The sequence below is a fragment of the Sphingomonas sp. IBVSS2 genome (assembly GCF_002127225.1).
In the GTDB taxonomy this organism is placed as follows: domain Bacteria; phylum Pseudomonadota; class Alphaproteobacteria; order Sphingomonadales; family Sphingomonadaceae; genus Sphingomonas.
Window position 1 is genome coordinate 1,112,016 of the sequence record NZ_NFUR01000001.1, and the last position, 57,671, is coordinate 1,169,686.

Below are 57,671 nucleotides of genomic sequence, written 5' to 3' on the forward strand. Positions count from 1 at the left end.
TCGCCGACGCGCATGCGCACGTCGCCGTCGCGCGGCACGACAAGGCCGAGATGGCAGGTGATCAGTCCCTTGGTGACGCCGCGATGCGCCGGGATGTGCGTGCCCGGGGCGAGGATCGAGAAGAAGGCGCTGTTGAGGCCGGGGATCGATTCGACCAGCCGGGTGGTCACCGGGCAGCGATCGAGATTCTCCGGCACGAAATAGCCATAGCCATAGAGGAAATAGCTTCGCCACTTGTTCACCGGCGCGATGGCGCGGTGGTCGGGCGAGATGACGGAGAGCGAGGGCGCGAGATGCGGCGCGATCGCGGCGGCGATCGCCTCGGCGCGGATCGCCTGCCAGTTGGCGCGCAGCGCCTCGGTCCAGGCGAAGTCGCGCACGTCGAGCACCGGGCCGTTCGAGACGAGCGAAAAGCGGGCGATGAACCGGTCGAGGATCCTGCGTAGATGCTTGCCATATTTGATCAGGAAAGGCCGGTCGCGATCGGCGCGCAACGGCGCGTCGGGCATGCTGGTACCCGACATGATCGTAAGATCGGGAATCATTTCCCGTGCTGCGGCGGCCTCGACTTCGCCTGCGTCCCGCCACATTGCGCTGCCCCGCGCGCTCGGCTCGACCTTCACTGCACCTGACCTTGCTGGTTACGCTGCCTTTTCGACCGCGGGACTCGCCCGCACCGCTTCGATTAGCCTGTGGATGGGTCGAAAACATGGCCCCGCTGCGGCGCACAAGGGCCGCTTCGTGTCCCGTGCGTACATCTGGCGGAAAGGTTCGCGCTGGCATGCCCGGCGCTTCGCCCCTAGATGGACGGTCTATGCACTTTTTCCTGCGTGCGCCTCTCGCGCTCCTCGCTTTCGCCGCGCTCGCGCCGGTCCTGCCGGCCCAGGCCCAGGTTTCGACCAATCCCCCGAACGTGCCCGATACGCAGACGGTGGGGCGCCCGGTCCAGACCGCCAAGGATCCCTGGCTCTATGAGAAGAGCGATCTCGTCCATGACGATGCGTGGAAATTCGGGCGGCTTCCCAACGGGGTACGCTATGCCGTGCGCAAGAACGGCGTGCCGCCCGGCCAGGTCTCGGTCCGCGTGCGCATGGATGTCGGCTCGCTCATGGAGCGCGACAGCGAGCGGGGCTTCGCGCACCTGCTCGAACATCTTTCCTTCCGCGGCTCGGTGCACGTGCCCGACGGCGAATCGAAGCGCGTCTGGCAGCGCCTGGGCGTGACCTTCGGCTCCGATTCGAACGCGAGCACCACGTTCACCGCCACTACCTACAAGCTCGACCTGCCCATGGCGTCCCCGGCGGGGCTGGACGAGAGCTTCAAGATCCTGGCCGGCATGATGTCCGGCCCGCAGATCACGCAGCAGATCCTCGATTCGGAGCGGCCGGTGGTGCTCGCCGAGCAGCGCGAGCAGCCGGGGCCGCAGGTGCGGCTGCAGGATGCGATGCTCGACCTGATGTTCGCCGGCCAGCCGCTGTCGCAGCGCGAGCCGATCGGCACGGTGGACACGCTCGTCGCTGCCACGCCGGCAAGCGTGCAGGCATTCCACGAGCGCTGGTATCGCCCCGAGCGCGCCACCGTCATCGCGATCGGCGATGTCGATCCGGCGTTGCTAGAGCAGATGATCGTCAAGCATTTCTCGGACTGGAAGGGCACCGGCCCGGCGGTGCCGACGCCCGATTTCGGCAAGCCCGTCGAAGGCACCCCCGTTGCCGCCAGCATCGTCGAGCCGGCGCTGCCGGTGCTCACCACCATGGCGATCGTGCGCCCCTGGACGGTCGACGGCGATACGGTGATCTTCAACCAGAAGCGGATGATCGACCTGGTCGCGATCCGCATCATCAATCGCCGGCTGGAGACGCGCGCGCGCTCGGGCGGCACCTTCATCGCCGCCGGGGCCGATCTGAGCGACATCGGCCGATCGGCGAACATCACCACCGTGCAGGTGCTTCCCATCGGCGACGACTGGGAAGCGGCGTTGCGCGACGTGCGCGCGGTGATCGCCGACGCCCAGGCCGCGCCGCCGAGCCAGGCCGAGATCGATCGCGAGGTCGCCGAGATCGAATCGTCGATGAAGCAGCGGATCAACACCGCGCCGGTCGAGGCCGGGGCCAAGCTGGCCGACGACCTGGCCGAGGCAGTCGACATCAACGAGACGGTGACGACGCCCGAATTCTCCTACGCGATCTTCAAGGGCGCGGTGGACGGCAAGATGTTCACTCCCGCCACGGTGCTGGCGTCGTCGAAGAAGGTGTTCGAAGGCACCGCGACGCGCGCGATCGTCAACCTGCATGCGCCCGATCCCGCGATCACCACCAAGGTGGCCTCCGCGCTCGAGGCCAATGTCGCGGCGAGCGGCAAGCGCAAGCTGGTGGGCAATGTCAGCTTCGCGGCGCTGCCCAAGCTCGGCGTGCCCGGCAAGGTGGCGAGCCGCGAGCAGATCCTGCCGGGCACCGGCATCGAGAAGCTCGCTTTCGCGAACGGCGTGACGCTGCTGATCCGCCAGGACCCGTCGGAGACCGGCAAGGTCTATGTCAACGTGCGCTTCGGCCGCGGGCTCTCGGGCCTGCCGAACAAGGGCCAGACCCCGGCCTGGGCCGGCGATCCGGCGCTCGTGGCCAGCGGCATCGGCAAATATGGCCAGGAAGAGCTCGACGCCCTGACCGGCCGCCGCCAGATCGGCGCCGATTTCGACGTCGACGACGATGCCTTCCTCCTGAAGGGGCAGACCACCAAGGAAGACCTGCCCGACCAGCTCAAGCTGCTGGCGACCAAGCTCGCGGCACCGGGCTGGGATCCCAATCCGGTGCTGCGCGCCAAGGCGGGCATCCTGTCGGGCTATGCCGGCCTCTCGGCCTCGCCCGACGCGGTGCTGAATCGCGACCTGGAGCGGCTGCTCCACAATGGCGATCCGCGCTGGGGCGTGCCGCCCGAGGCGACGATTCGCGAGACCACGCCGGAGAGCTTCCGCAAGTTCTGGGAGCCGCTGCTGGCGACCGGGCCGATCGAAGTCGAAGTATTCGGCGACATGGATGCCGAGGCGACGGTGAAGGCCGTGGCCGCCACCTTCGGTGCGTTGAAGCCGCGGGTGGCGAGCAAGGCGCCGCTCGCGCCGGTGGAGTTCCCCGCGCACGTCGCCACGCCGGTGACGCTGTTCCACAAGGGCCAGCCCAATCAGGCGGCGGCGGTGATCGCCTGGCCGACCGGCGGCGGCACCGAGAATGGCGGCATCACCGAGAGCCGCAAGCTCGAAGTGCTCGCCGCGGTGTTCCGCGACCGGCTGCTCGACCAGCTGCGCAGCCAGGCGGGCGTGAGCTATTCGCCCCAGGTGGCCAGCCAGTGGCCGCAGGGTTTGCCGGCGGGCGGCAAGATCATGGCGCTCGGCATGGTGCCGCCCGACAAGGTCGACTTCTTCTTCGAGCTGTCGCGCAAGATCGCCGCCGACCTGGTCGCCAAGCCGATCGACGCGGACGAGCTCAACCGCGCGCTCACGCCGCTGAAGCAGCAGATCCTGCGCATGTCCTCGGGCAACATGTTCTGGATGCGCCTGGTCGAGGGCGGCACCTATGATCCCGCGCGGATCGCCGCCGTCGAGACGCTGGCCGCGGACTATTCGCGGGTGACGCCGCAGGACGTGCAGGGGCTGGCGATGAAATATCTCCGCCCGGACAGGGACTGGACGCTCAAGGTGGTGCCGGAGAAGAAGTGAGGCTCCGGCTTCACGCCTGAAACGAGAAAGGCCGGGGTGGAAGCCCCGGCCTTTCTCGTTGGGTTCGCTCTCCAACTTCCACTGTCACCCTGAACTTGTTTCGGGGTCCAACGCGCCTCGCAGGATATCGCTTGGGGAGAGTTGGATGCTGAAACGAGTTCCGCATGACGAAGGGGTGAGGAATATCGATACGCCTTAGTTCCGGTACAGCGCGTCCAGCCGCTCGCCATAGACGGCCTTCAATATGTGCCGGCGGATCTTGAGGCTGGGCGTCAGCTGCTCGTTCTCGATCGTGAAGGGTTCGTCGGCGACCAGGAACTTGCGGACGCGCTCGATCACCGACAGGTCCTTGTTCACCCGCTCCACCGCCGCGCCCAGCGCCGCCTTGTAGTCGGGATCATGGGCCAGTTCCCTGAAGTCGCACTTGGTGGCGGTCCGGGCGCACCATTCGGCGGTCCATTCCGGATCGGGGACGATCACCGCGCTCATATAGGGCTTGCGGTCGCCGGCGATCATCGCCTGGACGATCTCGGGCTGGAGCGTCAGCATGCCCTCCACCTTCTGCGGCGCGACATTGTCGCCCTTGTCGTTGACGATGATGTCCTTCTTGCGATCGGTGATCTTGATCCGGCCCTTCTCGTCGATATGGCCGATGTCGCCGGTATAGAGCCAGCCGTCCCGCAGGACGCGCTTCGTCTCCTCCTCGTTGCGCCAATAGCCGTGCATCACCAGCTCGCCGCGCACCAATATCTCGCCATCGTCGGCGATGCGCACCTCCACCCCCTCGAGCGGCGGGCCGACCGTGTCCATCTTGAGCCCCGCCTTGGGCCGGTTGCACGAGATCACCGGCGCCGCCTCGGTCTGGCCATAGCCCTGGAGGAAAGTGAGCCCGAGGCTCTGGAAGAAGATGCCGACCTCGGGATTGAGCGGCGCGCCGCCCGAGACCATCGCCTTGATCCGGCCGCCGAACTTCTTCGAGAGCTTCGGCTTCAGGGTGGCGCCGAGGAACAGGTTCATCGGCAGGTCGGACAGGCGCCCGGTGCCCGTCGCCTTGCGCCCGCCGATCGCGACGGCCTTGTCGAGCAGGAAATTGGCGAAGCTGCCCTGCTTCTCCACCTGCTTGACGATGCGGGTGCGCAGCACCTCGAACAGGCGGGGCACGACGACCATGATGGTGGGGCGCACTTCCTCGATGTTCGAGGCGAGCTTCTCCAGCCCTTCGGAATAATAGATCTGCGCGCCGAGCCCGATCGGGAAATGCTGGCCGCCGGTATGCTCATAGGCGTGGGACAGGGGCAGGAAGGAGAGGAACACTTCGTCCTCCCAGCCGAAATCCTCGCTGATCAGCGCGCAGCACGCCTCGACATTGTGCAGGATCGCGCCGTGATGCTGCATCACGCCGCGCGGGGATCCGCCCGTGCCGCTGGTGTAGATGATGCAGGCCAGGTCCTCGCGGCGGAAAGTGCAGGACAGGCCGCGCGGATCGGTGTCGTGCTTCGCGACCAGCGCGCGCCAGTCATGGAACTCCAGGCTGCCCTGCTGGGCGACGCGCAGTTCCTCGATGCCGATCACCATCCGGGCCGACGAGGCGCGGATCGCGGCGGGCAGCAGCGCCTTGGCCAGCTTGGTGTTCGAGACGATGATCGCGCAGGCGCCCGAATTCTCGATGATGTGCTGGTGGTCGCGCTCGGTGTTGGTGGTGTAGGTGGGCACGGTCACGCAGCCCGCGGCCATGATCGCCAGGTCGCTGATGCAGAATTCCGGGCGATTCTCCGAGACGAGCATCACCCGGTCGCCGCGTTTCAGGCCGAGCGCGGTCAGCGCCGCGGCCAGGCTCGCCACCTGGCGGGCCGCCTCGGCCCAGCTGGTCGGCCGCCACTTGCTTTCGTCCTTGTGCCAGAGGAAGGGCGCGTCGCCCTTTTCCTTCGCCCGCGCGAAGAACATCTGGACCAGGTTGTCGAACCGTTCGAGCCTACGCATTCCCTCTCCCCATTACGGGCGCCCCTTGTCCGGAGCGTCCCGCCTTCCCCCGACGTTTATTCCGACGGCCGGTTCGGCTGCGCGCCCACGCGATTGATAACGGTCATGTGGCCCTGTTGGTCCATCACGACGCCTTCGCTGCGCGGATCGGCACCGCCGGTCCAGCGGCCCCCGACCCGCTCGACCGCGTTCATCTTCAGCCCGAGCGGGGCGGACTGGACCTTCTCGCCCAGTGCCTGGAGCGCCGGGACCATCGCGTCGAGCTGGGTGCCCTTTTCGGCGACCGCCATCTTGCCGGGCGCATAGAGCAGGCCGAGGCCGATCGCGTCCTGGGCCGAGAGCTTCCAGTCGATCACGCCGACCAGCGCCTTGGCGACCTGGGCGATGATCGTCGAGCCGCCGGCCGCGCCGATCGCGATGCGGACCTTGCCGTCCGGACCATAGACGATCGTCGGCGCCATCGAGCTGCGCGGGCGCTTGCCGCCCTCCACCCGGTTGGCGACGAGATAGCCGTCCTTCTCCGGCACGATGTCGAAATCGGTGAGCTCGTTGTTGAGCATCACGCCGTCCACCGACAGGCCCGAGCCGAACGCGCCTTCGATCGTGGTGGTCACCTGGGCGACGTTGCCGGCCTTGTCGACCACCGAGAGCGAGGTGGTGCCGGGCACTTCCTGCGGCTTCACGGCGATGCGCTTCGGAGCGCCCGGGGGCGTGCCGGCCTTCACGTCGGCCATGGTGCCGTCCGGGCTGATCAGCGCCGAGCGGCCGGCGAGATAGTTGCGGTCGAGCAGACCGGCGATCGGCACCTGCACATAATCGGGATCGCCGACATAGAGGTCGCGATCGGCATAGGCGAGGCGCGAGCTCTCGGCGAACAGATGCCAGGCGACGGGGCTGTCCTTGCCGAGCTTCGCCATGTCGAAGCGCTCGAGCTGGGCGAGGATCATCATCACGGTGACGCCGCCGGAGGAGGGCGGGCCCATCGAGCAGATCTTGTAGGCGCGGTAGCTGGCGCACAGCACTGGCCGCTCCTTGGCGTCATAGGCGGCAAGGTCGCCAATGGTCATCTTCGACGGGTTGCGCGCCGCGCCGTTCACGGTCGCGACCAGCTTCTCCGCCTGCGGGCCGACATAGAAACTGTCGGGGCCGAACTTCGCGACGCGCTCGAGCAGCGCGGCCTGTTGCGGATTGGTCGCGCGCGCACCGGCGGCCAGCGGCTTGCCGTCGGCCTGGTAATAGATCGCGCGGACGCCGGCATCGACGTGCGGCGCATAGTTGCGCAGCGCGTTGGCGAGCCGGGGCGAGACGTCGAAGCCGTCGCGCGCCAGCCGGATCGCCGGCGCGAACAGCCGGGCCCAGGGCAGCTTGCCGGCGCGGGCATGCGCCTTCGCCATGGCGCGCAGCGTGCCCGGCACGCCGACGCTGCGCCCGCCCGGCACGGCGGCCATATGGCTGAGCGGCTGGCCGTCGGCGCCGTAGAACCAATGGTCGTTCGCGGCCATCGGCGCCGCCTCGCGCCCGTCGACCGTGGCGATCTTGCCGGTCTTCACGTCATATTGGAGGAAGAAGGCGCCGCCGCCGATGCCGGCGCTCTGCGGCTCGACGACGTTGAGGGCGAGCATCGTCGCGATCGCCGCGTCGGTGGCGCTGCCGCCGGCATTGAGGATCTCGGTCCCCGCCGCCGCGGCGCGGGGATCGGCGGCGCTCACCACCCCCTGGGCGGAAGCCGCGGCGGGAGCGGCGAGAAAGGCGAGCAGCAGGAACAGCTTCTTCATCCCGCAAGCCGTAGCGGGCTTTGGCCGGAGCGCAAAGACGCTACGTCGGGCGGCAGGCGATCGGATGATTGCGCAAGGGTATAACCGGGCGCAATCTGGCGGAGGCCGAAGCGCCGCATGCCCGCCCATGCCGGACGGGCGCGCGCTCCGGAAGGAGGGCTAGCATGACCCACGGCTCGACATTCGCAACTTCCCCCTCGCTGCTGCGCGCGCTCGGCAAGCGCTGGTGGCTGTTCCTGCTGCGCGGCATCGTCGGCATCGCCTTTGGGATCCTCGCGCTGTTGTGGCCGGGCCTGGCGCTGCTCACCCTGGCGCTGGTCTGGGGTGCCTATGCGCTGGTCGACGGCGCCTTCGCGCTGGCCGCGGCGCTGTCGGGCATGCGTGGCGGGGATACGCCGCGCTGGTGGCTGGCGCTCACCGGGCTGGCCGGGATCGCCGCGGGCCTGCTGACCATCATCTGGCCCGGCATCACCGTGCAGGTGTTGCTGCTGCTGATCGCGGCCTGGGCGATCGTCACCGGCGTGATGGAGGCGGTGGGCGCGATAGCGCTGCGCAAGGAGATCGAGGGCGAGATCTTCCTGATCCTTGCCGGGCTGGTCTCGATCGGCTTCGGCGTGGCGATCCTCGCCTGGCCGGTTGCGGGCGCCATCGGCCTGGTCTGGCTGATCGCCTGGCTCGCAATCCTGGGTGGCGCGGCCTATGTCGCGCTCGCGCTCCGGCTGCGGAAGCTCGCCGGCTAGGCCAGCGCCCTGGCGATGGCGCGAGGCAGGCCGGGGCCCTTGAACACCAGCGCCGAATAGAGCTGGACGAGCGTGGCGCCGGCATCGATGCGGCGCTTCGCCTCGTCCGGGCCGTCGATCCCGCCCGCCGAGATCAGCGGCAGCGCGCCCGCGGCGATCTCCGCCGCCTCGGCCAGCTTCTGGCGTGCGAGCGGGGCGAGCGGCTTGCCCGACAGGCCACCCGTCTCGCCGGCATGAGCCGAGCGGAGCGGCGGGCGCGAAATGGTGGTGTTGGACACGATCAGCGCGTCGATCCGGTTGTCGAGCGCCGCCCGGATCGCCCCTTCCAGCCCGGCGCGATCCAGATCGGGCGCGATCTTGAGGAACAGGGGCGTTCGCCCGCGCGCGGCATGGCTGGCGGCGAGCAGCTCGTCGAGCGCGGGACGCGACTGGAGATCGCGCAAGCCCGGCGTGTTGGGCGAGCTGACGTTGATGGTGACGTAGTCGGCATGCCCGGCCGCCTTGCCCACCCCCAGGGCATAATCGGCGACGCGATCCGCGCTGTCCTTGTTCGCCCCCACATTGATGCCGAGCATGCCCTTGCGCGGCCCCAGCCTCGCGATGCGCGCCAGCGCCGCGTCGATCCCGCCATTGTTGAAGCCCATGCGGTTGATCACCGCCTCATCCTCGGGGAGGCGGAACAGGCGGGGGCGGGGATTGCCGCCCTGGGGGCGGGGCGTGAGCGTGCCCACCTCGACCGCGCCGAAGCCCAGCGCGAACAGGCCGGGGATCGCCTCGGCATCCTTGTCCAGTCCGGCGGCCAGCCCGATTCGATTGGGGAAGGTCAAACCTCCCAATTGGATGGGTGTTTCCACCATTTCGGATCTGAAAACGGTGCCGAGCGATCCCCATAGCGCAAGCGCGCGGATGGCGGCGCGATGCGCCCTTTCGGCATCGAGTGCGAACAGCGCGGAGCGGAGCGGATAGGCCATGGCGAATGGCCTTCGCATCGCTTTTTCCCTCCGTAAAGCTGCGTATGTCGATTCCTTCCAATACCGCCAGGCCGGGCTCGGCTAGGTGGAAACTGCGACCCGAGGGGTTTCCGCTCAATGGGGGAACCCTTTCCTTTTGGCCCGGTCTGGCTTCGGCTGACCGGGCCACTTTTCTATTCCGTGACCGCGCGGTATATTTGCCTCAGAAAATAAGGAATCCGGGAAGGGAAGAGTCTCGGATCGACAGGGCACAAATGCGGGGCGCAACCAGGATGAAACCGGCCCAACCGGCCGCCGAGAATGACCGCGATCCGCGGCCGCAGATCGAATTCCGCAAGGCGGAAGGCGCGCTGCTCCCGCACGTCGAGTCCTATTATCTCTACCGGCACGATGCGGAGGATATCGAGGGGATCGAGCGGGTAGATCTCGGCCAGCTCCGCTTCGTCATCAAGGGCGAGGGCGAGGTCCTTTTCCCTGACGGCCATGTCGAGAAGACCCGGCGGGTAATGGTCAACGGCCCGGGGACCGCCGCGGCCACCTACAAGATCCGCGGGCCCTTCCACTGCTTCGGCGTATCGCTGCGCGCGATCGGCTGGAAGGCGCTGATCGGCGTGCCGGCCCACAAGGTCGCCGACCATATCGTCGACGGCGAGAAGCTGTTCTGCGAGCAGGCCGGGCTGCTCTGGCACCGGCTCCACCGGATGGAGACGCTGGAGGAAATGATCGGCGAGATCGAGCCGCTCCTCACGATGCGCCAGCACGAAGTGAAGCCGGTGCCGCCGGCGCATCTGATCTTCCTGCGCGCGGTGCGCGAATGGGCGGCGACCACGGATCCGACGATCGACGATCTCTATGCGCGCATCCGCAGGAGCTCGAACATCGGCGAGCGGCAGGTGCAGCGGCTGTGCAAGGACTATTTCGCCGGCTCGCCTGCGCATCTGAAGCGCAAGTTCCGCGCGATCGGCGCCGCGATGCGCATCTATCAGGGTGCTTCGGTGGACGATGTGGTGGAGCCCTTTTCCGACCAGTCGCACCTGATCAACGAGATACGGCACTTCACCGGCCACACCCCGACATCGCTGCGGGCGGGCATCGATCCGGTGCTGGCGGTGACGCTCGACAACGAAACCTTCCACTTCCTGCCGGATGTTCTCCCCGAATCGGTTGACCTTCGGCGTCGCTGAGCCCATTTGCGTAATCGGAACGTTTTTGTCCGATTGAGTCCACCGCGCCGTTGCGCGCCGGGACCAGCAAAGGAAGTGCGTGCGTCTTTCCAGCCTTGCCGACTATGCGGTCGTGATGATGTCCGCCGCGGCGCGCCATTGCGGCGGGTCGTGCCGGTTGAATGCGACGCTGCTCGCCGAGGAGACCGCGCTGCCGCTGCCCACCGTGCAGAAGCTGGTGAGCAAGCTTTCCGCCGCCGGGCTGCTCGAAAGCGCGCGCGGCACCGGCGGCGGCTTCCGCCTGGCGCGGCCGCCCGCCGCGATCACGCTGGCCGACATCGTCGAGGCGGTGGAGGGGCCGATCGCGCTCACCGCATGTGTCGACGGCGGCAAGCATGATTGCTGCGTGGAGGAGACCTGCCGGGTGAAGCCGCACTGGAATGTCGTGAACGGCGCGGTAAAGGGCGCGCTCGCGGGCGTCAGCCTCGCCAGTCTGAGTGCAAACATGAGTGAGATTGCCTGATGGCCACCAAGAACGCCGAGGCGCTCGCAGCCGCCAACAAGAAATATGAATGGGGCTTCGCCTCGGACGTCGAGCAGGAGTTCGCGCCCAAGGGGCTGAACGAAGACACCGTCCGCTACATCTCGGCCAAGAAGGGCGAGCCCGAGTGGATGCTCGACTGGCGGCTGAAGGCGTTCCGCATGTGGCAGGAGATGACGCTGCCGGAATGGGCGAAGCTGGCGATCCCGCATATCGACTATCAGGACGCCTATTACTACGCCGAGCCCAAGCAGAAGAAGACGATCAACAGCCTCGACGATCTCGATCCCGAGATCCGGCGGACGTACGAGAAGCTGGGCATCCCGATCGAGGAGCAGAAGGTGCTCGCCGGGGTCGAGGGCGCGCGCAAGGTGGCGGTGGATGCGGTGTTCGACAGCGTCTCGGTCGCGACCACCTTCCGCGAGGAGCTGAAGGCGGCGGGCGTGATCTTCCTGTCGATCTCGGAGGCGATCCGCGAATATCCCGAGCTGGTGCGGAAGTGGCTCGGCAAGGTCGTGCCGGTGCGCGACAATTTCTATTCGGCGCTCAATTCGGCGGTCTTCTCGGACGGCACCTTCGTCTATGTCCCCGAGGGCGTGCGCTGCCCGATGGAGCTCAGCACCTATTTCCGCATCAACGCCGAGAATACCGGCCAGTTCGAGCGCACGCTGATCGTCGCCGACAAGGGTGCGTACGTCTCTTACCTCGAGGGCTGCACCGCCCCGATGCGCGACGAGAACCAGCTCCACGCCGCCGTGGTCGAGCTGGTCGCGCTCGACGATGCCGAGATCAAATATTCGACCGTGCAGAACTGGTATCCGGGCGACGAGAACGGCGTCGGCGGCATCTTCAACTTCGTGACCAAGCGCGCGCTGTGTGCCGGCACCAATTCGAAGGTGAGCTGGACCCAGGTCGAGACCGGCAGCGCGATCACCTGGAAATATCCCAGCTGCATCCTGCAGGGCGATGGCTCGGTGGGCGAATTCTATTCGGTGGCGGTCACCAATGGCCGCCAGCAGGCCGATACCGGCACCAAGATGCTGCACATCGGCAAGAACACGCGCTCGACGATCGTCTCCAAGGGCATCTCGGCCGGCAAGTCGAACAACACGTATCGCGGGCGGGTGCTGGTGAACGCGGCGGCGGAGAATGTCCGCAACTTCACCCAGTGCGACAGCCTGTTGCTCGGCGACCAGTGCGGCGCGCACACCGTGCCGTACATCGAAGTGAAGAACCCCAGCGCGCAGATCGAGCATGAGGCGACCACCTCGAAGATCAGCGAGGACCAGATGTTCTATGCGATGCAGCGCGGGCTGGACCAGGAGGCCGCGGTGGCGCTGATCGTCAACGGCTTCGCCAAGGAAGTGCTGCAGCAGCTGCCGATGGAATTCGCGGTGGAGGCGCAGAAGCTGCTGGGGATCTCGCTGGAGGGGAGCGTCGGGTGATCCTGGCCGCAGCCCTGCTCCTTCTCGCACAGGCCGTCCCCGCCACCCAGGCCGTCGCCGCGCCGGCCGAGGACGAGGCGAACATCGTCGTGCGCGCCACCTTCGGGCGCACCACCATGTTGTTCGACAAGGGAGCGGACGGGCGGCTGCGCAACTGCCGGGTGATGATCTCGAGCGGCAGCCAGCGGCGCGACACCACTGCGTGCGAGGCGACGCCGGTCTGCTATGCCAAGACCGCCGACGAAGTGACCGATTGCCGTGAGCTGAGCATACTCGAACAGGCCGCGGCGATCGGCGCGCCCAGGGCGCCGGCGGCGCCGGGGGTGAGCAAGCCGGGGGTCTTCGAACTGCCCAAGCTGGTGCAGCCCAAGCCGGTGCTCTCCGCCGATCTGGTCGGGCCCATCGGCAATGGCGAGGACAGCCGCGAGACCGAGCGCCAGCGCGTCAAGCCGATCGCGCCGCCGACGAACCCGGCCTCGGACGGTCCGGTCGTGCGCTTCACCACGGGCAACGCGCAGCAGCGCGACGATACCGACAAGTCAGAAAAGCGGCCCTGAGCCGCCCAAGGAATGAACGAAGCGATGTTGAAGATCAGCGACCTCCGTGCCGAAATCGACGGCAAGGAAATCCTCAAGGGCCTGAACCTCGAAGTGCATGCGGGCGAGGTCCATGCGATCATGGGCCCGAACGGCGCCGGCAAGTCGACGCTCGGCTATGTGCTGGGTGGCCGGCCGGGCTATGATGCTACCGGCGGCAGCGTGCGCTTCGACGGGCAGGACCTGCTCGAACTCGAACCGCATGAGCGGGCAGCGGCGGGCCTGTTCCTCGGTTTCCAGTATCCGGTCGAGATCCCCGGCATCTCCAACCTGCAGTTCGTGCGCGAGGCGCTCAACAGCCAGCGCCGCGCGCGGGACGAGGCGCCGCTTTCGGGTGGCGAGTTCCTCAAGCTCGCCAGGGCGCAGGCGGAAGCGCTGGGCATGGACGTCGAGATGCTCAAGCGGCCGGTCAATGTCGGCTTTTCGGGCGGCGAGAAGAAGCGCAACGAGATGGTGCAGATGGGCATCATCGGCCCCAAGCTCGCGATCCTCGACGAGACCGACAGCGGCCTCGACATCGACGCGCTCAAGGCAGTGGGCGAGGGGATCAACCGCATCATGCGCGCCCCCGACAAGGCGGTGCTGCTGATCACCCATTATCAGCGGCTGCTCGACTATGTGCAGCCGGACTTCGTCCATGTGCTCGCCGATGGCCGCATCGTCCGCTCCGGCGGGCCGGAGCTGGCGCTCGAACTGGAGCGCGAAGGCTATGGAGCGGTGGCCGCATGATCCTGTCCCTGTTCCTCATGCTGCAGACCGCGCCTGCGCCGCAGGACGAACTGAACATCGAAGTCGTCGGGCGCCGGCTCGCCGCGATCTCCGCGACCGTCAGCCAGGGGCCCGGCGGCAAGCTCGGCTGCGCGCTGAGCGCGTCGAGCGGCCATGCGAAGCTCGACGAACAGCTCTGCCGCACCGCGACTCAGTGCGTCCGCAAGGGCGCACGCGACGCCGCTGCCGTGAAAGCCTGTATCGACAGGCGCAAGCCCGAACTGCTCGCCGACTTCAAGCGCGGCTGGAGGGCAGGCCAGTGAACACGCTGCTCGAGCTTCCCACGCCGCGCCAGGAGGAATGGCGCTGGGCCGATATGGCGACGCTCAAGGCGGCGGCCGAAACGGAGCAGCGCGACGCCGGGATCGATCCGGCCGGCCTGTTCCTCGACATCGAAGGGCCCCGGCTGCTGTTCGTCGACGGGCGTTTCGAGCCGGCGCATTCCAGGCCCGGCCCGGTGCAGGTGACGCAGCAACTGGCCACCACCGACCATCCGCTGGGCAGCCTCACCGATGGCGAGGGCTGGTCGCTGCATCTCGGCAAGGAGCATGCGGCGACGGCGATCCAGATCGTCCATATCGGCACCGGCGGCGAAAGCCATGTGCCGGCGCGGCTGATGCTGGCCGAGGATGCGGTGGCGAGCGTTGTCGAGACCTATGCCGGCAGCGGCTGGGCGAACCGGCTGACCACGCTTTGCCTCGAGCGCGGCGCGCGGCTGATGCGCTCGGTGCGGCTGCTCCAGGATACGGGCTTCGTCTCGCTGCGCGAAGAGGCCGAAGTGGGCGAGGCGGCGAGCCTGGTCTCGGTGTTCCTCGGTGCCGGCGGCATGGGCAGCCGGATCGACGGGGCACTGCTGGTGAACGGCAAGGGCGGGTTCGCCGAGATGGGCGGGGCGCTGCTCACGTCCGGCAGCCAGAAACAGGAAGCCGCGGTCGCCGTGCGGCACGAGAATGTCGAGGGCACGTCGCGCCAGTTGTGGCGCGCGGTGGCGGCGGACAAGTCGGCCGCCAGCCTGGCGGCGCGCGTCGAAGTGGCGCGCGGCGCGCAGCAGACCGATGGCGAGCAGTCGCTGCGCGGCCTGCTGCTCCAGCGCTCCGCGACGGTGAATCTCAAGCCCGAGCTGGAGATCTTCGCCGACGACGTGAAGTGCGCGCACGGGGCGACGGTGGGTGAGCTCGACAGGATGGCGCTCTTCTATCTGCAGAGCCGCGGCATCGACGCGGGCCGCGCCAAGGCGCTGCTCACGCGCGCCTTCGTGGCGGATGCGCTCGCCCGGATCGGCGAGGATGCGGTGCGCGAAGCCTTTGCGGCGGACGCGGATCGCTGGCTGGATACCGCGCTATGACCGTAACCGCCGACACCCGCCCCCTCGACCTGCTCGCCGATTTCCCGGCGATCCCGGCCGGCTGGCACTATCTCGACACGGCAGCGACGTCGCAGAAGCCGCAGCCGGTGCTCGATGCGATCGCCAGGGCCTATGGCGAGACCTATGCCACCGTGCATCGCGGCGTGTACCAGCGCTCGGCCGACATGACGCTCGCCTATGAGGCGGCGCGCCGGCGGGTAGCGGAATTCCTGGGCGGGGCGGAGAACGAGATCGTTTTCGTCCGCGGCGCGACCGAGGGGATCAACCTGGTCGCGCAATGCTGGGCGGGAACGCAGCTCAAGGCCGGCGACCGCATCCTGCTTTCCACCCTCGAGCATCATTCCAACATCGTGCCCTGGCAGATGGTCGCCGAGCGCGTGGGCGCCGAGATCGACGTGGTGCCGCTCACCGCCGACCAGCGCATCGACCTCGACGCGATGGAAGCGATGCTCACCGAGCGCCACAAGCTGGTCGCGCTGGCGCATGTCTCCAACGTGCTGGGTTCGGTGCTCGATGCGAAGCGGGTGACCGCGCTGGCGCACAAGATGGGCGCGAAGATCCTGCTCGACGGCTGCCAGGCGGTGCCGCGCATGCCCGTCGACGTGCGCGAGATCGGCTGCGATTTCTACGTGATGTCGGGCCACAAGCTCTACGGCCCCACCGGCATCGGCGTACTCTGGGGCCGCTACGAACTGCTCGACGCGATGCCCCCCTATCAGGGCGGCGGCTCGATGATCGACCGGGTGACCTTTGCGAAGACCACCTACGCACCGCCGCCGGGCCGGTTCGAGGCGGGGACGCCGCACATCGTCGGCGTGGTCGCCCTGCATGCGGCGATCGACTATGTGGCGGGCATCGGGCTGGAGCGCATCCATGCGCATGAGGCGGCCTTGGTGCGCCAGGCACGCGAGGCGCTGTCGCAGCTCAATTCGGTCAGGCTGTTCGGCCCCGAGGACAGCGCCGGCATCGTCAGCTTCGCGGTGGAGGGGGTGCACCCGCACGACGTCGCCACCATATTGGATGAAGGCAATGTCGCGATCCGCGCCGGGCATCACTGCGCGCAACCGCTGATGGATGCGCTGGGCGTGCCGGCCACCGCGCGGGCGAGCTTCGGAGTCTATAATGGCGCGGACGACATCGCCGCGCTGGTGAAGGGTATTGAACGCGTGACGAGGATCTTCGGGTGAACCAGGAACGCAAGATCGAAGTCGAGGAAGTGGACGCCGTGGCGCCGCCGCCCAGGGCGCGCGTCGAGGACGTGTTCGATGCGTCCACCGAAGCCTCGGCGGGCGCGTTCGATGCGTCCACCGAAATATCGGCGGACGTGGCCGAGAGCGTCGCCGAGACGTTCGGGCGCAAGCGCGACTATCTCTCGGGCTTCCTCTCGCAGAAGCCGCAGGCGCTGTCGGGCACCGAGCCGGGCGGCGAACTCTATGAGGCGGTGATCGCGGCGCTCAAGGAAATCTACGATCCCGAGATCCCGGTGAACATCTACGACCTCGGCCTGATCTACGGCGTCGACATCACCGCCGACGGCCATGCCGCGGTGCAGATGACGCTGACCACGCCGCATTGCCCGGTGGCGGAATCGATGCCCGGCGAAGTCGAGCTGCGCGTCGGCTCGGTGCCGGGGATCGGCCATGCCGAAGTCAATCTCGTCTGGGATCCGCCCTGGGATCCGCAGAAGATGAGCGACGAGGCCAAGCTCGAACTGGGGATGCTGTGATGACCACCACCGCCACCCGCCAGCGCCCCGCCGCGCTGATTCTGACTCCGGCTGCGGAGCGGCGCATCGCCGATCTGATGGCCAAGGCGCCCGCGGGCGCGGTGGGCGTCAAGCTCTCGACGCCGCGCCGCGGCTGCTCGGGGCTGGCCTATTCGGTCGACTATGTCACCGAGGCCAAGCCGTTCGACGAGAAGATCGAGACGCCCGGCGGCACCTTCTTCGTCGATGGCGGCTCGGTCCTGTATCTGATCGGCTCGACCATGGACTGGCAGGAAGACGATTTCACCGCCGGCTTCGTCTTCCAGAACCCCAATGCCAAGGGCAGCTGCGGCTGCGGCGAGAGCTTTACGGTCTGACCCGGCGGGCATAGGGACGGCTGACAACGCAGTCGGAAGAGGATCGCCATGCCCTATCCCCAGCCCTATGCCGCCGATCCCGCGCGCTATGACGGGCGCATGCCCTATCGCCGCTGCGGCCGTTCGGGGCTCGACCTGCCGGCGATCAGCCTCGGCCTCTGGCAGAATTTCGGTGGGACGGACGTGTTCGAGACGGGCCGGGCGATGCTGCGCCGCGCGTTCGACCGGGGCGTCACCCATTTCGATCTCGCGAACAATTACGGCCCGCCCTATGGCGCGGCCGAGGAGAATTTCGGCCGGGTGCTGGCGAGCGACTTCGCCGGCCACCGCGACGAGTTGATCGTCTCGACCAAGGCGGGCTGGGACATGTGGCCCGGGCCCTATGGCGATGTCGGCGGATCGCGGAAATACCTGATCGCCTCGTGCGATCAGAGCCTGAAGCGGATGGGGCTCGACTATGTCGACATCTTCTATTCGCACCGCGTCGATCCGAAGACGCCGCTCGAGGAGACGATGGGCGCGCTCGCCCAGCTCCACCGCCAGGGCAAGGCGCTCTATGTCGGCATCTCCAGCTACTCGCCGGAACTGACGCGCCAGGCCGCCGCGATCCTGGCCGAGCACAAGGTGCCGCTGCTGATCCACCAGCCGAGCTATTCGATGCTCAACCGCTGGATCGAAGGCGAGCTGCTCGATACGCTGGGCGAACTCGGCACCGGCTGCATCGCCTTCTCGCCGCTCGCCCAGGGCATGCTGAGCAGCAAATATCTCAATGGAGTCCCCGAGGATGCCCGCGCGGCCAAGGGCGGCTCGCTGAACCAGCGGCTGCTGTCGGACGACAATATCGAGCGTATCCGCGCGCTCCACACGATCGCGCAGGCGCGCGGGCAGACGCTGGCGCAGATGGCGATCGCCTGGGTGCTGCGCGACGCCCGCGTCACTTCGGCGCTGGTCGGCGCGCGCACGGTGGAGCAGCTCGACAATTCGCTCGACGCCGTGAACAATCTCGATTTCAGCGCGGAAGAGCTGGCCGCGATCGATGCCCATGCAACCGATGGCAGCCTCGATCTCTGGAAGGTTTCGTCGAGCATCGAGGAGCTTCCCCAGGCATGAGCGTCGCCTTCCGCCGCGAGAGCGACGAGGAACATAAGGAACCGAAGTTCGAGCTGCCGCTGCCGCCGGGGCCCAATATGGTCACGGCGCGCGGGCTCGCGTTGATCGAGGCGAAGGCGGCCGCGCTGGAAGCCGCGGTGTCGGCGGAGCGCGAGGATGACGCGCGCGAAGTGCTGAAGCGCGAACTGCGCTACTGGAACACGCGGCGCACGACCGCGCAGGTCGCGCCGGAGCCTGAGCAGGGCGTGGTCGGCATCGGATCGCGCGTGCGGGTGCGCATGAACGGCAAGGATCGGGTGATCGACCTGGTCGGCCATGACGAGGCCGATCCCGCGGCGGACCGGCTCTCCTTCCAGGCGCCGCTCGCCCGGGCGCTGATCGGCGCCGAAGAAGGCGAGAGGGTGGATTTCGGCGGCCGCGCGCAGGCGATCGAGATCGTCGGCATCGAAACGATTCCGGACTGAGCCGAACTGCGCCTAAGGTGGCGGGCATGACTCGCCTCCCGCTCGCCGCCGCGCTGCTCGCCTCCGCTCCGTTCGTTTCCGGGGCTCATGCCCAGACCGACACAGCCCGCTGGAAGGCGGAAGCGGCGCGCGTGACGATCACGCGCGACGATTGGGGCGTCGCGCATATCCGCGGCGAGACCGATGCCGATGCGGTGTTCGGCATGATCTATGCCCAGGCCGAGGACGACTTCAACCGGATCGAGACCAACTATCTGGTGAGCCTGGGCCGGCTCGCCGAGGCGGAGGGCGAGGGCGCGATCTGGCAGGACCTGCGCCAGCGGCTGTTCGTCGATCCCGAGGCGCTGAAGGCCGACTATGCCAGGAGCCCGGCCTGGCTGCGCAAGCTGATGCAGGCCTGGGCGGACGGGCTGAACCATTATCTCGCCACGCATCCGGCGGTGAAGCCGCGCGTGCTCACCCGGTTCGAGCCATGGATGGCGCTGAGCTTCTCCGAAGGCAGCATCGGCGGCGATATCGAGCGCGTGCCCCTGAGCCAGCTCGAGGCGTTCTACGGCAAGCAGCGCGTCGCGATGACCGAGGCGGAGAAGGGGCTGGTCTTCAAGGAGCCCAAGGGATCGAACGGCATGGCGATCGCGCCGAGCCATGCGAAGAACGGCCACGCGCTGCTGCTGATCAACCCGCACACCAGCTTCTTCTTCCGCTCCGAGCAGCAGGTGACGAGCGGCGAGGGGTTGAACGCCTATGGCGCCGCCACCTGGGGGCAGTTCTTCATCTATCAGGGGTTCAACGCCAGGGCGGGCTGGATGCACACGTCGAGCGGCGTCGACAATGTCGACGAGTTCGCGGAAGACATCGTCAGCAACGTGCCGGGCACGGTCCTCGGCTATCGCTATGGCGCCGAGACGCGGCCGGTGACGGTGAAGAGGATCGCGCTGTCCTATCGCACGGCGGATGGGGGGCAGGCGCAGCGCAGCTTCCGGACCTATGCCACGCATCACGGCCCGATCGTCCGCATGGCCGACAGCGGCCGGTGGATCGCGGTGGCGCTGATGAACAAGCCGGTGGAGGCGTTGCAGCAGAGCTTCCTGCGCACCAAGGCCACCGACTATGCCGGCTTCATGAAGGTGGCGGAGCTCAAGGCCAACAGCTCCAACAACACCCTGTTCGCGGACTCGAAGGGCGAGATCGCGTTCCTGATGCCGCAGTTCATGCCGGTGCGCGACGATCGCTTCGACTATCGCAAGCCGGTGGACGGCAGCGATCCGGCGACCGACTGGAAGGGGCTGCACAGCCTGGCCAGCCTGCCTCAGGCCGTGAACCCGAAAAATGGCTGGGCCTTCAACGTGAACAACTGGCCCTGGACGGCAGCAGGCACGGACAGCCCCAGGGCAGCGGACTATCCGCGCTATTTCGACCAGGCCGGCGAGAATCCGCGCGGCGCGCATGCGCTGCAAGTGCTGAACGCGCGGACGGACTTCACGCCGGAGACGCTGCGCCAGGCGGCCTATGACAGTTTCCTGCCGGCGTTCGACCGGCTGCTGCCCGGGCTGGTCGCTGCCTGGGAGAAGCTGCCGGACGGCGACGCGCGCAAGGCGAAGCTCGCGGAGCCGGTGGCGCTGCTCAAGGGCTGGGACCGGCGCTGGGGCGCGGGGTCGACCGCGACGTCGCTCGCGGTGCTCTGGGGCGAGGCGCTCTGGGCGCCCGGGGCGCAGCCGGCCAGGGACGCGGGCATTTCGGTGTGGGACTGGATGGCGACACGCGCCACCGACGCGCAGCGGATCGATGCGCTGGCTGCGGCCGTGGATCGGCTCGTCCAGGATTTCGGCGGCTGGCGCGTGCCCTGGGGGGAGATCAACCGGTTCCAGCGCAATGACGGCGCGATCGCCCAGAAATTCGACGATGCGAAGCCGAGCATCCCGGTGCCCTTCACGTCGGCGCAGTGGGGCTCGCTCGCTTCGTTCGGCGCCAAGCGCTGGCCGGGGACGAAGCGCTATTACGGCACCAGCGGCAACAGCTTCGTCGCGACGGTGGAGTTCGGGCCGAAGGTGAAGGCCTGGGCAGTGACCGCCGGCGGCGAGAGCGGGCATCCGGAGTCGAAGCACTTCGCCGACCAGGCCGGGCGCTACGCGGCGGGGGATTTGCGGCCGGTCTATTTCTACCCGGAGGATCTGAAGGGGCATGTGGTGCGGGCGTATCGGCCGGGAGAATAGGGGGAGACATTCCGCCAGTCCTTCCCCGGAGGGGAGGATTGATTGAACGCCGATACCTCCTAAGCCCGCGACCAGTGATCAAAGGCCTCGCGCTGAAGCCCCTCGACCAGCGCCCGCGCCGCCGGCCCTTCCCACGGCCCGTCATAGGCCGCGAGCGATCCGCGCGGACTCACCCACCAGCCTTGCCCCGGCATGGCATCGGATTCACGCACGACCAGCACGGCGAGTTCGGGTTCGCCGTTCCGCGCGGCGGCATCGTCGATCGCATCGAGCGTCTTGCACAGCGCACGCATCAGCGGGCGGGTGAAGCGGTGGCCGAGCAGGGCAGGCAGCTCCGAATAGCTGACGGCGCGGTGCTCGCGCGCCGCATCGATCAGCAGCGCGCGGACCTGCGCGGCATCGGACACGGGGACCGGATCGCCGGTCATCACCGCGCGAACGGCTTGCTGAGGAAGCGCGAATTCGCCTCGCCGAACCGCCATGGCGTATCGACTGCCCTGGTTATCCCGATCCGCGGCCCGACCGCGACGGCACGCGGAGCGTCCGCCAGCCGCAGGTCGAACGGCGGCGCATCGAGTGGAACCCCATCCAGCGCGCGGTCGATCGCCAGTGCCTGGCAGAGTTTGCCCGGCCCCGAGCAGAGCTGGCGCGGATCGCCGGTGCCGCGCCGCTGCGCCATCGCTTCGAGCCCCTGGCGCGGCTCGATCGCGCGGATCAGCACTGCGCTGACCGGTGCGCACACGAAGTTCATGCACCAGTGCAGCCCGTAGATCCGGTAGATGTACGCATGGCCGGGCGGCCCGAAGAGCACCGCGTTGCGCATCGTCGGCCCGCCAAAGCTGTGCGAGGCGGGGTCGCGCACGTCATAGGCTTCGGTCTCGACGATCGGGCCGCCGACGCCGTCGATCAGCACTTCGACCCCGATCAGGTCCCGCGCGACCGTCACGGCGTCGCGCTCGAAGAAGGTGCGGTCGAGCATGGATCGAGCGTATCATCTGCTGCCGGAACGGCAATTCGCGGCGAGCAGAGGGGGGCGGACAAGGACGATCCGGCGCATCAACTCAGAACGGCAGTTCCTCGCCCAGCCGCTCCTCGAAGTTCGAGACCGTCACGCCGACCAGCCTGATCCCCTTGGGCGTGGGCAGCACCGAGCGGATCAGGGCAAGGCTCATGTCGCGCAGCGTCTCGCGGCGGTCGACCAGGCCGGTGGTGAGGCTGCGGCTGCGCGTGATGATCTGGAAGTCGCCGTATTTCACCTTCACGGTGACGGTGCGGCCGAATTCCTGCGCCTGATCGCACCAGGTCCAGACGTCCTCGGCCATTTCGAGCACGCCGGCCTCGATCTCGATATTCTCCACCAGGTCGCGGTCGAACGTGGTCTCGGAGCCGGAGGATTTGCGCGGCAGATCGACATGCACCGGCCGATCGTCCTCGCCGCGCGAGATCGCGTGATACCATTCGGCCGCGCTGCCGAAATGCGCGCGGAGGAACTCGAGCGACTTGTCGCGCAGGTCCGCGCCGGTCTCGATGCCGAGCGCGTGCATCTTCTTCGCGGTTACCGGCCCCACCCCATGGAAGCGCGCGACCGGCAGCGCCTCCACCCAGGCCGGCCCCATCTCGGGCGTCACCGCGAACTGGCCGTTGGGCTTGCGCTGGTCCGAGGCGAGCTTGGCGAGGAACTTGTTGTACGAGATGCCGGCCGAGGCGGTGAGGCCGGTCTCCGCGAGGATGCGCGCGCGGATCTCCTTGGCGGTGGCCCAGGCGGTCTCGATCCCGCGCAGGTTCGCGGTGACGTCGAGATAGGCCTCGTCGAGCGAGAGCGGCTGGATGACCGGCGTATAGTCGGCGAAGATCGCATGGATCTGCTTCGAGACGGCGCGATAGACGTCGAAGCGCGGTTTGACGAAGATCAGTTCCGGGCAGCGCCGCATCGCGGTGACCGAGGGCAGGGCGGAGCGCACGCCGAACCGGCGCGCCTCGTAGCTCGCCGCCGCCACCACGCCCCGCGCCGCGGCATAGCCGACCGCGACCGGCTTGCCCCTGAGCGTCGGATCGTCGCGCTGTTCCACCGATGCGTAAAAGGCGTCCATGTCGACATGGATGATCTTGCGGACCGGCTGGGCCCCCATGTTCGGCCCCTTAGTCGTCCATCGGCTCCAGCGCGGCGGCGAAGATGCGCGTCAGCCGCTTCTCGAAGCGGCCGGTCTCCTCGGCGGTGCACATGTCCGGGTCGATGGCGAGGGTGTTGTGCATGATGCCCATGCCCATCAGCACGGCGAAGGCCATGGCGGCGCGCATCTCGGTATCCTGGCCGCCCAGCACGCGGGCGATCGGTTCCAGGATGTCGGTGTCGATCGTCTCGCGGATGATCTCGCCGGCCTTGGGCGATCCGATCGAATGCAGCAGGATCAGGATCTGGTCGATATGGAGGTCGCGCTCGTCCTGCTGTGTATCGCCATCGTCGAGGAAGAGCTGGGCGAAATGCGCGGCCAGCGTCTCGCGCGTGGCACCTTCCATGAAGTCCTTGTCGTCGTCGCGCAGCGTCTCGCGGAACAGGGCTTCCTTGCTGCCGAAATAGCGGCTGACCAGCGCGGGATCGACACCGGCATCGCCCGCGATCTCGCGCAGGCCGACATTCTCGTAGTTCTCGCGCGCGAAGTGCTTCCGGGCCGAGGCGAGGATCGCTTCGCGCGTCGCAGCCGCGTTGCGCGACCGCGGCAAGGCCTGGACGGGCGGGATCATGGGCGCCCTTTTATCGCTAACAGATGGGTAGTCAACCATTGTGGACATATGTCTACAGTCGTTGACAAGTTCCCTGAACGCGCTTAGCGGGTGCCAAATCGGAAGTCGTTCGTTTCCAGTAACGGCACCGCGGAGGATGTCCGGCCAGGGGCACGGATTTAGGGATCGAACATGCATTCGAAGAACCGTCAGCTGCTTATCCCGGCTCTCATGGCCGCGCTCGCTCTCGCCGGTTGCGGCGGCGGTGGACCGCAGATGCCGCAGCAGGGCCCGCCCCCCGTCACCGTCTCGGCGCCGCTGGTGCAGGACGTGGTCGACTGGGACGAGTTCGTCGGCCGCTTCGAGGCGATCCAGACGGTCGAGGTGCGCCCGCGCGCCTCGGGCTATCTGCAGGGCGTGTGGTTCAAGGACGGCCAGTTCGTCCACAAGGGCCAGCTGCTCTTCACCATCGATGCGCGCCCGGCCCAGGCCGCCGTCGCCCAGGCAGTGGCGCAGGTCGCCCAGGCCAAGGCGACGCTCGCCAATGCGCAGACCGAATATGCCCGTTCCGAGGCGCTGGTCGCCCAGCGCGCCGCCAGCCAGGAAGAGCTGGAGCAGCGCCGCGCCGCGCTGCGTTCGGGCGCCGCGCAGGTCGCTGCCGCGGAAGCGGCGCTCCGCGCGCGCCAGCTCGACCTCGGCTTCACGCGCGTCGTCGCCCCGCTGAGCGGCCGCATCTCGGAACGCAAGGTCGATGTGGGCAATTCCGTCACCGCCGACCAGACGGTGCTCACCACGATCGTCTCGGTCGATCCGCTGCACTTCGTCTTCCAAGGCTCGGAAGCGCTGCTGCTGAAATATCAGCGCCAGGGCACCGGTGCGCAGAACGGCACGCCGATCAAGGTGAAGCTGTCGGACGAGAGCGACTATACCCATACGGGCACGCTCGACTTCGTCGACAACGCGCTCGATGCCGGCGCCGGCACGATCCGCGCCCGCGGGATCATCGCCAATCCGGGCGGCTTCCTGAAGCCCGGCATGTTCGGCTCGGCCCGGCTCGAGGCGTCGAAGCCCTATCCGGCGCTGCTGGTGCCGGACACGGCGGTGATGGCCGATGCGGCGCGCCAGATCGTGTTCGTCGTCGACAAGAGCAACACGGTGACGGCGCGCCCGGTGCAGACCGGCCCGCTGCGCGGCAATCTGCGCGTGATCCGCTCGGGCCTGACCAAGGACGACCGCGTGGTGATCGACGGAGCCCAGCGCGCCCGCCCGGGCGTGAAGGTCACGCCGCAGCCGGGCAAGATCACGGAAGCGCCGGCGGCTGCCGCCGCGCCGCCGTCCGATCAGCCGGCCGGCACCGCGCTGCCCGCCGGCAACCGCTGAGGATAGGGCCATGAGCGAATCCCAGGCTCCCCAGCCAGACGCGCCCGTGCACAGCGGCTTCTCCAGCTTCTTCATCGAGCGGCCGATCTTCGCGGCGGTGATCTCGGTGTTCATCACCCTGATCGGCGCCTTCTGCTATCCGCTGCTGGCGCTGTCGCAATATCCGGAGATCGCGCCGCCCACGATCGCGGTGAGCGCCTTCTATGCCGGCGCCTCGCCGGAGACGATCGCCGAGACGGTGTCGACGCCGCTCGAGCAGGAGATCAACGGCGTCGAGGGCATGCTCTACATGAGCTCGTCCTCCACCCAGGGCCAGGCGACCGTCACCGTCACCTTCAAGCCGGGCACCGATCTCAATGCCGCGCAGGTGCTGGTGCAGAACCGCGTCAACCTGGCCGTGCCGCGCCTGCCCGAACAGGTGCGCCAGATCGGCGTGACGGTGAACAAGCAGGAATCCGGCTTCCTGATGATCGTGGCGCTCACGTCGCCCGACAACAGCCTCGACGTCGACTATATGGGCAATTACGCCAACACGGTGATCCGCGACCGGCTGCTGCGCCTCGAGGGCGTGGGCACGGTGCAGGTCTTCGGCGGCGGCAATTATTCGATGCGCGTCTGGATCGATCCGGACAAGGCGGCGGCGCGCAACCTGACCTCGGGCGAGATCGTCGCGGCGCTGCAGGCGCAGAACGTTCAGACCGCGGGCGGCGCGCTCGGCTCGGCGCCGACGGGCAAGGACAATCCGTCGTTCGAAGTGCCGGTGGACGTGCGCGGCCGCCTGGCCAGTGTCGAGCAATTCTCCAATATCACGGTGAAGTCCGATCCGACGGGCGCCGCGCTCACCAAGCTGGGGCGACGTCGCGCGGATCGAGCTGGGCAGCCAGGATTATTCGATCCGCGGCTCGTTCGGCGGCCGGCGCGGCATCGCGCTCGCCATCGTCCAGCAGCCGGGCGCCAATTCGCTCAACGCGGCGGACCTGGTGCTCAAGGAGATGGAGACGCTCAAGAAGGACTTCCCGCAGGGCCTTCAGTACACCATCCCCTACAACCCGACCGAATATGTCTCGGCGTCGGTGGAGGCGGTGCAGCACACGCTGCTCGAAGCGGTGGTCCTCGTCGTCGTGGTCGTGGTGATCTTCCTCCAGACCTGGCGCGCGGCGGTGATCCCGATCGTCGCCATCCCGATCGCGCTGGTCGGCACCTTCGCGGTGCAGCTCGCGCTCGGCTATTCGATCAACTCGCTGTCGCTGTTCGCGCTGGTGCTCGCCGTGGGCATCGTGGTCGACGACGCGATCGTCGTGGTCGAGGCGGTGGAGAAGCACATCCGCGAGGGCAAGTCGCCGCGCGAGGCCGCGCACCTGACGATGAAGGAAGTGTCCGGCGCGCTGGTCGCGATCGGCCTGGTGCTGGTCTCGGTGTTCATTCCGACGGCGATGGTCGGCGGCATCCCCGGCATCTTCTACCGCCAGTTCGCGGTGACGATCGCCGCGGCCTCGGCGATCTCGCTGCTCGTCTCGCTCACCCTGTCGCCGGCGCTCGCCGCGCTGCTGCTCAAGCCGCACCAGCATATCGACGCCGATAGCGGCCCGCGCTGGATGCGGCCGATCAAGGTGGGTGCGGAGAAGTTCAACCAGGGCTTCGACTGGCTGTCGGACCGCTATGGCCGCGTCACCGGCCGGCTGATCCGCATGGGCCTGATCATGATGCTCATCTATGCGGGGTTGCTCGCGCTCACCGGCTGGCGCCTGACCGCCACGCCGACGGGCTTCATCCCCGAGCAGGACCAGGGCTTCCTGATCGGCGTCGTCCAGCTGCCGCCGGGCTCGTCGCTCGAGCGCACCAGCGAAGTCGTCGACAAGGCCTATGCCATCGCCGCCAAGACCGACGGCGTGATCGACGGCGCGGCCTTTGCCGGCCTGGACGGCGCGAGCTTCAGCCAGGCGTCGAATGCGGGCGTGTTCTTCATCAAGCTGAAGGACTGGTCCCAGCGCGGCAAGCAGCAGAGCGCGGAGGCGCTGGCCGGCCAGCTGACCGGCGCGATCGCCGGGCAGATCAGCGGCGCCAACATCTTCATGATCTCGCCGCCCGCGGTGCAGGGCCTCGGCAACGGCTCGGGCTTCGTGATGATGATCGAGGATCGTGCGGCCAATGGCGGCTGGCGCGGGCTCGAGGGTGCCACCGGCGCGATGATGGGCGCGGCGATGCAGGAGCAGAAGGTCACGCAGGTCTTCTCGCTGTTCAACACCGCCAATCCGCGCATCCGCGCCGATGTCGACCGCGACAAGGCGCAGATCCTCGGCGTGCAGCCGCAACAGGTGTTCGACGCGATCGGCACCTATATCGGCTCGACCTATGTCAACGACTTCAACCTGCTCGGCCGCACGTTCCGCGTGACCGCACAGGCCGAGCCGGCCTCGCGCGACGATATCAGCGACATCGGCCGCCTGCAGGTGCGCTCGTCGAGCGGGCAGATGGTGCCGCTCTCGGCGGTGGCGAGCTTCCATCGCGACTCCGGCTCGTCGCGCGTGGTGCGCTACAACCTGCTGCCCGCCGTGGAGCTGCAGGGTGCCGCCGCGCCGGGCGTCTCCTCGGGCGATGCGCTCGCGGCGATGGAGGCGATGGCGAGCAAGGTGCTGCCCCAGGGCTATGGTTATGAATGGACCGGCCTCGCCTATCAGCAAAAGGCGGCGGGCAGCTCGTCGGCGCTGATCTTCGTGCTCGCCGTGGTGTTCGTCTTCCTCGTGCTGGCGGCCCAGTATGAGGCGCTGACGCTGCCGCTCGCGGTGATCCTGATCGTGCCGATGTGCATTCTGGCGGCGCTGCTCGGCGTGAACCTGCGGGCGATGGACAACAACATCCTCACCCAGGTCGGCTTGGTGGTGCTGATCGCGCTTGCGGCGAAGAACGCGATCCTGATCGTCGAGTTCGCCAAGCAGGGCGAGGAAGAGGGCATGAACCGGTTCGATGCCGCGGTCCATGCCGCCCGCTCGCGCCTCCGCCCGATCCTGATGACGTCGTTCGCGTTCATCTTCGGCGTGATCCCGCTGGCGATCGCCAGCGGCCCGGGCCAGGAGATGCGCCAGTCGCTCGGCACCGCCGTGGCGTTCGGCATGGTCGGCGTCACCATTTTCGGCCTGATCTTCACGCCGATCTTCTACGTGCTGCTGCGCAAGCTGGGCGGCGGGAAGGTGGCGCATCACGGGCCCACGCCGCCGGCACCCGAAACGCCTGCCGCCGCGACGGGAGAAGCGCAATGAAGCGGACCCTTGCCCTGATCGCCGCCGGCCTGACGCTGTCGGGCTGCGTGGTCGGCCCCAACTATGTCTCGCCGGCGCCCAAGGCGCCCGCCCAGGGCGATCTGAGCCAGGCGAGCGCGCCGGGCTTCGTCGCTGACGAGCCGCCGGCGGACTGGTGGAAGCTGTTCGACACGCCGGTGATCGACCGGCTGGTCGGCGAGGCGCTGGCGGCCAATACCGACCTGCGCGTCGCCGCGGCGAACCTGCGCCAGGCGCGGGCGAGCCTGCGCGAGACGCGGGCCCAGCGGCTGCCGACCACCAGCGTCACCTCCAAGGCGACGCACGCCCGCGTCCCGGGCGCGTCGCTGGGCATTCCCGGCTCCTCGTTCGAAGGCGATACCTATGACGTCGGGCTCGACCTGAGCTATCAGGTCGATCTGTTCGGCAAGATCACTCGCGCGATCCAGGCCGGCCGTGCCGACCTGCAGGCGAGCGAGGCCGCCTACGACCTGGCTCGCGTCACGGTGGTGGCCGAGACGATCCGCGCCTATTCGGATGCCTGCGCCGCCGGCGAGCAGCTCAAGGTCGCTTCGCAGACGCTCAAGCTCCAGGAAGACACGTTCGACCTGACGCGCCGGCTCGAGGCGGGCGGGCGCGGCACCGGGCTGGAGACCAGCCAGGGCGCTGCCCTGCTGGAGCAGACCCGCTCCCAGGTCCCGGTCTATGCGGCGCAGCGCAAGGCCGCGCTGTTCCGTCTCGCGGTGCTGACCGGCAAGCCGCCGGCCGAAGCGCCCGCCGACGTGGCGAGCTGCGAGACCGTGCCGGTGGTGAAGCAGGCCATCCCGGTCGGCAACGGTGCGACTCTGCTGGCGCGCCGCGCCGATGTCCGCGCCGCCGAGCGCCGGCTCGCCGCCGCCTCGGCGCGGATCGGCGTCGCGACGGCGGACCTCTATCCGAACATTTCGATCGGCGGTTCGATCGGCTCGACCGCGCTGGCGCCCAAGGACATGTTCAACAGCTCGAGCTTCCGCTTCAGCGTCGGACCGCTGCTTTCGTTCAGTTTCCCGAACATGAGCGTCGCACGGGCCCGCATCGCCCAGGCCGAGGCGGGAGCGGATGCCGCGCTCGCCACGTTCGACGGCACCTGGCTGACGGCGCTGCGGGATACCGAGACCGCGCTGGCCACCTATGTGGCCCAGGGCCAGCGCGTCGAGGCGCTGCGGCGCGGCCGCGACCAGAACGCGGAGGCGGCCCGCATCGCGCGGTTGCGCTACCGTGCCGGCGCGGAGCCGTTCCAGACCGTCCTGGATGCCGAGCGTTCGCTCGCCACCAACGAACTGAGCCTGGCCCAGGCCGAATCGGACTTCTCCGACGCGACGGTTACCCTCTTCCTCGCGCTTGGCGGAGGTTGGCAGCAGTCTCCCCAGGGCTGAACTGCCGACCCCCGCCCCCGCGACCCCGCGTACCTTTCGGTGCGCGGGGGCGCGGCTGTTTCCCGCCGCGCCGGAACGCGCGGGAACACCGCCTCTCTACCCGAAAGCGTCGCTCGGCACAGCCTGCTAGGTTGGGGACTCTTATTCCTTCAACCGTCATCCCCGCGCAGGCGGGGATCCAGGGCCAAGGGCAACGGGCACGAGGCTCGCCTTGCCGTTTCCGGCAAGCACCCGCGTGAGTGCTTCGATCATCCCGGATACCCTGGATCCCCGCCTGCGCTATTGCCCGACCAATAATGCAATGTGGCCTGACCATTCTATTGACAGCTGCGCGCGTATCGGCCTTATTGGCCTGACACCGGTGGCCAGCACGACTGGCGACAAGGCAAGCCGGGGCACAGAGGGGGAGGGAGAGTCATGCGACGGACTGCTCTATTTGCTGGCACGGCGATCTGCGCCGTCCTGGTGGCGACGCCTGCGTTCGCCCAGAACACCAAAACCAACACCGATACCCAGGCCAGCGCGCCGCAGGCCGAGGAGCCGGCGCCGCAGGCCGCGGACCAGATCGTGGTCACCGGTTTCCGCCGGGCCTATGCCGATGCGCTCAACATCAAGCGCGAATCCGACCAGATCACCGATTCGATCTCGTCCGACGGGCTTGGCCGCTTCCCGGACCTGAACGTCGGCGAGGCGATCCAGCGCATCCCGGGCGTGCAGATCAACCGCGAGGCGGATTCGCGCAACGCCACGATCTCGCTGCGCGGCCTGCCGGGTTCGTTCGCGCGCACCACGCTGAACGGCGGCGGCTTCGCCGATCCGATCCTGGGGAGCGCGACCAACACGTCGTCCACCCCGCTCGGTGCGTTCAACTCGGACATCTTCTCGTCGATCACGGTGATCAAGTCGCCCTCGGCGGCGAACCTGGCCGGCGGGCTTTCGGGCAATGTCGACCTGAAGATCGCGCCGGCGCTCGGCCGCAAGCAGGGCGGCTGGGTCAAGGCTTCGTACGAGTATAACGATCTCGGCGACCTGGGCAGCCCGGCGCTCGCGGCCGGCTACAACGCGCACCTCGCCGACAATTTCGCGGTGTTCGGCGTGGTCTCGTGGAAGGACGAGAAGTTCCGCCGCGATTCGATGTCGGTGAACAGCTGGGCGAACAAGCTCGGTTCGATCCAGGTCGGCAACCAGGCGGTGCCGGCCTCCAATCCCACCTATCAGGCGCTGATGGCGCAATATCCGGGCGGGGTCTATTATCCCACCCAGGTCCGCCAGTTCGTCCGCCTGAACAAGGGGCATCTGCTCACCGGCGCCGGCGGTTATGAATGGCAGGCGACCGACACGCTCAAGTTCGGCGCGACCGGCTTCTATACCGAGCGCAACCTCGACCAGGGCACCAACCACCTGCTCTATATCGATACGTCCGCGGGCAATAACGGCACCGGCGCGCTGTCGGCCACTTCGGCGGTGGCGCATTTCACCAGCCTGGGCACGCCCTATGTCGTCCAGACGCCGACGGGGCCGCGTGCCTATATCAACCAGTTCACCGCCGAGAATCTGCAGACCTACGATTCGATCCGCTCCGAGCCGGCCAAGCAGAAGACCTGGGCGATCAACCCGACGATCGAGTTCAAGGACGCGGATTGGCGGGTGACGGCGCAGGGCACGATCTCGCGCGCCCAGGTGCTCGCCAACCAGATCGAGCTGGACATCATCCAGAACCCCTATCGCAACCTGGGCACGGCGGGGCTGAACGGGATCACCGCCTCGGTCTATACCGGCGGCACCAGCTTGCAGAACGCGGTGTTCGTCCTCAACACGCCCAATGCCTCGCACATTCCGACGGGCGGCTATCCGCTCGCCTCGCCGGCGAACCAGGCGACCCAGGCCGGCGCGCAGATGCCCGGCGTGGCCGCGGCGACGCTGGGCGATCGCTTCGGCGTCACCGGCACCAACGGCCAGTCATGGAACACGCTCGACGCGGTGCAGCTCGATATCGAGCGCAGCTTCGCGGGCAGCTTCCTTTCCGGCTTCCAGGTCGGCCTGCGCTACGAGCATAACGAATATACGTCGATCGGCTCGCGCAACACTTCGATCGGCGCGGTCACCGCCAATGTCACGCCGGCGATGTCGCTGGCGAACCCCTATGTGAACGACTTCTTCGGCGGCACCGCGGGCGGCTATACCGGCAACTGGCGCAGCATGGACGTGAACCAGGTGCTCGGCGCGATCACGCCGGTGGTGCTGACGACGCGCCCCTCGCAATATGCCAACGGCCTGCCGCCCCAGTTCGCCATGGGCCAGCAATATGGCGTGTTCCTCACCCCCTATGGGCTGGTGAACAATTATTGGGACCCCAATTACTGGAACAACAACTTCACCAACACCAAGAAGGTGATGTCGGCCTATGCCATGGCGAAGTTCGACGGCGACCTGTTCGGCATCCACGTCCGCGGCAATGCCGGCGCGCGCTACGAGGCGACCACGCAGAAGATCGACGCGCTGGACTGCCGCAACTGCCTGGCGGGCCTGTCGCTGCTGCCGCTGCCGGTGAACCACAGCATGAGCACGCGGACCTACAAGCAGAATTATGACTATTGGCTGCCCTCGGCGATGTTCGCGGCGGACCTGGCCAAGAACCTCGTGTTCCGTGGCGCCTATTACCAGACCTATGTCCGCCCGCAGCCGCGCGACAACGTGCCCACGACCACGATGCAGATCCCCGATCCGGCGGTGGTCGGCACGCCGACCTACAATGTCATCATCGGGGCGACGAACCTCAGCCCCTATACGTCGGACAGCTACGACCTGTCGCTCGAATGGTACAACCGCCCCGGCGGCGCCTTCGCGATCGCGGTCTATCAGAAGGACATCCAGGGCTATGTCGGCCCGATCACCGATCGCCGCGTGCTGTGCCCCGCCAACGGCATCTACAACGGCATCGATTTCGGGCTGGGCGCGCTGCAGGACGACGGCACCAACTGCAACATCGTGGGCAACCCGGCCGGCGCGCGCGTGACGGCGAGCGGCGTGACCAACCAGAAGCCGATGCGGGTGCGCGGCGTCGAGGTCTCGGTGCAGCAGAACCTCGATTTCCTGCCGGGCTTCCTGAAATATCTCGGTGGCGCGGCGAACTACACCTATACCGACATCGACGGGAAGGACGCCCAGGGCAATCCGATCACGCTGCCCAGCGTCGCCAAGCACAACATCAACCTGATCGGCTATTACGAGACCAAGCTGTTCGGCGTGCGCGTGGTGTTCAACCATCGCGGCAAATACGACCTGGCGGCGGGCAACAGCTTCGTCGGCGATGCCCGCACCGTGAAGGCGCGCAGCCAGCTCGACGCCTCGGCCTCGCTCAACATCATGAAGAACTTCTCGATCTCGGTCGATGCGTTCAACCTGACCAACGCGACCCGCTCGGAATATGAGAATGATCCGATGCTGCCCCGCCGCATCGACTATGACGGCCGGACCTATACGCTGACGATCCGGAGCAACTTCTAGCGCTCGTGCGGAGCGGCTATTCTCCCGCCGCTCCGCACCCTTTTCGAAGAGGCCGCCCGATGAAACTGCTTCTCTCCAGCGCGGCCGCCCTGCTGGCGTTCGGCGGACTTCCCGCCTGCGCCCAGGACCATGCGATCCTCGGCGCCGGTTTCGCCGGTACGGTCAGGCCGGACGATCCGATCGCCCGCCAGATACGCGGCCGGGCGAGCGCGGCGCTGGAGCGTCCGCCGGGCGCGATCCCGCAGCTCCACACCGAGGGGACGCTGCCGGGCAAGGGCATCCGCGAGATCAGCCTCAAGGCCAAGCAGGACCAGGGGATCGTTCTCGCCCTGGCGCTCGCCTGGCGGCTGACCGGCGAGCGGCGCTATCTCGACCAGGCGGCGCGCTATCTGGCGAATTGGGCGGACGTCTATCGGATGTCGTTCAACCCGATCGACGAGACCGGCTTCGACACGCTGCTGCTCGCCACCGACCTGACCGAGGCGGACCTGCCCCCCGCGCTGCGCGGCAAGCTGGATGGCTTCTGGCGGAAGATGGCGGCGGGCTATCTCGATGCAATGGATGCCGGGCCGAAGAACGCCCATACCAACTGGCAGAGCCACCGCATCAAGCTGGCGACCATGGCCGCGTTCCAGACGGGCGACGCCGTGCTGATCGCCCGGGCGCGGGCGGCGTTCCGCAAGCAGGTCGGCACGAACATCCAGGCCGACGGATCGGTGTTCGACTTCCACGAGCGCGACGCGCTGCACTATGTCACCTATGACCTGGATCCGCTGCTGATGGCGGCGCTCGCCGCCCGCGCGCATGGCGAGGACTGGTATGGCTGGAAGAGCCCCTCGGGTTCGAGTCTGGCCGGCGCGCTTGCCTGGCTGGAGCCCTATGCCATGGGCGAGAAGACGCATATCGAGTTCGTCCGTTCGCGGATCCAGTTCGACCGCGATCGGGCCGCGGCCGGGCAGAAGGAATATGCGCCGCATCCCTGGGATCCGGGCAATGCAGTGAACACCTATGCGCTCGCCCGGCTGCTGGCCCCCGGCTATCGCGACTTCGCGGCGAAGCTCGCCGAGCGCACCGGGCGCCAGCCGGCCGACTGGATCGTGTTGCTCGGCCGCTGATCGATTCCGCGCTGGACAGGAATCGCGGCGGCTGGCTATCCGCCGGCAAATGCCAGTCATCGCCACCGTCATGAATTCCGCCACGGGCCAGCCGATCCAGAAAATGCGCTTCGGCCGCATGCCCAAGCCCTGGGCCTCGTTCACCCTGGAAAGCGGCGAGCTGGTCGCGATCGATCGCGTCGATATCGGCAAGCCGGCGCCGGGCAGGGTGGTGGTGCCGGTCTCCGTCTGGGTCACCCCGAAGAAATAGGCGGGCGCCGCGCCGCCCAGGCGAAGCCCGCGACATAGAGATAGGCGAGGGCGGGCACCGCAAAGGCCCAGCCCAGCCCGGCCGTGTCGGCGATGCCGCCCGCGATCAGGGGCAGCGCGGCGCCGGGGCCGACCGCGAGGACGAGCAGCCCCGACGTCGCCGCTACAGGGGTATCGGAGCGCTCGAGCGTGAGTGCGAAGATGGTCGGGAACATGATCGAATTGCACAGCCCGACCGTGAGCAGGCACCACGCGCCGACCGGCCCCGGCAGCACCAGCGAGGCGAGGCAGAGCGCGGCGGCGGCAAGTCCCGCCAGCAGCAGCAGGCGCGGGGCCGGCACGAAGCGCAGCAGCCAGCTGCCGGCGAAGCGCCCGGCCAGCGCGCCGCCCCAATAGAGATTGGCGACCCAGGCGCCCGCCGCGTCGAGCGGCAGGCCGAGGGTCTGGGCCTGGGAGAGATAGAGGATCAGCGTGCTGCCGATCGTCACTTCGGCGCCGACATACAGGGCGATGCCGAGCGCGCCGCGCAACGCCCAGCGCGAGCGCAGCGCGGCGAACGCGCCGCCGGTGGCGGGCGGCGCCGGCATCGCGGCGGCGGCGATCGCGCGGCGCGCGGCAAGGGCCAGCGCGGCGAGGCCGGCGACCAGCAGCGCCATCACCAGATAGGCTTGCATCATCGCCGCGATGCCTGCGGCACGCTCGGCCGCCGAACGGATCGGCCCGGGCGAATGGAACACCGCGCCCGCCAGCACGAAGCGCGCGCCGAAATGCACGCCGCAGACCACGCCGAGCGCGTTGAACGAATGGGCGAGAGTGAGCCGATAATGGCTGCGCTCGGGCGGGCCCAGCGCGGCGGCGAGCGGATTGGCGGCGACCTGGAGGATGGTCACGCCGCTCGCCAGCACGAAGATCGCGGCGAGCACGACCGCAAAGTCGGGCAGCCGGCCCATGGCCTGCATCACCAGGCATCCGCCCGCCATCACGGCGAGCCCGGCCAATATCGTCCGCATCGCGCCGAACCGGGCGAGCATCGCCGCGGCGGGGAGCGACAGCAGGAAGAAGGCGACGAACGAAGCGATCTGGGTGAGCAGCGCTTCGGTATAGCCCAGCCCGAACACCCGCCGCGCCGCCGCGATCAGCGGATCGTTGTTCGCGCAGACGAATCCCCAGCCGAAGAACAGGGCGGTCACGCTCGCAAAGGCGAAGCGCGCCGGGGGGGCGGGCTCGCTCAACGCGGCTTTCGCCAGCGGAAGGTCGCGGCGCCATGGGGAGCGAGGCGATAGGCGAAGCGGCTGCCTTCCGCCGCCACGGCCACCTCCTGCGCCGTCGCCGCGGCGTTGAACGCGATCAGCACCCGGCTGCCGTCGGGATTGGCATAGGCGACCGTCTCGATCCCGCCGGGCGTGCTGGTCGCGTCGATCCGCCAGGCGCCGGGGCGGACGAAGCGGGAGGCCTGGCCCAGCGCATAATATTCGGGATTGCGGGTGATCGCGCCCGTCTTGCCGTCGATCGTCACCACGCCGCGGCAATCGCCGCAGCCGCCCAGATGGGGCCCGTGATTCTCGTCGAGCGCGAGATTCCACATCAGCACGCCGCGCGCCCAGTTGCGCGGGGCGCCCATCACCAGCGTGCGCAGCGTCCAGCTCCAGCTGTCTGCCCAGGGGCCCGACCAGTCGCCGCCCGAGCATTCGGTGAAGAACACGTCCTTGTCCGGAAAGGCATCGCGCACCTTGGTCTGCGCCGAAACGTCGCCGCCATAGCAATGCCAGGCCACGCCCGCGACATGGCGGCTGGCGGCGGGATCGGCGAGGACGCCGAGCGGATGCTCGGGCTTGTCCCAATTATGGTCCCAGTCGAGGATCTTCGTCTTCAGCTCCATCCGCGCGAATTCGGGGCCGACATGGTCGCCGATGATCCGGGCGCGCTGCGCGGCGGAAAGGCGCATGCCGGGATAGTTTTCCGGCTCGAAATCGGGCTCGTTCTGGATGCTCAGATAGTCGATCGGGCCGATCTCGGCGGCAAAGGCCTGGACGGTCCTGCCGAGATAGCGGGCGAAGGGGCCATAGGCCTCCGCGCGCAGCGTGCCCTTCACCAGCGAGTCGCTCGATTTCATCCAGCCCGGTGCGCTCCAGGGCGAGATCATCACCGTGAGCCCGGGATTGATCGCGCGGGCGGCGCGGGCGGTGGGGAGCACGTCTTCCCGGGCGGGCGCGATCGAGAAATGCGCGAGCGCCGGGTCGGCCTCGCCCCTGGCCCTATCGTCATAGCTGTAATGGGTGCGCGAGAAGTCCGACGCGCCGATGGTGAGGCGGGTGAAGGCGAAGCCCAGGCCCTCGCTGCCGAACAACTCGCGGAGCAGCGCGCCGCGCTGCCGGGGATCGAGCCGGTGCTGGATCAGCCAGGCCGAGGCATCGGTGATCGCCGCGCCGAAGCCGACCATCTTCTGGTAGCGCTTGCCCGGATCGACCGTGATCGCGGCACCGGCACCGGCACCGGCACCGGCACCGGTACCGCGCCGGAGCGGGAGCGAAGGCTGCTTCGCCAGCAGCGCCGACTTGTCGGGCAGGGTAAGCCAGACCTGCACCTGGGGCGGGGGAGCCGGCGCGGCGGCGGTGGCGGCCAGCAGGGCGAGGGCGGGCAGGATGCGCATCATGTCTCTCCTCATCGGGCAGTCAGGCTGTTAGCGTCGCGGCCATGAACCCCATTCCCGTCCGGCACGGCGTCACGCCCGCGATCTTCCAGGAAATCCGTGCGGCCGGCGAGCCCGTGGTGATGAAGGGACTGGCGGCGGGCTGGCCGTTCGTGCGCGCCGCCGATGCCGCCGGCAATCTCCGCGCCATGGCGCTGCCCGGTACGGTCCATTTCATGCGCGCACCGCCCGAGATCGAGGGGCGCATGCATTATGGCGCGACGATCGGCTCGCGCAATTTCACGCGCGAGGAAGCGAGCTTCGCCGGCTTCCTCGACCTGCTCGCCGAACAGGCCGGGGTGGAACGTCCCGAGGCGTTGGCGCTGCAGGGGCTGCCCGCGTCCCAGCTGATGCCGGGCTTTGCCGAGGCGAACCCGATGCCGCTCGTCCCCGGCATCGCGCCGCGGCTGTGGATCGGCAATGCCGCCAAGGTGGCGATCCATCACGATCCGACCGAGAATATCGCCGTGGTCGCCGCCGGCCGCCGGCGCTTCACGCTGTTCGCGCCCGAGCAGGTGGGCAATCTCTACATGGGCCCGTTCGATCCGACGCCCGCCGGCGTGCAGGTGAGCATGGTCCATCTGACCGCGCCCGATCATGCGCGCTATCCGCGCTTCGCCGCGGCGATGGCGGCCGCCCTGGTCGCCGAGCTCGATCCGGGCGACGCGATCTACATCCCCTATCAATGGTATCACCATGTCGAGGCGCTCGACCGGTTCAACGTGCTGGTGAACTATTGGTGGGATCCGGTGCCGGACGCCTCGCCCTGGGAGGCGATGATGCACGGGTTCGTGAGCCTGAGGAGCCTGCCGCTCGATCAGCGCCGCGCCTGGCGGGCGATGTTCGATCGCTACGTCTTCCTGGTGGACGGCGATCCCGGCGCGCACCTGCCGGCCGAGGCGCGCGGCGTGTTCGGCGCCACCTCGCCCCAGGCGATCGCGCAGATGCGCGCGATGCTGCTCGACGGGCTGCGCAAAAGGCTGGGGCGCTAGGAAGATCATTCCTTCCCCGAAGGGGGAGGGGATCGGCTGCGTAGCGGTGCAACCTAAGCCGCGCATGTCTTGGCCACGAACTCGGCATGGTCCGGCATCAGGCCGACGCAGCGGGCGATCACGCGCTGGATGTTGCCGAGATATTCCTCGACCTGCGCCTCGGGCTTGATGTCGACCAGCGGGTCATAGCCGCGCGGGATCACGCCCTGGCCGAGGAACACCTGGATCCAGCTTTCCTCGGTGAACAGCTCGTCGTCCTCGCGGAAGACGCGGCCGTTCGCGGCGAACAGGTCGATCTTGCGCTGGAGCGTGTCGGGCACTTCCATGTCGCGGCACTGGCGCCAGAAGGCCGTGTCGTCGCGGCTGGTCGCCTTGTAGTGCAGGATGATGAAGTCGCGGATGCGCGCATATTCGAAATCGGCCTGGCGGTTGAACTCGGCGATCGTCGCGGGATCGAAGCCGCGATCGGGGAGCAGCCGGACGAGACGGATCACCATGGCCTGGATCAGGTGGATGCTGGTCGATTCGAGCGGCTCGAGAAAGCCGGAGGCCAGGCCGAGCGCGACGCAGTTCCGGTTCCAGATCTGCCGTCGCTTGCCGGTGGTGAAGCGCAGCTTGTTGGGCTCGGCGAGCTGGGCGCCGTCGAGATTGGCGAGCAGCTGAGCCTCGGCCTCTTCGTCCGATATGTGCGCGCTCGAATAGACATGGCCGTTGCCGGTGCGGTGCTGGAGCGGGATGCGCCATTGCCAGCCGGCGGTGCGCGCGGTGGCGCGGGTATAGGGGGTGAACGGCTCGGTGCGGGCGCAGGGCACGGCGATCGCGCGGTCGCAGGGCAGCCAGTGCGTCCAGTCCTCGTACCCGGTCTTCATCGCCTGTTCGATGATCAGCCCCCGGAAACCCGAGCAGTCGATGAACAGGTCGGCGGCGATGGTCTCGCCATCCTCCATGGTGACCGACTGGACGAACCCGTCCTCGCCACCCAGGGTGACGTCCGCCACCTTGCCCTCGCGCCGGCGCACCCCGCGCGCCTCGGCATAGGCGCGCAGGAACTTCGCATAGAGGCCGGCATCGAACTGAAAGGCATGGGCGATATGGCCGATCGGGCTCTCGGCCATCTTGGGATCGGCGCGCATGAACTTGTTGGCACGGGCCGCCGCGCTGTTGATCGAATAGGCGGAGAAGTCCGCGGCGCGGCCCATGGCGCGCATCTTCAGCCAATATTGGTGGCAGCGCAGCCAGCCCAGGTCCTGGCCGATCACGCCGAAGGAGTGGAAATAGGCATCGCCCTTGTGCGCCCAGTCGACGAACTCGATGCCGAGCTTGAAGCTGCCCTGGGTGCGGCGGACGAAGTCGTTCTCGTCGAGCTCGAGCAGTTCGTTGTATTTCTTGATCGCCGGGATCGTCGCTTCGCCCACGCCGACCGTGCCGATCTCTTCGCTCTCGATCAGCGTGATCTCGTACAGCCCCTGGAAGAGCTTGCCGAGCAGCGCGGCGGTCATCCAGCCCGCCGTGCCGCCGCCCACGATCAGGATGCGCTTGATCTGCTGCATATCGCGCCCGTTATCCCCCCGTTCCTTTCCTCACCCTGCCAGCCTCGATTCCCTTCGTCATGCTGAAACAAGTTCAGAGTGACGAAGGGGAATCTAGCAGGCCGTCGGCACCGCCGGCTCCGGCAGCGCCCCGGTGCGGACGGGCCTGGCGTAGCGCAGGCCATATCCCCGCGCGAACTGCACCACATTCCCCGGCCCCTCTCCGGTGGAGCAGGCCGAGCCCGGCCAGGCGAAGGACAGGCGGCCCGAAAAATCGTGGCGCCGGCCGACGAGCAGGTCGGCCAGGCCCGCGCCCTCGGTGCCGGGCAGGAACGCGGCGACAAAGGCATCGGACAGGTTGATCAGGTCGTTCGCATAGGCCGGGCGCCCGGAATAGAGCACCGACACGACCGGCGCGCCCTTGCCCGAGACGCGCCGGAGCACCGCCAGGTCCTCCGGATGGAGGGCGCTGTGCGCCGCCGGCTTGGGCGCGCGGACATCGCCGTTATATTCGGCATAGGGCGTCTCCCCAATCACCGCGACCACGGCGTCGAACTTGCCCGGATCGACATCCTTGCCGTCTTGCGAGAAGGTCACGTTGGCGGTGCCCAGCGCGTCGCGCAGCGCGGCGAGCAGGGTGGTGCCGCCCTTGAAGTCGGCATTGCGGTTCTCGGTCCCCTGCCAGGTGAGCGACCAGCCGCCGGTCTGGTTGGACAGGCTGTCCGCGCTGGCGCCCACCACCAGCACGCGCTTGCCCACCGCCAGCGGCAGCACGCCCTGGTTCTTGAGCAGTACCGCCGACTTGCGCACCGCCTCGCGCCCCAGCTCGCGCGCGGCGAGTGCCTCGGCCTTGCCGGCAAAGGCGCCGTCGTTCGGGTTGCGCTCGAACAGCCCGGCGCGCAGCTTGACGCGCAGGATGCGAGTCACCGCGTCGTCGATCCGCGCCATGGCGATGCGGCCCTCGCGCACGTCCGCCGCGGTATTGGCGATGAACGCCTTCCAGTCGTCGGGCACCATGATCATGTCGATCCCGGCATTGACCGCCTGGGGGCAGTGATCCTTGGTGCAGCCCGGCACCTGCTGGATGCCGTTCCAGTCGGACACGATCAGCCCGTCAAAGCCCAACCGGGCCTTGAGCACCTCGGTCAGCAGTTCGCGGCTGCCGTGCATCTTGCCATGGTCCTGGCCGGCGGCGGTGTCGTTCCAGCTGCTGTACGAGACCATCACCGTCTGCACGCCGGCTGCGAGTGCGGGATAATAGCCGGCGCCGTGCACCTGGATCATGTGTGCGCGGGCGGCGCGGTTCTCGCCCTGGTCGATGCCGTCGAACGTGCCGCCGTCGCCCAGGAAATGCTTGGCGGTGGCCACCACGTCGCCGTCGCCGGTCAGCTCGCCCTGCAGCCCATGGACCATGGCGCGCGAATAGGCGGCCACGATCGCCGGATCGCTCGAATAGCTTTCATAGGTGCGGCCCCAGCGGCGGTTCTCGCCCACCGCCAGGGTCGGCGCGAACACCCAGGAGATGCCGGTCGCGCGCACCTGCCGGGCAGTGGCGCGGCCGATCCGCTCGACCAGTGCGGGATCGTGCGCGGCGCCCAGGCCGATATTGTGCGGAAACAGCGTCGCCCCCGCGACATTGCCGTGGCCGTGCACTGCGTCGGTGCCCCAGATCACCGGCACGCGCACCGCCATGTCGGTCGCCATGGAGGCGCGGTAATAGGCGTCGGACAGGGCGGTCCAGTCGGTGACGGCCGCATCCTTCTTCATTCCCGGCCACGCGCCGCCGCCGTTGAGGACCGAGCCGATATAGTAGCGCCGCACCTCGTCCGGCGTGATCGAGCGGATGTCCGCCTGGGTCATCTGGCCGATCTTCTGCTCCAGCGTCATGCCGCGCACGATGCCGGCGATCCGCGCCTCCATCGCCGCGTCGGGCGCGGTGGGGGAGCGGAGGGTCGGCCAGTCCTGGCCATGCCAGAGCAGGTCGCCGCCCGCGCCGGTGCCGGCGCAGCTCGCCAGCAGGGGAAGGATCAGCCAGAGCCCGGATCGCAGCGCTTTCATGTGGTTACTCATCCGCAAGGGGCGGCGCTCGGGCCGCGAGGATAAAAAAGGGGAGGCGCCGGCATTGCCGTGCACCTCCCCTCGAACGCCCGGAAGGTCGACCCGGGGGGAGGAAATCAGAAGCGGTAGTTGAACCCCAGCAGGAACTGGCGGCCATATTTCTCATAGGTCTCGGGCAGCGGCGTGCCGTCGCTGGTGTGCGTGCCGCCCTTGTCCAGCCCCAGCCGCGTGCGATAGGGCGAGTCGGTCAGGTTGCTGACCTGGAGCAGCACGCCGAGGCCCTTCAGCGCCGAATTGTCCGGGAAGGTGTAGCCGATCTGGGCGTCGAGCTGCCGGTCCGCCAGGATCTCCGTATAGCCGCGGTTGGTGAACAGCTGCACCGTCTCGCCCTTATAGGCCGAACGGAAGCGATAGCTCGCGCGCGCCTGGAAGCCCCATTTCTCGAAATAGCCGGTGACGTTGTACACCGTGCCGGACAGGCCTGGAATGCGGACCACGTCGTTGCCGTCGGTGGGGTTGAGGTCGGATTCCGTGTAGGAATAGCTGCCGGTGAACCCGAAGCCGTCCAGCGCCGGGATGATGCGGCCGATCTCGATCGCGCCGCTGACTTCGATGCCCTTCAGATTGCCGCCCGGGCCGTTGGCCGGCATCGTCACCTGCCCGATCGTGCTGATGTTGACGTTGCCCGGGATCTGGTTGGTGGGGATGGGCAGGCCCGAGAAGTCGATCGCGAAATTGCGGTTGTAGATATAGTTGTCGAGCCATTTGTAGAAGCCGGCGACGCTGATGTAGGTCGCCTTGCCGATGTACCATTCATAGGCGACGTCCAGCGCCTTGGCACGCCAGGGCTGGAGTTTCGGGTTGCCGCCGGTCGCCGACCAGGGGAAGACCGTGCTGCCCGGCGCGCAGGGCGGGCTGCCGCCGCAGGGATTGGTGGTGAAGCTGGGCGTGAAATTCGCGCGCATGTCGTCCATGCGCGGGCGCGCCAGCACCTTGGACGCGGCCAGGCGGATGCGGTGGCCGCCGCCCAGGTCGTAGATCAGGTTCGCGCTCGGCAGCACGTCGGTATAGTGCATCGTCTCGAACACTTGCGACAGCGCGATCGGAGTCAGCGTCTGGTTGATCCGCAGGCCCGACGAGGACTGGAACTGCTCCACCACCTGCACGCCGACATTGCCGCGCAGCCGGCCCCATTCGATGTTCGCCTTCGCCTTCCAGGTGATGACGTCTTCCTTGATCTTCCACGCCTTGTCGAAGTGGTTGGCGTCCTCCAGCGGGGTCTTGTTGTAATAGGTGTCGAGCGCCGCAGGCACGTTCCAGGCGATCACGTTGCCGAAGCCGACAAAGTCGAGCGAGGTCGGATCGAGCAGGAACTGCGAGCCGACCGGCACCTGCGCGCGCCCGTTCTTCAGGTTGAGGTCGAGCTCGTCGACGGTCTTGCGCTTGTTGCGCTGCGTGTAGTTCACGCCGAGCTCGATGTTCCGCAGGAACCCGCCGATCTCCCGGCTCAGCATGAAGTCGACGGCGCCCAGCTCTTCCTTGACGTGCGGCGACTTCACCAGGCCGTCATGGCCCCAGCCGCCCCAGGGCGCGCGATCGCCGAGCGAGACCTGGCTGGCATTCGCATAGTCCAGGCCGAAACCGTAATGCGGGAAGGCGCCGTCGATCGGGAACGAGAAGTCGTAATTGTCCATGGTGCGGGTCTGGAACGGGCCCACGCCATAGCCGCCATAGGTCTCGATATAGGTCTCGTCGCGCTTGTTGGTCGAATAGCTCAGGTCGGCGACGAAGCGCGTGCGCTCGTCGAGCTGGAACTCGTTGTTGAGCCCCGCCGAGAACAGCTCGTCCTTGCGCTCGTTATAGTCGTTGCGGAGGATCGGAACGGCGTTGGTGATGCGGCCCGAAGTCCCGATCGCCGAGCCGCCCAGCTGGCTGGTGCCGATATTGGAGAAGGTCGCGTTGTCCGCCCAGCCATTGGAGAACCACTGCGCGCCGCGGATCACTTCCTTCTGCTTGAAGCGCGAATAATAGACGTCGAGCACGCTGTGGACGCTGTCGCTGGGCTTCCATTCGAGCGTGCCCATCACGCCGTCGCGCTGGTTGCGGCGGCTGGTCGCCCAGGCTTCCTGCCCGTTGAGCTGCAGCGCATTGTCGGCGGAATCGGGCGTGACGGTGTTGGGGCTGCACGGATTGGCGACCGTCGGCTGGCAGACGCCGCCGAACGCCTCATAGCCATAGGCCTTGTAGTGATCGACATGGCTGGGCGAATCGAGATGCGCATAGCCGAGCGACCAGCCGAGCGTGCCGGCGGCGTTCTGGTCGATATAGCTGAGCGTGCCGCGCCAGCCCCATTTTGAGATGTCGGCGTTGCGGCCGCCATCGGCGTCGAGCTCGCCGCGAAGGTTCATCGCGATCGCGCGCTTGCCATAGGCGAGCGGGCGCACCGTGCGCAGGTCCGCGCTGCCCGACAGGCCCATGCCGGCAATGGCGGCATCCGGGGTCTTGTACACCACGACGCTCGACAGCAGTTCCGCCGGATACTGGTCGAACTCGACGGCGCGGTTGTCGCCCGAGCTGGCCTGTTGCCGCCCGTTGAGCAGCGTGGTGGTGAAGTCCGGCGCGAGGCCGCGGATCGAGATCACCTGGGCGCGGCCGTTGACGCGCTGGGCGGCGAGGCCTGGCAGGCGGGCGATCGATTCGGCGATCGAGACGTCGGGCAGCTTGCCGATGTCCTCGGCCGATACCGCCTCGACGATAGAGGCCTGGTCCCGCTTGATGTTGATCGAATTCTGCAGGCCGGCGCGCAGGCCGGTCACGACGATCGTGCTCTCCTCGGCCGGCACCTGGTCCTGCCCGGCCCGTGTGGCGCCATCCTGCGCCCAGGCCTGGGCTGGCAACGTTGTCGCCAGAGCCAGCGTCGAAATCGTGAGCCCGAGATTGCCCCTTGCGCGACCCATGACGCGCACATGCGGACGCTCCGCCATCGCCTCTTCCCCTCTCTAAGTAAGCGGCCGTTATCGACCGTCTTTGCCCCTTGGGCGCATCCGCGGAAATTGGAAGCGCTTCCAATTGGTATCATCGCGTCGCGCGAAATTGTCAACGCGTTACAGAAAACGCTTACGGATTGGCCTGGTACGGTGGGTTCAGCCGCGCGGCGGAGCGACGGATTCGCGCAGGACGAGATGGTGGTCGATCGCGTCGAAGCCCGGCGTGCCCGTGCCCTGGCCGCGCAGCAGGGTCTCGACCAGGCGCTCGACCGCCCGCGCGGCGATGCGGCGAATCGGCTGGTGGATGGTGGTGAGCGGCGGCCAGATATAGGCGGCGACCGGCGCATCGTCGAAGCCGACCACCGACAGCTCGCCAGGCATGAGCAGGTGCATGCGGTGCGCGGCGAACATCGCGCCGACCGCCATGTCGTCATTGGCGCAGACGATCGCGGTCGGGCGGTCGGGGCCGGCGAGCAGCGCCTCGGCCAACTCCACGCCGGAGCGGAAGCTGAAGTCGCCGCGCAATGCCGTCACCGCACCTTCGTCGAGCCCCGCTTCGGCGAGCGCGCGCAGGAAGCCGGCGAAGCGCGTCTCGGCGGCGAGATGGCCTTCGATCCCCAGCATGTAGCCGAAGCGGCGATGGCCGGCGGCGACGACGTGATGGGCGATCTCATAGCCCGCCGCCGCCTCGTCGAACCCGACGCCGGGCAGCAGCGCGCGCACTTCCTCGCTGGGCGAGATGCAGACGACCGGGCAGCCCTGGGCGATCAGCCGGCGGGCGAGTCCGGCATCGGCGGAGAGCGGCGGCGACAGGATCAGCCCGGTGCTGCGGCCCGAGGCGAACAGCTCGATCAGCCGGTCGTCGCGATTGTCGTCCTCGATATGGATGTTGAAGGTGGAAAGCTCGAACCCCGCCGCCGCGGCCGCGCGCAACGCGCCCAGTTCGATCGCGGCGAAATAATAGGAATTGGGCGGCGCGTCGCGCGCGTTGCAGTTGATCAGGGTAAGCGTGTTGCTGGCCCGGCTGGCGAGGTTGCGCGCCTGTGGATTGACCCGGTAGTCGAGCGCCTCGACCGCGCGCATCACCCGGTCGCGCATCTTGTCGCTCACATGCGCCTGGTCGTTGAGCGCCCGCGACACGGTGGCCCGGCCCACACCGGCGAGCGCCGCGACGTCGTCGATCGTCGGCGGCCGTCCGTTCCGGCCGGTCTCCGTGCCGCTGGCGCCCGGTATCGGCGACGATTTGGAAAGCGATGACATTTCTAGAAAGGAATGGGTGGCACAGGCGCTGGCGGAGCGGCAACCCAAAATGCGCGCCGTCCGGCTAGGGAAGCGGCAGCGCCGTCGTCGCCTTCACCTGCGAGAGCGCGACGGTGGAGTTGATCTCCTGCACGCCGGGCAGCTTGGAGAGCCTGGTGAAGAAGAAGCGCTCATAGGCCTCGATATCGGCGGCGACGATGCGCAGCATGAAGTCGAACACGCCCATCAGCACATAGGCTTCCAGTACTTCCGGGAAGGAACGGATCGCCGTGGCGAACTCGTCGAGATTGGCGCGGCCATGCGCGTTCAACTTGATCTGCGCGAAGATGTGCGCGTTGAGCCCGATCTTCTGCCGGTCGACCAGCGCGACGCGCCGGGTGATGATTCCTTCCTTCTCCAGCCGGTCGACGCGGCGCCAGCAAGGCGAGCTCGACAGGCCGACCATCTCGCCGAGCCTGGCGGTGGGCATCGACGCATCTTCCTGGAGCACCTGCAGGATCTTGCGTTCGAACGGATCGAGTTCGGCAGGCAAATCTGTTCTCCAATTCGGCAGAATTCGGTAGGATTTTGCCGATATATGCTTGGAATACGCGAACGAGGCCAGTTTATCCCGCAGGATCATGAAAGAGTCGCCCCTGGATTTCAGGAGCGCTTTCATGGTCGATGCCCCGCAAGTTACCGCCACCCCGCCGGAGAGCGTGCATGTGCTGCGCGATGCCGAGAGCGGGCTGGACGGCGTGATCGTGCTCCACTCCACACGGCGCGGCCCCGCGGCGGGGGGATGCCGGCTGTGGCGCTATGGCGACCATGCCGCGCTGGTCGGCGATGCGATGCGGCTGGCCGAGGGCATGACCTTCAAGAATGCGATGGCCGATCTGCCCCTGGGCGGCGGCAAGGCGGTGCTGAACCTGCCGGCGGGCGATTTCGACCGGCGCCGGCTGTTTGCGGCGTTCGGCCGGGCGGTGGCGCGGCTCGAGGGCGGCTATGTCACCGCCGAGGATGTCGGCACCTGTGTGGCCGATATGGAAGCGGTGCGCGGCCAGACCCGCCATGTCGCCGGCCTGCCGCCCCGGGGTGGCAGGCCCGGCGGCGATCCCTCGCCCTGGACGGCGCGCGGCGTGTTCCTGGCGATGGAGGAAGCCGTCCGCCGCCAGCTGGGCAGCGATCTGCGCGGGGTGCGTGTCGCGGTGCAGGGGCTCGGCAATGTCGGCTCCGCGCTGTGCGGAATGCTCCATGCGGCGGGCGCGCGGCTGATCGTCGCCGAGCCGCGCCCCGGCGTCGCCGCGGATATCGCCTGCCGCTATGATGCGGAGATCATGGGCCGCGACAGCATCCTCGATGCCCGCTGCGCGGTCTTCGCGCCCTGTGCGCTGGGTGGGGTGCTCGATGGCGACGCCGTGGCGCGGCTGCGCGCGCGCATCGTCTGCGGCGCCGCGAACAATGTGCTCGCCACGCCCGAGGATGGCGACCGGCTCGCCGATCGCGGCATCCTCTATGCGCCCGACTATGTCGTGAACGCGGGCGGGATCATCAGCGTCGCCGGGGAATATCTCGGCTGGAGCGCCGATGAAGTGGCGGCGCGCGTCCATGCGACCGGCCTGCGGCTCGGCGCGGTGCTCGCCCATGCCGCGCGCGAGGGGCTGGCGCCGCATCGTGCCGCCGACGCGCTCGCCCGCGCGCGGATCGTCGCGGCATCGCCGGCGCCGGTGCGCGAAGCCGCCTGAGCCCGGCCATGCGGTTCGACATCATGGGCGAGGCGAGCGCTGCCCTGCTGTGCCGCCTGGTCGGGCTGGCCGCGCAGCATGATCTCGCGGCGCCGGCCATGGAGGTGCGGGTGACGCCCGAGCGCATGACCGTGCGGCTCGAGCTCGACGGCCTGGCCGGGCCGCCGGGCAGGATCGTGGCGGAGAAGATGCGCCGCTGCATTGGTGTCGAAGCGGTGGCGCTCGACGGGGTGCCGCTTTAGGCGGGCGCGAACGCGCGCAGGAACACTTCGGCCATCTGCGTGGCCTCGTGGTCACGCTCGGCCGCCGACAGTTCCTGCCCCCAGATCATGCGCTGCTGCACGCCGAGGCAGAGCGAGGCGAGCACGCGCGCCGCGAACAGCGGGTCCGCGCGGCGGAGCGTCCCCGCATCCATCGCGCGCTCGAGAAAACCGGCGAGCAGCTGCTGGGTGGGCATGGGCGCGCGGCGATAGAAGATGTCGCCGATCTCGGGAAAGCGGCTGACTTCCGAGGCGATCAGCCGGTGCAGCCGCAATCCGTCGGGCGACGAGATCTTGGCGATGAAGCCCCGGCAGAATTGCAGCACGGCGGCGCGCACATCCTCGCCCGGCTTGAGCACATCGGCCAGCTGGCCGCGATATTCCCTGGTCGCATCGTCGAGCACCGCGGCGAACAGCTCTTCCTTCGACGGGAAATAGTTCCACAGCGTGCCCTTGGAACCGCCAAGCTCCGCCGAGATCGCCGACATCGAAGCGCCGGAATAGCCCTGGTCGAGGAACACGCGCTTGGCGATCGCCAGGATCGCCTCGCGCCGTTCCTCCTTGCGCGCCTCGCGCTTGCCGGACGGTCTATCCAGTATTTTTTCCATAACCGTACTATAGGGTACGATTACGGGTTGACAAGATGGCGGCCCGCGCCCATCTGCCGCGCCGTACCCGACAGTACGGTATTTAAATCATGATCCGATTCTCCCTTCGTCCGTTGCTGCTCGTCGCGACTGCCGGGACCGCGCTGCTTTCCGCGTGCGCGCCGGTGCCGCAGCTCGGCGCCCGTCCCGAAGTGCGTGCGGCGGCCGGCTATGCCGCCGACCAGTCGCTGGCCGCCCGGGCGGATGCCGCGAACTGGCCCGCCAACGATTGGTGGAGCGCCTATGGCGATACGCAGCTGAGCGAGCTGATCGCGGAGGGGCTGGCCGGCTCGCCCGATCTCGCCGCCGCCGCCGCGCGCCTGCGCTCGGCCCAGGCCTATGCCCAGCAGGCCGGCGCCGCGCTGCTGCCGTCGGTGGGCGTCCAGGCGGGCGCGACCGAGGGCAAGCAGAGCTACAATAACGGCATTCCCGCCGCCTTCGTGCCCAAGGGCTGGAACGACAGCGGCCAGGTCGCGGCGAACCTGAGCTTCGATCTCGACCTGTGGGGCAAGAACCGGGCCTCGCTCGCTGCCGCCACCTCGGATGCCGCGGCCGCGCGGATCGAGCTGGAGCAGTCGCGGCTCGTGCTCTCGACCAACATCGCCAGCGCCTATGCCGATCTCGCGCGCCTGGCCTCGCAGCGCGGCGTCCAAGCCAAGGCGCTGGAGCTGCGCACCCAGACGCAGAAGCTGGTGAGCGACCGGGTGACCAACGGGCTCGATACCCGCGCCGAGCTGAAACAGGCCGACGCCGCGGTGCCTGCCGCCCGCGCCGACCTGGCCGCCACCGACGAGGCGATCGGACTTACCCGCAACCGCATCGCCGCGCTGCTCGGCAAGGGGCCGGACCGCGGGCTGACCATCGCGCTGCCCGCCGGCCCGGCCGGCGCGCACGGGCTGCCGGCGGGCGTCACCACCGACCTGATCGGCCGCCGTCCGGACATCGCCGCCGCCCGCGCCCGGGTGGAGGCCGCCGCAAGCCGCATCAAGGTGGCGCGCGCCGATTTCTATCCCTCGATCAACCTCAGCGCGCTGATCGGCTTCCAGGCCTTCGGGCTCGACAATCTGTTCAAGAGCGGATCGACCTATGGTTCGGTCGGCCCGGCGATCAGCCTGCCGATCTTCCGGGGCGGGCAGTTGGCCGGCCAGTACAAGGGCGCCCGCGCCGGCTATGACGAAGCGGTCGCGACCTATGATTCGACCGTGACCACCGCCTATCGCGAAGTCGCCGATGCGGTGACCAGCAAGAACGCCTTGGTCACGCGCCTTTCGGAAAGCCGCCAGGCGCTCGCCGATTCCGAGGCCGCCTATGCGATCGCCCGCCAGCGCTACGAGGGTGGCCTGTCGACCTTTCTCGACGTGCTGACCGCCGAGCAGGGCGTGCTGCAGAACCGCCAGATCGTCGCCGATCTCGAGGCGCGGGCGTTCACGCTCGACGTCCAGCTGGTCCGCGCGCTGGGCGGGGGCTTTTCCACCGACACCGCGGCCGCCGCCGCAACCAAGGACTCGACCCATGGCTGATGCCGAACCCCAGATCCATGTCGCAAGCGCCGACGCGGCGCCCGCCAAGCCCAGCCTGCGCCGACGGCTGCTCACCGGCATCGCCGGCGCGGTGCTGATCGCCGGTGTCGGCTATGGCGCCTGGTACGTGCTGGTCGGCAGCCATTACATCAGCACCGACAATGCCTATGTCGGCGCCGACACCGCCAGCGTCACGCCGATGATCGCGGCACAGGTGGCCGGCGTCGCGGTGTCCGATACCCAGGCGGTGAAGCGGGGCGACGTGCTCGTCCGGCTCGACGACAGCGACGCGCGGATCGCGCTCGCCCAGGCCGAGGCGGATCTCGCCAAGGCCCGCCGCCAATACGGCCAGACCTCGGCCACCAGCGCGGCGCTCGCCGCGCAGGTCCAGGCCCGTGGTGCCGATATTTCCCGAGCCCGTGCCCAGCTCGTCGCCGCCGAGGCGGATTACGAGAAGGCGCGGGTGGACCTCGCCCGGCGCCAGCGCCTCGCCCCCAATGGTGCGGTGTCGGGCGAGGAGCTCACCTCGGCGACCAACGCCTTCTCCTCGGCCAAGGCCAATCTGGAGCTGGCGAGGGCCGGCGTGGCCCAGGCCAACTCGACGCGCGGCGCGGCCAGCGGCGAGCTTGCGGCGAACAATGCGCTGATCAGCGGCACCACCGCCAATTCGGCGCCGGAAGTGCTCTCCGCCCAGGCCAGGGTGGCGCAGGCGCGGCTCGACCTCGATCGCACCGTGATCCGCGCGCCGATCGACGGCGTGGTGACGCGCCGCAACGTCCAGGTCGGCCAGCGCGTCGCCCCGGGCGCGCAGCTGATGCTGGTCGTTCCGGTGGGCCAGCTCTATGTCGACGCCAATTTCAAGGAAGGCCAGCTGACCCGCGTGAAGGTCGGCCAGCCGGTGACGCTCAAGTCCGACCTTTATGGCGGCGGCGTCGAATATCACGGCAAGGTCGTCGGTCTGTCGGGCGGCACCGGCTCGTCCTTCGCGCTGATCCCGGCGCAGAACGCCACGGGCAACTGGATCAAGGTGGTCCAGCGCCTGCCGGTGCGCGTCGCGCTCGATCCCAGGGAGCTTGCCGAGCACCCGCTCCGGGTCGGCCTTTCCATGGACGCCGAGATCGACGTCTCGAAGAACTGAGGACGGCTGCGATGAACGGCAAGACCGAGACGGCGGCGCCCCTGACCGGGCTGCCGCTGATCCTTGCGGGCGTGGTGCTCGCGCTGACCAACTTCATGGTGGTGCTCGATACCACCATCGCCAACGTCTCGGTCCCGCACATCTCGGGCAGCCTCGGCATCTCGGGCAGCCAGGGGACGTGGATCATCACTTCCTATGCCGTGGCGGAGGCCGTGTGCGTGCCGCTGACCGGCTGGCTCGCCGGGCGCTTCGGCACCGTGCGTACCTTCACCTTCGGGATGATCGGTTTCGGCGTCTTCTCGGTGCTGTGCGGCCTGTCGACCTCGCTCGGCATGCTCGTCGCCTGCCGTGTCGGCCAGGGGCTGTGCGGCGGCCCGCTGATGCCGCTGTCGCAGACGCTGCTGATGCGCATCTTCAAGCCCGAGCAGCGCGCCCAGGCGATGGGCGTCTGGTCGATGACCACCGTCGTCGCGCCCATCCTGGGCCCGATCCTGGGCGGCACGATCTCGGACAGCTGGTCGTGGCACTGGATCTTCTTCATCAACATCCCCGTCGCCGCCCTGTGCGCGTTCGGCGGCATGCGGCTGCTCTCCAGGGTCGAGACGCCAACGAGCAAGCTGCGCGTCGACCGGGTCGGGCTGATGCTGATGCTGCTGTGGATCGGCGCGCTGCAGATCATGCTCGATCTCGGCCGCGAGCATGACTGGTTCAACGACCGCACGATCGTGATGCTCGGCGTGACCGCGCTGATCGGCTTCATGGTCTTCCTCGCCTGGGAAGGCACCGAGGACCAGCCGATCGTCGACCTGCGCGTGTTCCGGCACCGGGGCTTCACCGTGGCGGTGCTGTCGCTGGCCCTGGCCTTCGGCACCTTCTTCTCCTCGGCGGTGATCATTCCGCAATGGCTGCAGACCAGCATGGGCTACACCGCGACCTATGCGGGCTATGCCACTGCCTTCACCGGCGTGGCGGCGGTGATCATGTCGCCGATCGTCGCCAAGCTGACGAGCAAGGTCGATCCGCGGGCGCTGGTGTGCTTCGGCATATTGTGGCTGGGCTTCACCTCGCTGCTGCGGGTCCATTGGAACAGCCAGGCCGATTTCTGGAGCCTCGCATTCCCGCAGATGCTGCAAGGCATCGGCATGCCGTTCTTCTTCATTCCGCTGACCACGCTGGCGCTGGGTTCGGTGCGGCCGGAGGAGACGGCGTCGGCGGCGGGCGTGATGGCGTTCCTGCGGACGATGGCGGGCGCGATCGGCACGTCGGTATCGACCACCGCCTGGGACGACAGCGCCCGCGTCGCCCGCAGCGAGATCGCCGCGCGGCTGAACAGCGACGGCACCGTCGATGCGATGGCGGCGCAGGGCTTCTCGCTCGACCAGGCGCGGCTCGCGATCGCGCAGCTGGTCGACAAGGAGGCCTTTGCGCTGGCGACGAGCCACATCTTCCTGATCTCCGCCTTCGTCTTCGTCGGCGCGGCGATGATCATCTGGCTGACCCCGCGCCCGCGCCGGGCGGTGGGGGCGGGCGCGGCGCATTAGGCCCGCCATCAGGGACGCTTACACATGGGCGTGGATGTGATAGGGACGCCGTGATGCGCCTGTTGCTGCCCTTCATTGCCTGTCTGATGCTGGTGATCACCAGCCTGACGACGGTCGCGCATGCGACCGAGGCGCCGGAGCGGCATCTCACCACGATCGAGATCGATGGCTGGCACGCCCCCGGCGACGCCGATGAAGTGCCGGCGGACCCCGACAAGAACTATCCGCATCATCATGCGACCTGCCACGGGCATGACCTTGCCGCGCCGGTAAAGGCGCCCGCGGCGCCGCTTGCCCATGGCGGCACCCGGCTGGCCTGGCGCATGGCCAGCGCCGAGCTCGCCGCGCGCGTGGCCGACACGCCGCTCAGACCACCGATCGCCTGACACCGGCCTCCGCGCCCTTCGCGGCGCGTCTGTCCCTGTCAGGAGTTCAAGTTCATGTATCGAATCGCAGCGGCGCTTTGCGCCGCGACGCTCATTGCCGGTTGCGGCGCGCCCGCGCCCCAGCCGGAAAACAAGACCGCCGAGGCGCATGCCGAAGGCACCGCCACGCTCACCGCCGAACAGATCGCTTCGGCCAACATCACGCTGATCCGGCCCGGCCGGGGCGGCGCCGGGGCCGCGATCGAGGCGCCCGCGCTGCTCGAAAGCGATCCGGACGCCACCCGGGTGGTCGCCGCGCCGCTCGAAGGGCGGGTGATCGCGCTCGTCCGTAACCTGGGCGATGCCGTGCGCCGGGGCGAGACGCTGGCGGTGATCGAGAGCCGCCAGGCCGCCGGCCTCCAGGCCGAAGTGGAGAAGGCGCGGACCCGGCTGGAGCTCGCCCGCAAGACGCTGGCGCGCGACGAGGCGCTCTATGCGCGCGGCTTCCGCCCGCTGCGCGAAGTCGAGATCTCGCGCGCTGCCGCCGAACAGGCGGAGACCGATGTGCGGCTCGCGCGCCAGCAAGTGGCGGCTTCGGGCGTGCGCGGCGGCAGCCTCAACCGGATCGTGATCACCGCGCCGATCGCCGGCCGCGTCGTCGCGCGCAGCGCGGTGCCGGGCCAGATGTTCACCGCCGATGCGGCGGAGACCGAGTTGTTCCGGATCGCGGCGCTCGAGCGGCTCAGCGTCGCCCTGTCGATCGCCGCCGGCGATGCCGCGCGGGTGCGGCCCGGCAATCCGGTCGAAGTGACGGCGGCGGGGCGCACCGCCATGGCGCGGGTGCGCTTCGTGGCGCCGGCGCTCGATCCGCAGACACGGCTCGTCCGGGTGATCGCCGATCTCGACAATCGCGGCGGCCAGTGGCGCGCGGGCGAACCGGTGCAGGCGCGGATCGAAGTCGCCGGAGCGGGCGATGCGCCGCTGATGGTGCCGGCCACGGCGGTGCAGACGGTGGAGAACCGCCCCGTGCTGTTCGTGCGGACGCCGCAGGGCTTCCGCACCCAGCCGGTGACGCTGGGCGCGCGCGACGGCGCGATGGTCGCGATCCTCTCCGGCCTGGCGGACGGCGAGCAGATCGCCGCCACCAACACCTTCACGCTCAAGGCCGAGCTCGGCAAGGGCGAAGCGAGCCATGAGGACTGAGCCATGATCGCCCGCATCGTCAACTGGGCGGTCGACAAGCGCTGGCTTGTCCTCCTGCTCACCGCCATCGCCGCCGTGATCGGCGCCGCCGCCCTGTACCGCCTTCCGATTGACGCGGTGCCGGACATCACCAACAACCAGGTCCAGATCAACGTCCGCGCGCCCGCGCTCTCGACCGAACTGGTCGAGAAGCAGGTCGCCTTTCCGATCGAGACCGCGCTCGCCGGCATTCCCGGCCTCGAATATACCCGCTCGCTCAGCCGCAACGGCTTCGCCCAGGTGACGGCGGTGTTCACCGACGCCACCGACATCTATTTCGCCCGGGCCCAGGTGAACGAGCGGCTGGCCGGGGTGCGCGAGGGCCTTCCCGACGGCGCCGATCCCGAGCTGGGGCCGATCGCCACCGGCCTGGGCGAAGTCTATATGTGGACGGTCCGGCTCGACCACCGGGCGGACGACAAGCACCAGCCCGGCGAGCCCGGGATGCAGCCCGACGGCAGCTACATCACCCCCGAAGGCGAGCGGCTGGCGAGCGAGACGGACAAGGCGACCTATCTGCGCACCGCGCAGGACTGGATCGTCACGCCGCTCCTCAAGAACGTGCCGGGCTTGGCGGGCATTGATTCGATCGGCGGCTATGCCCGGCAGATCCTCGTCATTCCCGACGTGGCGAAGCTGGCGACGCTCGGCCTGACGCTCACCGATCTGGCCACGGCGATCGAGCGCAACAACACCAGCAGCGGTGGCGGCTTCGTCGATCGCAACGGCGAGGGGCTGGCGGTGCGCGCCGATGCGCTGGTCCGGGGGCCGGCCGAGCTGTCGCGCATCGTCGTCGCCACCCGCGCGGGCGTGCCGATCACGCTCGATCAGGTCGCGACGGTGCGGACCGGCCAGGCGGTGCGCATGGGATCGGCGTCGGAGAACGGCACCGAGGTGGTGGTCGGTACCGCGATCATGCGGATCGGCGAGAACAGCCGCACGGTGGCCACCGCGGTGGCGGATCGGCTCAAGTCGATCAACGCCTCGCTGCCGCCCGACGTGGTGGTCCAGCCGGTGCTCGATCGCACCGCGCTGGTCAATTCGACGATCCGCACGGTGGCGCGCAACCTGAGCGAGGGGGCGCTGCTCGTCATCGTCGTGCTGTTCCTGCTGCTCGGCAATTTCCGCGCGGCGCTGATCGCGGCGGCGGTGATCCCGGTCACGATGCTGCTCACCGGCTTCGGCATGCTGCGCCTGGGCGTGTCGGCCAATCTGATGAGCCTGGGCGCGCTCGATTTCGGCCTGATCGTCGACGGGGCGGTGATCATCGTCGAGAACGCGCTGCGCCGTCTCGCCGAGCGCCAGCACGAAGCGGGCCGGCCGCTAGAGCGGGCCGAGCGGCTGGAGACGGTCTCCGCCGCCGCGCGCGAGATGATCCGGCCCTCCGTCTATGGCCAGGCGATCATCATGCTCGTCTATGTGCCGCTGCTCACGCTGAGCGGCGTCGAGGGCAAGACCTTCGTGCCGATGGCGGTGACGGTGATCCTCGCGCTCGCCTGCGCCTTTGTCCTGTCGCTCACCTTCGTGCCCGCGGCGATCGCGATCTGGCTGTCGAAGCGGGTCGAGGAGAAGGAAGGGCGCATCGTCGGCTGGCTCCGCCGGCGCTACGAGCCGGGCCTGGACCGCGCGATGCGCCGGCCGACCGTCACGATCGGCGCGGCGATGGCGAGCCTGGGCGCGGCGGCGCTCGCCTTTCTGGCGCTGGGCCAGGTGTTCCTGCCACAGCTCGACGAGGGAGACCTGCTGATCCAGGCGCTGCGCATCCCCGCCACTTCCGTCCAGCAGAGCCAGGCGATGCAGGTGCCGCTCGAGCGGCTGATGGCGAAGCAGCCCGAAGTGAAGTTCGTCTTCTCCAAGACCGGCACGGCCGAGCTCGCCTCGGATCCGATGCCGCCCAACGCCACCGACATGTTCGTGATCCTGAAGCCGCGTGCCGAATGGCCCGATCCGGGGCTGCGCAAGGAGGCGCTGGTCGAACGGATCGAGGGGCAGCTCGCGAAGCTGCCGGGCAACGCGTACGAGATCACCCAGCCGATCCAGATGCGCTTCAACGAACTGATCGCGGGCGTGCGCGGCGACATTGCGGTGAAGGTGTTCGGAGACGACTTCGCCGCGATGAACGCCACGGCCGAACGCATCGCCGGCATCCTGCGCCGCACGCCCGGCGCGGCGGACGTGAAGGTCGAGCAGACCAGCGGCCTGCCGATGCTCGACATCCGGGTGAACCGCGACGCGATGGCCCGGCTGGGCGTCACCGCGCAGGACGTGCAGGACCTGGTCGCCGCCACGCTGGGCGGGCGCGAGGCCGGCAGGATCTTCGAGGGGGACCGCCGCTTCCCGGTGGTGCTGCGGCTCTCGGAGGCGCAGCGCGCCGATTTCGACGCGCTGGCGCGGCTGCAGCTGCCCGTTACGGGCGGTGCCTTCGTGCCGCTCGCCAGCGTCGCGGAGATCCGCGTCGTCGACGGTCCCAACCAGATCAGCCGGGAGAATGGCAAGCGGCGCGTCGTCGTCCAGGCGAACGTGCGCGGGCGCGATGTCGGCGGCGTCGTCGCCGATGCGCGCGCCGCGATCGAGCGCGAGGTGCGGCTGCCGGCCGGCAGCTATCTCTTGTGGGGCGGCCAGTTCGAGAATCTCGCTTCGGCGCGCGATCGGCTGGCATTGGTGATCCCTGCCTGTTTCGCGCTGATCCTGTTGCTGCTCTATGGCGCGCTCGGTTCGGCGCGCGATGCGGCCATCGTCTTCACCGGCGTGCCGCTCGCGCTGGTGGGCGGCGTGCTCGCGTTGTTCCTGCGGGGCATGGACTTCTCGATCTCGGCGGCGGTCGGCTTCATCGCCCTGTCGGGCATCGCGGTGCTCAACGGGCTGGTGATGGTCTCCTCGATCCAGGACCTGGTCCGCGCGGGCGTGGCGCGGGCGGAAGCCGCCAGGGCGGGGGCGATGCAGCGCCTGCGACCGGTGGTGATGACCGCGCTGGTCGCAAGCCTCGGCTTCGTGCCCATGGCGCTCGGGCACGGCGCGGGCGCGGAGGTGCAGAAGCCGCTGGCGACGGTCGTGATCGGCGGCCTGATCTCGGCGACCCTGCTCACCTTGTTCGTGTTGCCGGCGCTCTATGCCCGGTTCGGGCAGCCGTCGCGCGACGCGGGGTGAGGCGGATG

The 57,671-nt window shown here is 68.5% G+C and carries 45 protein-coding genes and 1 pseudogene (1 of these 46 only partly in view); 30 read left to right on the top strand and 16 right to left on the bottom strand.

Features of this window, described 5'->3' with window-relative positions; all coding sequences use genetic code 11:
* A protein-coding gene (locus tag CAP40_RS05455) for an aspartyl/asparaginyl beta-hydroxylase domain-containing protein (RefSeq protein WP_256924025.1) crosses the window boundary here: on the bottom strand, positions 1 to 524 show its 5' portion. The gene continues 244 nt to the left of window position 1, outside the view; 524 of the gene's 768 nt are visible here — the first part of the coding sequence; the start codon lies at positions 522 to 524; the stop codon falls past the left edge of the window.
* 290 nt (positions 525 to 814) lie between these two features.
* Between CAP40_RS05455 and CAP40_RS05460 the strand changes: the two genes are divergently transcribed.
* Positions 815 to 3,709, top strand: coding sequence for a pitrilysin family protein (locus tag CAP40_RS05460; protein WP_086128279.1), 2,895 nt, complete (start codon positions 815 to 817; stop codon positions 3,707 to 3,709).
* 195 nt (positions 3,710 to 3,904) lie between these two features.
* Here CAP40_RS05460 and CAP40_RS05465 read toward each other — a convergent pair whose 3' ends face one another.
* Positions 3,905 to 5,689, bottom strand: coding sequence for a long-chain fatty acid--CoA ligase (locus tag CAP40_RS05465; protein ID WP_086128280.1), 1,785 nt, complete (start codon positions 5,687 to 5,689; stop codon positions 3,905 to 3,907).
* A gap of 56 nt (positions 5,690 to 5,745) precedes the next feature.
* On the bottom strand, positions 5,746 to 7,464 hold the full coding sequence (gene ggt / locus CAP40_RS05470) for a gamma-glutamyltransferase (RefSeq protein WP_086128281.1): 1,719 nt from the start codon (positions 7,462 to 7,464) through the stop codon (positions 5,746 to 5,748).
* 164 nt (positions 7,465 to 7,628) lie between these two features.
* Here ggt and CAP40_RS05475 point away from each other — a divergent pair, with 164 nt between their 5' ends.
* The gene (locus CAP40_RS05475) at positions 7,629 to 8,204 is read left to right on the top strand and encodes an HdeD family acid-resistance protein (RefSeq protein WP_086128282.1); all 576 of its coding nucleotides are present in this window, start codon (positions 7,629 to 7,631) and stop codon (positions 8,202 to 8,204) included.
* On the opposite strand, the gene CAP40_RS05480 is transcribed toward CAP40_RS05475, so the two are convergent.
* Entirely contained in the window at positions 8,201 to 9,175 is a 975-nt protein-coding gene (locus tag CAP40_RS05480) for a quinone-dependent dihydroorotate dehydrogenase (RefSeq protein ID WP_086128283.1), read from the bottom strand. The two genes, CAP40_RS05475 and CAP40_RS05480, sit on opposite strands and share 4 nt — an antisense overlap.
* Positions 9,176 to 9,447: 272 nt before the next feature.
* Between CAP40_RS05480 and CAP40_RS05485 the strand changes: the two genes are divergently transcribed.
* The 13 genes from CAP40_RS05485 to CAP40_RS05545 all read left to right on the top strand — a co-directional run bounded on the left by CAP40_RS05485 (position 9,448) and on the right by CAP40_RS05545 (position 20,923).
* Entirely contained in the window at positions 9,448 to 10,359 is a 912-nt protein-coding gene (locus CAP40_RS05485) for a DUF6597 domain-containing transcriptional factor (protein WP_086128284.1), read from the top strand.
* Between the two features lie 79 nt (positions 10,360 to 10,438).
* Entirely contained in the window at positions 10,439 to 10,861 is a 423-nt protein-coding gene (locus tag CAP40_RS05490) for an SUF system Fe-S cluster assembly regulator (RefSeq protein ID WP_086128285.1), read from the top strand.
* Complete coding sequence (gene sufB, locus CAP40_RS05495; protein WP_086128286.1) at positions 10,861 to 12,324, top strand: Fe-S cluster assembly protein SufB; 1,464 nt, start codon at positions 10,861 to 10,863, stop codon at positions 12,322 to 12,324. The genes CAP40_RS05490 and sufB overlap by 1 nt, the downstream gene beginning before the upstream one ends.
* Positions 12,321 to 12,881 carry a hypothetical protein gene (locus tag CAP40_RS05500; protein WP_086128287.1) on the top strand — a complete coding sequence of 187 codons (561 nt, stop codon included), beginning with the start codon at positions 12,321 to 12,323 and terminating at the stop codon, positions 12,879 to 12,881. The genes sufB and CAP40_RS05500 overlap by 4 nt, the downstream gene beginning before the upstream one ends.
* 24 nt (positions 12,882 to 12,905) lie before the next feature.
* Positions 12,906 to 13,649 (top strand): Fe-S cluster assembly ATPase SufC, encoded by a 744-nt coding sequence (sufC, locus tag CAP40_RS05505; protein ID WP_086128483.1) that lies wholly within the window; start codon positions 12,906 to 12,908, stop codon positions 13,647 to 13,649.
* Positions 13,646 to 13,951: a hypothetical protein gene (locus CAP40_RS05510; RefSeq protein ID WP_086128288.1), complete on the top strand. Its 306-nt coding sequence runs from the start codon at positions 13,646 to 13,648 to the stop codon at positions 13,949 to 13,951. Before sufC ends, CAP40_RS05510 begins: the two co-directional genes overlap by 4 nt.
* Positions 13,948 to 15,033, top strand: coding sequence for a SufD family Fe-S cluster assembly protein (locus CAP40_RS05515; RefSeq protein ID WP_306298543.1), 1,086 nt, complete (start codon positions 13,948 to 13,950; stop codon positions 15,031 to 15,033). The genes CAP40_RS05510 and CAP40_RS05515 overlap by 4 nt, the downstream gene beginning before the upstream one ends.
* Entirely contained in the window at positions 15,030 to 16,241 is a 1,212-nt protein-coding gene (locus CAP40_RS05520) for a cysteine desulfurase (RefSeq protein ID WP_086128289.1), read from the top strand. The genes CAP40_RS05515 and CAP40_RS05520 overlap by 4 nt, the downstream gene beginning before the upstream one ends.
* A complete protein-coding gene (locus CAP40_RS05525; protein ID WP_086128290.1) occupies positions 16,238 to 16,780 on the top strand; it encodes an SUF system Fe-S cluster assembly protein in 543 nt (180 codons plus the stop codon). The genes CAP40_RS05520 and CAP40_RS05525 overlap by 4 nt, the downstream gene beginning before the upstream one ends.
* Entirely contained in the window at positions 16,780 to 17,136 is a 357-nt protein-coding gene (locus CAP40_RS05530; RefSeq protein ID WP_086128291.1) for an iron-sulfur cluster assembly accessory protein, read from the top strand. Before CAP40_RS05525 ends, CAP40_RS05530 begins: the two co-directional genes overlap by 1 nt.
* 48 nt (positions 17,137 to 17,184) lie before the next feature.
* Entirely contained in the window at positions 17,185 to 18,246 is a 1,062-nt protein-coding gene (mgrA, locus tag CAP40_RS05535) for an L-glyceraldehyde 3-phosphate reductase (RefSeq protein WP_086128292.1), read from the top strand.
* Positions 18,243 to 18,710, top strand: coding sequence for a GreA/GreB family elongation factor (locus CAP40_RS05540; RefSeq protein WP_086128293.1), 468 nt, complete (start codon positions 18,243 to 18,245; stop codon positions 18,708 to 18,710). Before mgrA ends, CAP40_RS05540 begins: the two co-directional genes overlap by 4 nt.
* A gap of 26 nt (positions 18,711 to 18,736) precedes the next feature.
* Positions 18,737 to 20,923: a penicillin acylase family protein gene (locus CAP40_RS05545; protein ID WP_086128294.1), complete on the top strand. Its 2,187-nt coding sequence runs from the start codon at positions 18,737 to 18,739 to the stop codon at positions 20,921 to 20,923.
* A 59-nt stretch (positions 20,924 to 20,982) separates the two neighbouring features.
* Here CAP40_RS05545 and CAP40_RS05550 read toward each other — a convergent pair whose 3' ends face one another.
* The 4 genes from CAP40_RS05550 to CAP40_RS05565 form a co-directional block, all read right to left on the bottom strand.
* On the bottom strand, positions 20,983 to 21,351 hold the full coding sequence (locus CAP40_RS05550) for a ribose-phosphate pyrophosphokinase (RefSeq protein WP_086128295.1): 369 nt from the start codon (positions 21,349 to 21,351) through the stop codon (positions 20,983 to 20,985).
* Positions 21,351 to 21,902: a DNA-3-methyladenine glycosylase gene (locus CAP40_RS05555; RefSeq protein WP_086128296.1), complete on the bottom strand. Its 552-nt coding sequence runs from the start codon at positions 21,900 to 21,902 to the stop codon at positions 21,351 to 21,353. Before CAP40_RS05555 ends, CAP40_RS05550 begins: the two co-directional genes overlap by 1 nt.
* Before the next feature lie 82 nt (positions 21,903 to 21,984).
* Positions 21,985 to 23,052 (bottom strand): DNA polymerase IV, encoded by a 1,068-nt coding sequence (dinB, locus tag CAP40_RS05560; protein WP_086128297.1) that lies wholly within the window; start codon positions 23,050 to 23,052, stop codon positions 21,985 to 21,987.
* Positions 23,053 to 23,062: 10 nt separating this feature from the next.
* Positions 23,063 to 23,665, bottom strand: a complete 603-nt coding sequence (locus CAP40_RS05565; protein ID WP_179187919.1) for a TetR/AcrR family transcriptional regulator — start codon at positions 23,663 to 23,665, stop codon at positions 23,063 to 23,065.
* A gap of 210 nt (positions 23,666 to 23,875) precedes the next feature.
* On the opposite strand from CAP40_RS05565, the gene CAP40_RS05570 reads away from it, so the two are divergent.
* The 6 genes and pseudogenes from CAP40_RS05570 (at position 23,876) to CAP40_RS05595 (ending at position 34,565) form a co-directional block, all read left to right on the top strand.
* Positions 23,876 to 25,024, top strand: coding sequence for an efflux RND transporter periplasmic adaptor subunit (locus CAP40_RS05570; RefSeq protein ID WP_256924026.1), 1,149 nt, complete (start codon positions 23,876 to 23,878; stop codon positions 25,022 to 25,024).
* A gap of 10 nt (positions 25,025 to 25,034) precedes the next feature.
* Positions 25,035 to 28,281, top strand: a pseudogene (locus CAP40_RS05575) (efflux RND transporter permease subunit).
* Entirely contained in the window at positions 28,278 to 29,693 is a 1,416-nt protein-coding gene (locus tag CAP40_RS05580) for an efflux transporter outer membrane subunit (protein ID WP_086128300.1), read from the top strand. Before CAP40_RS05575 ends, CAP40_RS05580 begins: the two are co-directional and overlap by 4 nt.
* A gap of 417 nt (positions 29,694 to 30,110) precedes the next feature.
* On the top strand, positions 30,111 to 33,200 hold the full coding sequence (locus CAP40_RS05585) for a TonB-dependent receptor (protein ID WP_086128301.1): 3,090 nt from the start codon (positions 30,111 to 30,113) through the stop codon (positions 33,198 to 33,200).
* Positions 33,201 to 33,259: 59 nt separating this feature from the next.
* On the top strand, positions 33,260 to 34,315 hold the full coding sequence (locus CAP40_RS05590; RefSeq protein ID WP_086128302.1) for an alginate lyase family protein: 1,056 nt from the start codon (positions 33,260 to 33,262) through the stop codon (positions 34,313 to 34,315).
* 49 nt (positions 34,316 to 34,364) lie between these two features.
* Positions 34,365 to 34,565, top strand: a complete 201-nt coding sequence (locus CAP40_RS05595; RefSeq protein WP_086128303.1) for a hypothetical protein — start codon at positions 34,365 to 34,367, stop codon at positions 34,563 to 34,565.
* On the opposite strand, the gene CAP40_RS05600 is transcribed toward CAP40_RS05595, so the two are convergent.
* On the bottom strand, positions 34,549 to 35,796 hold the full coding sequence (locus CAP40_RS05600) for an MFS transporter (RefSeq protein ID WP_086128304.1): 1,248 nt from the start codon (positions 35,794 to 35,796) through the stop codon (positions 34,549 to 34,551). The genes CAP40_RS05595 and CAP40_RS05600 overlap by 17 nt on opposite strands.
* Positions 35,793 to 37,214, bottom strand: coding sequence for a glycoside hydrolase family 30 beta sandwich domain-containing protein (locus CAP40_RS05605; RefSeq protein ID WP_218822108.1), 1,422 nt, complete (start codon positions 37,212 to 37,214; stop codon positions 35,793 to 35,795). The genes CAP40_RS05600 and CAP40_RS05605 overlap by 4 nt, the downstream gene beginning before the upstream one ends.
* 44 nt (positions 37,215 to 37,258) lie before the next feature.
* Here CAP40_RS05605 and CAP40_RS05610 point away from each other — a divergent pair, with 44 nt between their 5' ends.
* On the top strand, positions 37,259 to 38,245 hold the full coding sequence (locus CAP40_RS05610) for a cupin-like domain-containing protein (RefSeq protein WP_086128306.1): 987 nt from the start codon (positions 37,259 to 37,261) through the stop codon (positions 38,243 to 38,245).
* Positions 38,246 to 38,298: 53 nt separating this feature from the next.
* Here the strand turns inward: CAP40_RS05610 and CAP40_RS05615 are convergent, their stop codons facing one another.
* The 5 genes from CAP40_RS05615 to CAP40_RS05635 all read right to left on the bottom strand — a co-directional run bounded on the left by CAP40_RS05615 (position 38,299) and on the right by CAP40_RS05635 (position 46,611).
* The gene (locus CAP40_RS05615; protein WP_086128307.1) at positions 38,299 to 39,795 is read right to left on the bottom strand and encodes a tryptophan halogenase family protein; all 1,497 of its coding nucleotides are present in this window, start codon (positions 39,793 to 39,795) and stop codon (positions 38,299 to 38,301) included.
* Positions 39,796 to 39,888: 93 nt separating this feature from the next.
* The gene (locus tag CAP40_RS05620) at positions 39,889 to 41,832 is read right to left on the bottom strand and encodes a glycoside hydrolase family 3 protein (RefSeq protein ID WP_086128308.1); all 1,944 of its coding nucleotides are present in this window, start codon (positions 41,830 to 41,832) and stop codon (positions 39,889 to 39,891) included.
* A gap of 116 nt (positions 41,833 to 41,948) precedes the next feature.
* Complete coding sequence (locus tag CAP40_RS05625; RefSeq protein ID WP_086128309.1) at positions 41,949 to 44,789, bottom strand: TonB-dependent receptor; 2,841 nt, start codon at positions 44,787 to 44,789, stop codon at positions 41,949 to 41,951.
* A gap of 186 nt (positions 44,790 to 44,975) precedes the next feature.
* A complete protein-coding gene (locus CAP40_RS05630) occupies positions 44,976 to 46,079 on the bottom strand; it encodes a LacI family DNA-binding transcriptional regulator (protein WP_086128310.1) in 1,104 nt (367 codons plus the stop codon).
* 64 nt (positions 46,080 to 46,143) lie between these two features.
* Entirely contained in the window at positions 46,144 to 46,611 is a 468-nt protein-coding gene (locus CAP40_RS05635; RefSeq protein ID WP_256924027.1) for an Lrp/AsnC family transcriptional regulator, read from the bottom strand.
* A 124-nt stretch (positions 46,612 to 46,735) separates the two neighbouring features.
* Between CAP40_RS05635 and CAP40_RS05640 the strand changes: the two genes are divergently transcribed.
* Together CAP40_RS05640 and CAP40_RS05645 are read left to right on the top strand one after the other, a co-directional pair.
* Positions 46,736 to 47,803 carry a Glu/Leu/Phe/Val dehydrogenase gene (locus tag CAP40_RS05640; RefSeq protein WP_086128311.1) on the top strand — a complete coding sequence of 356 codons (1,068 nt, stop codon included), beginning with the start codon at positions 46,736 to 46,738 and terminating at the stop codon, positions 47,801 to 47,803.
* 8 nt (positions 47,804 to 47,811) lie between these two features.
* Positions 47,812 to 48,045 carry a hypothetical protein gene (locus CAP40_RS05645; protein ID WP_086128312.1) on the top strand — a complete coding sequence of 78 codons (234 nt, stop codon included), beginning with the start codon at positions 47,812 to 47,814 and terminating at the stop codon, positions 48,043 to 48,045.
* Here the strand turns inward: CAP40_RS05645 and CAP40_RS05650 are convergent.
* Entirely contained in the window at positions 48,042 to 48,671 is a 630-nt protein-coding gene (locus CAP40_RS05650) for a TetR/AcrR family transcriptional regulator (RefSeq protein ID WP_179187921.1), read from the bottom strand. The two genes, CAP40_RS05645 and CAP40_RS05650, sit on opposite strands and share 4 nt — an antisense overlap.
* Positions 48,672 to 48,760: 89 nt before the next feature.
* Between CAP40_RS05650 and CAP40_RS05655 the strand changes: the two genes are divergently transcribed.
* Genes CAP40_RS05655 through CAP40_RS05680 form a run of 6 tightly spaced genes read left to right on the top strand, consistent with a single transcriptional unit; the run spans position 48,761 to position 57,663 of the window.
* Entirely contained in the window at positions 48,761 to 50,230 is a 1,470-nt protein-coding gene (locus CAP40_RS05655) for an efflux transporter outer membrane subunit (protein ID WP_086128313.1), read from the top strand.
* Entirely contained in the window at positions 50,223 to 51,368 is a 1,146-nt protein-coding gene (locus tag CAP40_RS05660) for an HlyD family efflux transporter periplasmic adaptor subunit (protein WP_086128314.1), read from the top strand. The genes CAP40_RS05655 and CAP40_RS05660 overlap by 8 nt, the downstream gene beginning before the upstream one ends.
* Positions 51,369 to 51,379: 11 nt before the next feature.
* Positions 51,380 to 52,909 (top strand): DHA2 family efflux MFS transporter permease subunit, encoded by a 1,530-nt coding sequence (locus CAP40_RS05665; RefSeq protein ID WP_086128315.1) that lies wholly within the window; start codon positions 51,380 to 51,382, stop codon positions 52,907 to 52,909.
* Between the two features lie 53 nt (positions 52,910 to 52,962).
* A complete protein-coding gene (locus CAP40_RS05670) occupies positions 52,963 to 53,295 on the top strand; it encodes a hypothetical protein (protein ID WP_086128316.1) in 333 nt (110 codons plus the stop codon).
* Positions 53,296 to 53,349: 54 nt separating this feature from the next.
* Positions 53,350 to 54,477: an efflux RND transporter periplasmic adaptor subunit gene (locus tag CAP40_RS05675; RefSeq protein WP_086128317.1), complete on the top strand. Its 1,128-nt coding sequence runs from the start codon at positions 53,350 to 53,352 to the stop codon at positions 54,475 to 54,477.
* 3 nt (positions 54,478 to 54,480) lie between these two features.
* Positions 54,481 to 57,663 (top strand): efflux RND transporter permease subunit, encoded by a 3,183-nt coding sequence (locus CAP40_RS05680; protein ID WP_086128318.1) that lies wholly within the window; start codon positions 54,481 to 54,483, stop codon positions 57,661 to 57,663.
* The last annotated feature ends 8 nt before the right edge of the window (positions 57,664 to 57,671 follow it).

What these genes read in the sequence shown, in the direction of transcription:
- CAP40_RS05460 (WP_086128279.1), top strand. Translation starts at nt 815, where the DNA reads ATGCACTTTTTCCTGCGTGCGCCTCTCGCGCTCCTCGCTTTCGCCGCG.
- CAP40_RS05465 (WP_086128280.1), bottom strand. Translation starts at nt 5,689, where the DNA reads ATGCGTAGGCTCGAACGGTTCGACAACCTGGTCCAGATGTTCTTCGCG.
- ggt (WP_086128281.1), bottom strand. Translation starts at nt 7,464, where the DNA reads ATGAAGAAGCTGTTCCTGCTGCTCGCCTTTCTCGCCGCTCCCGCCGCG.
- CAP40_RS05475 (WP_086128282.1), top strand. Translation starts at nt 7,629, where the DNA reads ATGACCCACGGCTCGACATTCGCAACTTCCCCCTCGCTGCTGCGCGCG.
- CAP40_RS05480 (WP_086128283.1), bottom strand. Translation starts at nt 9,175, where the DNA reads ATGGCCTATCCGCTCCGCTCCGCGCTGTTCGCACTCGATGCCGAAAGG.
- CAP40_RS05485 (WP_086128284.1), top strand. Translation starts at nt 9,448, where the DNA reads ATGAAACCGGCCCAACCGGCCGCCGAGAATGACCGCGATCCGCGGCCG.
- sufB (WP_086128286.1), top strand. Translation starts at nt 10,861, where the DNA reads ATGGCCACCAAGAACGCCGAGGCGCTCGCAGCCGCCAACAAGAAATAT.
- sufC (WP_086128483.1), top strand. Translation starts at nt 12,906, where the DNA reads ATGTTGAAGATCAGCGACCTCCGTGCCGAAATCGACGGCAAGGAAATC.
- CAP40_RS05510 (WP_086128288.1), top strand. Translation starts at nt 13,646, where the DNA reads ATGATCCTGTCCCTGTTCCTCATGCTGCAGACCGCGCCTGCGCCGCAG.
- CAP40_RS05520 (WP_086128289.1), top strand. Translation starts at nt 15,030, where the DNA reads ATGACCGTAACCGCCGACACCCGCCCCCTCGACCTGCTCGCCGATTTC.
- CAP40_RS05530 (WP_086128291.1), top strand. Translation starts at nt 16,780, where the DNA reads ATGACCACCACCGCCACCCGCCAGCGCCCCGCCGCGCTGATTCTGACT.
- mgrA (WP_086128292.1), top strand. Translation starts at nt 17,185, where the DNA reads ATGCCCTATCCCCAGCCCTATGCCGCCGATCCCGCGCGCTATGACGGG.
- CAP40_RS05540 (WP_086128293.1), top strand. Translation starts at nt 18,243, where the DNA reads ATGAGCGTCGCCTTCCGCCGCGAGAGCGACGAGGAACATAAGGAACCG.
- CAP40_RS05545 (WP_086128294.1), top strand. Translation starts at nt 18,737, where the DNA reads ATGACTCGCCTCCCGCTCGCCGCCGCGCTGCTCGCCTCCGCTCCGTTC.
- CAP40_RS05550 (WP_086128295.1), bottom strand. Translation starts at nt 21,351, where the DNA reads ATGACCGGCGATCCGGTCCCCGTGTCCGATGCCGCGCAGGTCCGCGCG.
- CAP40_RS05555 (WP_086128296.1), bottom strand. Translation starts at nt 21,902, where the DNA reads ATGCTCGACCGCACCTTCTTCGAGCGCGACGCCGTGACGGTCGCGCGG.
- dinB (WP_086128297.1), bottom strand. Translation starts at nt 23,052, where the DNA reads ATGGGGGCCCAGCCGGTCCGCAAGATCATCCATGTCGACATGGACGCC.
- CAP40_RS05565 (WP_179187919.1), bottom strand. Translation starts at nt 23,665, where the DNA reads ATGATCCCGCCCGTCCAGGCCTTGCCGCGGTCGCGCAACGCGGCTGCG.
- CAP40_RS05570 (WP_256924026.1), top strand. Translation starts at nt 23,876, where the DNA reads ATGGCCGCGCTCGCTCTCGCCGGTTGCGGCGGCGGTGGACCGCAGATG.
- CAP40_RS05580 (WP_086128300.1), top strand. Translation starts at nt 28,278, where the DNA reads ATGAAGCGGACCCTTGCCCTGATCGCCGCCGGCCTGACGCTGTCGGGC.
- CAP40_RS05585 (WP_086128301.1), top strand. Translation starts at nt 30,111, where the DNA reads ATGCGACGGACTGCTCTATTTGCTGGCACGGCGATCTGCGCCGTCCTG.
- CAP40_RS05590 (WP_086128302.1), top strand. Translation starts at nt 33,260, where the DNA reads ATGAAACTGCTTCTCTCCAGCGCGGCCGCCCTGCTGGCGTTCGGCGGA.
- CAP40_RS05595 (WP_086128303.1), top strand. Translation starts at nt 34,365, where the DNA reads ATGCCAGTCATCGCCACCGTCATGAATTCCGCCACGGGCCAGCCGATC.
- CAP40_RS05605 (WP_218822108.1), bottom strand. Translation starts at nt 37,214, where the DNA reads ATGCGCATCCTGCCCGCCCTCGCCCTGCTGGCCGCCACCGCCGCCGCG.
- CAP40_RS05610 (WP_086128306.1), top strand. Translation starts at nt 37,259, where the DNA reads ATGAACCCCATTCCCGTCCGGCACGGCGTCACGCCCGCGATCTTCCAG.
- CAP40_RS05615 (WP_086128307.1), bottom strand. Translation starts at nt 39,795, where the DNA reads ATGCAGCAGATCAAGCGCATCCTGATCGTGGGCGGCGGCACGGCGGGC.
- CAP40_RS05620 (WP_086128308.1), bottom strand. Translation starts at nt 41,832, where the DNA reads ATGAAAGCGCTGCGATCCGGGCTCTGGCTGATCCTTCCCCTGCTGGCG.
- CAP40_RS05625 (WP_086128309.1), bottom strand. Translation starts at nt 44,789, where the DNA reads ATGGGTCGCGCAAGGGGCAATCTCGGGCTCACGATTTCGACGCTGGCT.
- CAP40_RS05630 (WP_086128310.1), bottom strand. Translation starts at nt 46,079, where the DNA reads ATGTCATCGCTTTCCAAATCGTCGCCGATACCGGGCGCCAGCGGCACG.
- CAP40_RS05640 (WP_086128311.1), top strand. Translation starts at nt 46,736, where the DNA reads ATGGTCGATGCCCCGCAAGTTACCGCCACCCCGCCGGAGAGCGTGCAT.
- CAP40_RS05645 (WP_086128312.1), top strand. Translation starts at nt 47,812, where the DNA reads ATGCGGTTCGACATCATGGGCGAGGCGAGCGCTGCCCTGCTGTGCCGC.
- CAP40_RS05650 (WP_179187921.1), bottom strand. Translation starts at nt 48,671, where the DNA reads ATGGAAAAAATACTGGATAGACCGTCCGGCAAGCGCGAGGCGCGCAAG.
- CAP40_RS05655 (WP_086128313.1), top strand. Translation starts at nt 48,761, where the DNA reads ATGATCCGATTCTCCCTTCGTCCGTTGCTGCTCGTCGCGACTGCCGGG.
- CAP40_RS05660 (WP_086128314.1), top strand. Translation starts at nt 50,223, where the DNA reads ATGGCTGATGCCGAACCCCAGATCCATGTCGCAAGCGCCGACGCGGCG.
- CAP40_RS05665 (WP_086128315.1), top strand. Translation starts at nt 51,380, where the DNA reads ATGAACGGCAAGACCGAGACGGCGGCGCCCCTGACCGGGCTGCCGCTG.
- CAP40_RS05670 (WP_086128316.1), top strand. Translation starts at nt 52,963, where the DNA reads ATGCGCCTGTTGCTGCCCTTCATTGCCTGTCTGATGCTGGTGATCACC.
- CAP40_RS05675 (WP_086128317.1), top strand. Translation starts at nt 53,350, where the DNA reads ATGTATCGAATCGCAGCGGCGCTTTGCGCCGCGACGCTCATTGCCGGT.
- CAP40_RS05680 (WP_086128318.1), top strand. Translation starts at nt 54,481, where the DNA reads ATGATCGCCCGCATCGTCAACTGGGCGGTCGACAAGCGCTGGCTTGTC.